The 41,469-nt window shown below is 28.0% G+C and carries 38 protein-coding genes; 11 read left to right on the top strand and 27 right to left on the bottom strand.

The features are described from left to right. The 3 genes from I0K12_RS20740 to I0K12_RS20730 all read right to left on the bottom strand — a co-directional run. Positions 1-5,062 (bottom strand): DUF6923 family protein (locus tag I0K12_RS20740; RefSeq protein WP_196890102.1); only part of this gene is annotated, 5,062 nt, incomplete at its 3' end. Positions 5,063-5,670: 608 nt separating this feature from the next. Then, positions 5,671-6,024, bottom strand: coding sequence for a hypothetical protein (locus I0K12_RS20735; RefSeq protein ID WP_196890101.1), 354 nt, complete (start codon positions 6,022-6,024; stop codon positions 5,671-5,673). Positions 6,025-6,041: 17 nt separating this feature from the next. Further along, positions 6,042-6,653: a hypothetical protein gene (locus I0K12_RS20730; RefSeq protein ID WP_196890100.1), complete on the bottom strand. Its 612-nt coding sequence runs from the start codon at positions 6,651-6,653 to the stop codon at positions 6,042-6,044. Between the two features lie 142 nt (positions 6,654-6,795). Here I0K12_RS20730 and I0K12_RS20725 point away from each other — a divergent pair, with 142 nt between their 5' ends. Further along, positions 6,796-7,497 carry a hypothetical protein gene (locus I0K12_RS20725; RefSeq protein WP_196890099.1) on the top strand — a complete coding sequence of 234 codons (702 nt, stop codon included), beginning with the start codon at positions 6,796-6,798 and terminating at the stop codon, positions 7,495-7,497. A 365-nt stretch (positions 7,498-7,862) separates the two neighbouring features. Here I0K12_RS20725 and I0K12_RS20720 read toward each other — a convergent pair whose 3' ends face one another. Beyond that, positions 7,863-9,383 (bottom strand): P-loop ATPase, Sll1717 family, encoded by a 1,521-nt coding sequence (locus I0K12_RS20720; protein ID WP_196890098.1) that lies wholly within the window; start codon positions 9,381-9,383, stop codon positions 7,863-7,865. A gap of 125 nt (positions 9,384-9,508) precedes the next feature. On the opposite strand from I0K12_RS20720, the gene I0K12_RS20715 reads away from it, so the two are divergent. The 5 genes from I0K12_RS20715 to I0K12_RS20695 all read left to right on the top strand — a co-directional run bounded on the left by I0K12_RS20715 (position 9,509) and on the right by I0K12_RS20695 (position 13,097). Continuing rightward, positions 9,509-10,540, top strand: coding sequence for a FecCD family ABC transporter permease (locus tag I0K12_RS20715; protein ID WP_196890097.1), 1,032 nt, complete (start codon positions 9,509-9,511; stop codon positions 10,538-10,540). Between the two features lie 2 nt (positions 10,541-10,542). Next, positions 10,543-11,337, top strand: coding sequence for an ABC transporter ATP-binding protein (locus tag I0K12_RS20710; RefSeq protein ID WP_196890096.1), 795 nt, complete (start codon positions 10,543-10,545; stop codon positions 11,335-11,337). Positions 11,338-11,401: 64 nt separating this feature from the next. Next, the gene (locus I0K12_RS20705) at positions 11,402-11,815 is read left to right on the top strand and encodes a DUF6326 family protein (RefSeq protein WP_196890095.1); all 414 of its coding nucleotides are present in this window, start codon (positions 11,402-11,404) and stop codon (positions 11,813-11,815) included. Between the two features lie 74 nt (positions 11,816-11,889). Then, positions 11,890-12,618, top strand: a complete 729-nt coding sequence (locus I0K12_RS20700) for a nucleoside deaminase (protein ID WP_196890094.1) — start codon at positions 11,890-11,892, stop codon at positions 12,616-12,618. Between the two features lie 104 nt (positions 12,619-12,722). Further along, positions 12,723-13,097, top strand: a complete 375-nt coding sequence (locus I0K12_RS20695; protein WP_196890093.1) for a DoxX family membrane protein — start codon at positions 12,723-12,725, stop codon at positions 13,095-13,097. Between the two features lie 50 nt (positions 13,098-13,147). On the opposite strand, the gene I0K12_RS20690 is transcribed toward I0K12_RS20695, so the two are convergent. From I0K12_RS20690 to I0K12_RS20645, 10 genes are all read right to left on the bottom strand, one after another. Continuing rightward, entirely contained in the window at positions 13,148-13,417 is a 270-nt protein-coding gene (locus I0K12_RS20690) for a hypothetical protein (RefSeq protein WP_196890092.1), read from the bottom strand. Positions 13,418-13,591: 174 nt separating this feature from the next. Continuing rightward, positions 13,592-14,581: a PLP-dependent cysteine synthase family protein gene (locus tag I0K12_RS20685; protein WP_196890091.1), complete on the bottom strand. Its 990-nt coding sequence runs from the start codon at positions 14,579-14,581 to the stop codon at positions 13,592-13,594. A 60-nt stretch (positions 14,582-14,641) separates the two neighbouring features. Further along, positions 14,642-14,923, bottom strand: coding sequence for a 2TM domain-containing protein (locus I0K12_RS20680; RefSeq protein ID WP_196890090.1), 282 nt, complete (start codon positions 14,921-14,923; stop codon positions 14,642-14,644). Further along, on the bottom strand, positions 14,920-16,281 hold the full coding sequence (locus I0K12_RS20675) for a histidine kinase (RefSeq protein WP_196890089.1): 1,362 nt from the start codon (positions 16,279-16,281) through the stop codon (positions 14,920-14,922). Before I0K12_RS20675 ends, I0K12_RS20680 begins: the two co-directional genes overlap by 4 nt. Before the next feature lie 149 nt (positions 16,282-16,430). Next, entirely contained in the window at positions 16,431-17,459 is a 1,029-nt protein-coding gene (locus tag I0K12_RS20670) for a DUF2141 domain-containing protein (RefSeq protein WP_196890088.1), read from the bottom strand. Positions 17,460-17,997: 538 nt separating this feature from the next. After that, on the bottom strand, positions 17,998-18,480 hold the full coding sequence (locus I0K12_RS20665; protein WP_196890087.1) for a hypothetical protein: 483 nt from the start codon (positions 18,478-18,480) through the stop codon (positions 17,998-18,000). A 255-nt stretch (positions 18,481-18,735) separates the two neighbouring features. Next, positions 18,736-19,155: a hypothetical protein gene (locus I0K12_RS20660; protein ID WP_196890086.1), complete on the bottom strand. Its 420-nt coding sequence runs from the start codon at positions 19,153-19,155 to the stop codon at positions 18,736-18,738. 272 nt (positions 19,156-19,427) lie between these two features. Beyond that, the gene (locus I0K12_RS20655; protein ID WP_196890085.1) at positions 19,428-20,273 is read right to left on the bottom strand and encodes a hypothetical protein; all 846 of its coding nucleotides are present in this window, start codon (positions 20,271-20,273) and stop codon (positions 19,428-19,430) included. A 208-nt stretch (positions 20,274-20,481) separates the two neighbouring features. After that, positions 20,482-20,850: a hypothetical protein gene (locus I0K12_RS20650; protein WP_196890084.1), complete on the bottom strand. Its 369-nt coding sequence runs from the start codon at positions 20,848-20,850 to the stop codon at positions 20,482-20,484. Between the two features lie 57 nt (positions 20,851-20,907). Continuing rightward, positions 20,908-21,408, bottom strand: coding sequence for a hypothetical protein (locus tag I0K12_RS20645; RefSeq protein WP_196890083.1), 501 nt, complete (start codon positions 21,406-21,408; stop codon positions 20,908-20,910). Between the two features lie 321 nt (positions 21,409-21,729). Here I0K12_RS20645 and I0K12_RS20640 point away from each other — a divergent pair, with 321 nt between their 5' ends. The 3 genes from I0K12_RS20640 to I0K12_RS20630 all read left to right on the top strand — a co-directional run bounded on the left by I0K12_RS20640 (position 21,730) and on the right by I0K12_RS20630 (position 24,312). After that, the gene (locus I0K12_RS20640) at positions 21,730-22,404 is read left to right on the top strand and encodes a class I SAM-dependent methyltransferase (RefSeq protein ID WP_196890082.1); all 675 of its coding nucleotides are present in this window, start codon (positions 21,730-21,732) and stop codon (positions 22,402-22,404) included. A gap of 56 nt (positions 22,405-22,460) precedes the next feature. Then, a complete protein-coding gene (locus tag I0K12_RS20635) occupies positions 22,461-22,628 on the top strand; it encodes a hypothetical protein (protein WP_196890081.1) in 168 nt (55 codons plus the stop codon). A 220-nt stretch (positions 22,629-22,848) separates the two neighbouring features. Beyond that, positions 22,849-24,312 (top strand): glycosyl hydrolase family 18 protein, encoded by a 1,464-nt coding sequence (locus I0K12_RS20630; RefSeq protein WP_196890080.1) that lies wholly within the window; start codon positions 22,849-22,851, stop codon positions 24,310-24,312. 142 nt (positions 24,313-24,454) lie between these two features. Here I0K12_RS20630 and I0K12_RS20625 read toward each other — a convergent pair whose 3' ends face one another. From I0K12_RS20625 to I0K12_RS20610, 4 genes are all read right to left on the bottom strand, one after another. Next, positions 24,455-25,189, bottom strand: a complete 735-nt coding sequence (locus I0K12_RS20625) for a T9SS type A sorting domain-containing protein (protein WP_196890079.1) — start codon at positions 25,187-25,189, stop codon at positions 24,455-24,457. A gap of 221 nt (positions 25,190-25,410) precedes the next feature. Beyond that, positions 25,411-27,960: a T9SS type A sorting domain-containing protein gene (locus I0K12_RS20620; protein WP_196890078.1), complete on the bottom strand. Its 2,550-nt coding sequence runs from the start codon at positions 27,958-27,960 to the stop codon at positions 25,411-25,413. Positions 27,961-28,174: 214 nt separating this feature from the next. Further along, positions 28,175-30,574 (bottom strand): T9SS type A sorting domain-containing protein, encoded by a 2,400-nt coding sequence (locus I0K12_RS20615; RefSeq protein ID WP_196890077.1) that lies wholly within the window; start codon positions 30,572-30,574, stop codon positions 28,175-28,177. A 164-nt stretch (positions 30,575-30,738) separates the two neighbouring features. Then, positions 30,739-33,216, bottom strand: a complete 2,478-nt coding sequence (locus I0K12_RS20610) for a T9SS type A sorting domain-containing protein (RefSeq protein WP_196890076.1) — start codon at positions 33,214-33,216, stop codon at positions 30,739-30,741. Positions 33,217-33,414: 198 nt separating this feature from the next. Here I0K12_RS20610 and I0K12_RS20605 point away from each other — a divergent pair, with 198 nt between their 5' ends. Both I0K12_RS20605 and pnuC read left to right on the top strand, forming a co-directional pair. Beyond that, positions 33,415-34,221 carry a 5'-nucleotidase gene (locus tag I0K12_RS20605; RefSeq protein WP_196890075.1) on the top strand — a complete coding sequence of 269 codons (807 nt, stop codon included), beginning with the start codon at positions 33,415-33,417 and terminating at the stop codon, positions 34,219-34,221. 4 nt (positions 34,222-34,225) lie between these two features. Further along, positions 34,226-34,876, top strand: a complete 651-nt coding sequence (gene pnuC, locus I0K12_RS20600) for a nicotinamide riboside transporter PnuC (RefSeq protein WP_196890074.1) — start codon at positions 34,226-34,228, stop codon at positions 34,874-34,876. Between the two features lie 309 nt (positions 34,877-35,185). Here the strand turns inward: pnuC and I0K12_RS20595 are convergent, their stop codons facing one another. The 9 genes from I0K12_RS20595 to I0K12_RS20555 form a co-directional block, all read right to left on the bottom strand. After that, positions 35,186-36,181, bottom strand: a complete 996-nt coding sequence (locus tag I0K12_RS20595) for a helix-turn-helix transcriptional regulator (RefSeq protein WP_196890073.1) — start codon at positions 36,179-36,181, stop codon at positions 35,186-35,188. After that, positions 36,182-36,883 carry a hypothetical protein gene (locus I0K12_RS20590; protein ID WP_196890072.1) on the bottom strand — a complete coding sequence of 234 codons (702 nt, stop codon included), beginning with the start codon at positions 36,881-36,883 and terminating at the stop codon, positions 36,182-36,184. Between the two features lie 107 nt (positions 36,884-36,990). Next, entirely contained in the window at positions 36,991-37,359 is a 369-nt protein-coding gene (locus I0K12_RS20585; protein ID WP_196890071.1) for a DUF1232 domain-containing protein, read from the bottom strand. 111 nt (positions 37,360-37,470) lie between these two features. Next, complete coding sequence (locus tag I0K12_RS20580; protein ID WP_196890070.1) at positions 37,471-38,403, bottom strand: hypothetical protein; 933 nt, start codon at positions 38,401-38,403, stop codon at positions 37,471-37,473. A 2-nt stretch (positions 38,404-38,405) separates the two neighbouring features. Further along, complete coding sequence (locus I0K12_RS20575; RefSeq protein ID WP_317194452.1) at positions 38,406-39,215, bottom strand: DUF6175 family protein; 810 nt, start codon at positions 39,213-39,215, stop codon at positions 38,406-38,408. A gap of 65 nt (positions 39,216-39,280) precedes the next feature. Next, positions 39,281-39,739 (bottom strand): hypothetical protein, encoded by a 459-nt coding sequence (locus I0K12_RS20570; RefSeq protein ID WP_196890068.1) that lies wholly within the window; start codon positions 39,737-39,739, stop codon positions 39,281-39,283. Between the two features lie 2 nt (positions 39,740-39,741). Beyond that, the gene (locus tag I0K12_RS20565) at positions 39,742-40,605 is read right to left on the bottom strand and encodes a CsgG/HfaB family protein (RefSeq protein ID WP_196890067.1); all 864 of its coding nucleotides are present in this window, start codon (positions 40,603-40,605) and stop codon (positions 39,742-39,744) included. Between the two features lie 108 nt (positions 40,606-40,713). Further along, on the bottom strand, positions 40,714-40,923 hold the full coding sequence (locus I0K12_RS20560) for a DUF6140 family protein (protein WP_196890066.1): 210 nt from the start codon (positions 40,921-40,923) through the stop codon (positions 40,714-40,716). A gap of 281 nt (positions 40,924-41,204) precedes the next feature. Then, the coding region (locus tag I0K12_RS20555; protein WP_196890065.1) for a T9SS type B sorting domain-containing protein at positions 41,205-41,469 on the bottom strand (265 nt) is incomplete at its 5' end.

The following is a 41,469-nucleotide window of genomic DNA, read 5'->3' as shown; positions in this document are numbered from 1 at the left end:
CTGTTGTTGCATCTTCTGGATCATCAGAAAGTGTATCTTCAATAACTGTGACACCATCAGGTAAAGTTGAAGTTACAGAAGATTGCACTGTATAATTTCCAGCATCAATATCTGCTTGCGTAAGTACATAAGTTCCTGTAAATGTTTCTGAAGTTCCTACTGCTAATGTTGAAGTAGTCGTTGGATTCGTTCCAAAGTCAATTCCAGTGTCTGTAACAGAAATATCACTTAAAGTCACATTTCCATTATTTGAAACAACAACCGTATAAGTGATTATATCTCCTGCATTTAAAACGCCATCCGCTCCTAAATCTAAAACATCATTTGTTGTAATCTCTATACTTCCATTTTGAGTTAAATTCGTAATCGTAGCATCATCCTCTGTGTTTCCATCACTATCATCTCCATCATCCGAAGTATCTGTTACATCTGAATTATTTGGATCTTTTCCAGTTACAGTCGCTTGATTCGTAACCTCTCCAGCATTAAGATGCGCTTGTGTAATTGTTTGAGAAATTGTAACAGTTACAGATTCTCCAGCATTTAATGAATCAATATCTAAATCTCCATCGGTATCAATTGTATTTGAAATAACTAGAGAATTTGCATCCGCATTTGCATCTGAAATCTCAATATCTGTTAGCGTTACATTTCCTGTATTTTCAATCGTTAAATCATAAACAATTACATCATTCAAATTAGATCCCGAAGTATTTATTGTTTTAGTAATTTCAATACTTCCGTTTTGGTTTAAAATAGTAATCGTAGCATCATCCTCTGTGTTTCCATCTGTATCATCTCCATCATCTGAAGTATCTGTTACATCTGAATTATTTGGATCTTTTCCAGTTACAGTCGCTTGATTCGAAACTTCTCCTGCATTAAGATGCGCTTGTGTAATTGTTTGAGAAATTGTAACAGTTACAGATTCTCCAGCATTTAATGAATCAATATCTAAATCTCCATCGGTATCAATTGTATTTGAAATAACTAGAGAATTTGCATCCGCATTTGCATCTGCAATCTCAATATCTGTTAGCGTTACATTTCCTGTATTTTCAATCGTTAAATCATAAACAATTACATCATTCAAATTAGATCCTGAAGTATTTATTGTCTTAGTGATTTCAATTGAAGAGTTTGCAATAAAAACTCTATAATCTTCAACTTCTCCATCTGGAGCAACTCCTGTAGAAGCAATATTTTGAGTTGAAGAAACTCTTACTCTCGCAAAAGTATTACCATCTAAAGCTGTATTTGGAATTGCAATATTTTGAGTTAAAGTTGTAAGGCCAGTCGTTGAAACTAAAACATCGGTTTCCACTTTTTCACCTGCATCCTCAAAACTTCCATTTTGATTAAAGTCAATCCAAACGGAAACATAAGCGTTATCAATTGTAGATCCTTTTTGAACTGGAATTGTGAAATCATAAGATTCATTTTTATATAAAACATAATCTTGAAGCGTAGTTCCTGAAATTTTCACTGCATCATCAAAATCTCCTGTTGCAGTAGCATTTTGTGAAGCGTCCGTTTCAAAATCAATAGAAGTCCCAAGATAAAGACCTCCTTTTAATTCAAGGTGTTCTGCACCATTATCATTTAAAGTAGTTTGATAATTTCCTACTGCAGTTCCAGCCAAAGCATCTGGTGCATCTCCAAAATCAGATCTAAATACAATTGCTGTAGGACAACTTGCTCCATCGTTTTGAGATGTTTGTTGCGTATCAATTAGCTTAATCGCACAAGGTGTTGCTGTATCATAATCGATTATAGAAAATAATTCTCCATTCTCTCCTGAAACTCCATTATATGAAAAATATAATTTATCTGAATTTTCAACGAAACTTGCTCCATAACCTTTCACAGAAGGAATTGGCGTTCCATCACATTGCGCAATTGGTACTTGAATAGTCGTTGCAACAGAAGCCCCATCAAGAGTTGAAATATTTTCTATTTTATACAATTTATTATTTCCTAAACCATAAATAGTATTATCAACAATAGATAAATCTGCAGTTCCAAAACCTGTAGCAATTAGAACAGCATTTGCTGAAGTTCCTGCTGTACTCAAATCAATTCTAAAAACTTGATTTGTATTCCCAGACCTTATGTAAAATTTATTATCTGTAATATCCGAGGCATTTAAATAATCAAACCCTGCAGTACTAATTGTATAAGTTAGTTTAGTTAAACCATTCTTACCAATTTTAATAATATCATTATTATTTACTGTAGTTCCGTATGAATCCGTATCACCTGAAGTAGCTTCTCTAACAACAGCATATAAATAACTATCTGCTTCATTATAAGCTAAAGCATTATATCTAAAATCTGCAGCTGGTCCAATTGGTAAATAATTTCCTGAAACTGGATCTAATTCATATAACTGATCTGTTAAAACTTGGAAAAATTTTGGCGGACAATTAAAAGGCTCTTGTGGATTTACAGCAACTTGACCTATTGAAACTTCTGTAGGATCGTCTTCTGTATTTCCATCATCATCATCTCCGTCATCACTAACATCTGTTACATCAAAAGTTGAGCTTGTAGGTGATTTTGCATTTACTGTTACAGAATTTCTTAAACCTAAATTCCCAGCATCTGTAGCTGTAATCGTATAATTAACAGAATACGTTGCTATTTCATCAACAATCAAAACACCTTCCATACTTCCAAAAGTAGAAGATTGAAAAACCGGAGTCAAAGGAATTACATTATTATTAAAATCTGTAAAAGTATCTACTAGAGTTACATCATTAAGTGTAACATTTCCTGTGTTTACAACTACAATTGAATATTCTAAAATATCTCCTGCTCCTAAAATCCCATCTCCATTATCTGTAAACTTAACCGTTTTTTCTGCTTCAACTGAAGGGTTTTGAGGGAAAGTAGTTTCTGTAAGATCATCTGTGTAATTTCCATCTGTATCATCTGCATCATCACTATCATCTGAAACATCATAACCACCAGAACTAACACCTTCTACAGAAACTTTATTTTGAATTCCTCCTGAATCAATATCACTTTGTGTAATTTCATAATACATTTTAAATGTAATAGAATCATCTACATTTAAACTAACAATATCTACATTATCATCTGTTACTTCAGCATTTGAATAATCCGAAGAATAAGTCTCTCCTGGATTATGATAAAACTCTAAAGTATTTCCGTTTCCATCTTGAAAAACATCTTTTAATTTGATGTCATTAATTACAACATCACTATTATTTGCTATGGTAATTGTATATTCAATTCTATCTCCAGCATCAACACCATTTCCATCTAAATCAATAATATTATAAGATTTCTTCGCTTCTAATTCTAATTTACAAACAAGCTCATCAAAATTGATAGTAACAATAGTAATCGTTCCTGTATTTCCACTTGTTGCACCATTAGCTTTAAATTTATCTTCCATTGGACTTGAAGTTGTAGTTCCATTTACACCTCCACCAACACTTTTTATGGAAGAATCTGAAGCTGCAGAAATGGAAATAACTCCACCTCCACCTCCACCTCCTGGTCCTTCGGCTTCTGGTCCATTTATAAACTGATCTCCTCCATCACCACCTTCAGCAATAATAGAAATAGTACCTGAAATATTTGAAGCTTGCACTAAAATAGTACCTCCAGCTCCTCCTCCTCCAGGAGCATCATTTCCTCCTGAAATTGTTCGGTATCCTTCTTGTCCGTTTGAAGTAATTTCTCCATTTCCTGAAATAGCATTTTGAACTGTTAATAAAACAATTCCTCCACCATCACCACCATCATTGTTGGCGTTATTATTTCCATCTCCGGCTCCTCCTCCTCCTCCAAGGAAGATTTGATTATCATAACTTGCAGTAACTACTGGTCTACCTCCAAGCCCTCCAAGAGCTTTTCTTTGGTTTCCAGCCCATCCAGTATTATGAACTTGATTAACCGGATTATTTGCTCCAATATATCCTGCTCCGTAAGAAGGACCTAAAACACAAGGATCTGCGGAATTTGAGCTAGAATAAGTATATCCTCCTCTTCCTCCTCCAGAAGAATTAGTCAAACCTCCAAAAGCAATATATTCTGGATCTAGAGCCCAAGCACCAGGGGTTCCACAAGCTCCTGATTCTCCAGAGAAATCATTCATAACTCCTGAACCTCTGAACCAGTTAGCAGGAACTCCTCCGTTGGCTCCTCCACCTCCTCCGGCGTTGTGAGAGTTTCCTCCACCTCCACCATTGGCAGCTGCTCCACGTCCATATCTTCCTCCTAAACCGTCATAATCATCTCTATATCCTGCAATTCCTTCTCCTTTTTCAGCAGATTCATATGAATTTGTTGTTCTAAATATTGTATTAAATGCAACTCCGCTTCCATTAGAGTTGTTTTCTCTTGTTCCTCCACGGAAACCAGAAAAATCTGCATGAACTTTTCCATTATTCACTAAACTCTCTGCAAGAAAAGCAACAATTCCTCCTTTTCTTCTTTCAATAGCTGAAGGATCTGCTCCTCCAAACTTTGGACTTCCCCATTGATTTGCTGCAACAGAAGCTCCAGCATCAATTGTCATATTATAATATTGAGGAATTCGAACTACTTGTGTATAATTTGCTGAGAAAAAAGAATTCTCAAGATTACAACTTAAAGTAATAGTATTTCCACTTACTTCATAAACATAAGCAAACTCATATGTTCCTGAATTATTATAATCAGTTACAGCTCCATAATCCCAAGTATTTGAAGTATTAATCTGAGCTCCTTGTGCTTGATATAACAATATCAAATCACCTGGTTCTAATGTGTTTGATTTAAAAGTATTTGTTTGAAATCTTCTTTTTTCATTTAATCCTGAAGTTAGTGGGTCATCATCTGATAAGAAATCATGAAAACTATCGTTTAACTGATTAATATCTTCAACTGTCACCGAATTTGTTCCAGCAGGCACATCAGCTGTCACTCTTGTATACCTGTTCAAACAGACATTTTCTTGAGTAATCGTAATGTCTCCATCTTTCTTCTGCTGAGAGTACCCAACAATCATGTGAAAAAAGAAAAAGAGTAAAAGTAGTATTCTCTTCATACGTAAGGACTTTTAATTTATAATCGTTTTTTTAAAAAAACTTTTCAATACTTAGATTAATTCTAAATCAAATTATAATTAACCCAGTTTAATTGACGCAAATATATTAAAAGACTCATAATCTGAATAATAATTATATTTTACATACCAAAAAATGACATCATTTCACATATAATTAATTAATACTTACACTTTAATATTACCAATAATTAACCTTTAAAGCTATATTTTTTAAGTAAACATAAATAACAAAACAAATTGTTAACAAATGTTAAAAAATTAACATTTTAGAATATTGATAATAATTTAACATTAATATAAACAAATAACTTACATTTAATTAAACATTCAGAATATCAACACAATAACTTTAAACCTTTTATTAAATCGAGAATAACGCAAAGCTTAGGCATTTTAAATCAAACACTAGAAAATAAATAAAACCCTAATAATCAAATAGATAAATTAATTGATTACAGTTTATAACTTTTAAAAACAGGAAATAGTTGATTTTTAGATTATTGAAATCTTTATTGAAGATTAGTCAAAAAGAGCAATTCTTAACTGTGATTTTATTCTATTCAATTTTCTTTAAAATAATAGAGCATTTAGAGATTTATTGTTATTGTTCCTGCTTTAGAAAAATCAGCATTTTGATAAGGAATTGCAGCATACCAATCATAATTCAATTTGAGCTGCTCATTTTCTAAAAAGAAGCCTGCTTCGCCATAAATTACATGATCTTCAGACGTTTCAGGGATTTTAATCAAATCAATCATTTGTTTTGAAATTTTTTCAATGAATGGAGTTTCTTCAATTTCTTTTTGACCAATAAAAAACTCAAAAGAACGATAACTCCCAATCCAATCTGGACCAATATCAGAAGTTACAATCCATTCCACATAAAAATCTTCTGTTTTCATTATTTTTAATAAAGTTTCTTTATTTTCTATTTTCATCATAATCTTTTCTTAAATTCTCAAAAATCACTTAGTAATTGCGGAGGTGGCGGTGGAATAGGTACTTTATCAAATATATCAAATTCAATTTGAATATTCTTATCATTCATTATCTCCTCATAAATTTCTGTCAATACATCTAATGTTTTAGATAAATCTTGCAAATTCTCCTCATCAACATGAACCCAAATCAAATATTTTTTGGGACTCTGACAATATCTTTCATCTTCCTCATTATTCAATAAATCTTTTCGCATAATGATTTTCAAACTATCTAACGGAAATAAATAGTCATAATATTTAAAAATAGAATCATTTGAAATTTGTATAGTATTTTTCAATTTTAATAAGAATGGTTTTCTTATTTGACTGCAAGCTCCATAAGGAATTATCGATTTTAACTCTCCTTTATTTTCAAAAACAATTTTAGGTACACTATCCGTACAAAAAACAGAATCTATTTTATTTAACAATTCATTAAAAGAAGAAAAATCCTCTAAATTTAGAGCTACACTTAAACTATCTTTTTTCAAATTTCCATATCCATTTATTTTTAAAGGTTTTGATTTCTCACAGCTCAAAAAGCTTAATAAGACAGCTAAAAAAGAAAACAGAAAGTAATATTTTTTCATACTCAATTTTTAAAATTTTGATTTTTAATATCAAAATTTGTGCCTGTAATCATTAGATTAATGAATTTGTTATAATAGAAGAAATTACATTTTTGATAATCTAAATAAAAAAAGTAAATTCGTTTAATTTAAAAATACAATTATGAAATTGAAGAAACTAATTTTGCTATGCTTACTGATTACTATTAGTATCACTTCTTATGCACAAGGAAAAAACACAAATATCAGAACTATTGAAATTGGAGGTTTGATACTTGACACTGAAAATTCATCCCCTTTAAAAGATGCTGAAATTTTTGATAACAAATCAAATCTACTGGGTATTACAGACAGTAAAGGATATTTCAACGTAGAACTAAAACAAAAAAATGAAGGGAATCTTTCAATCTTTTTCTCTGTAAAAAAGAAGAACTATGAAACAATTATTATCAAAGAAAATTGGGGAAATTTTGGAAAAGGAATTAAAGTGGCTTTTATTTCTGATCTGAAAAAAAAGAATTCGAAAACAACTAAAGTTTTCAATAATTTAGAAATGACCAATGATAATTCCTATAAAAATGTTTCTAACAAATTAAAATTCTTAAAAAAAATTAATTCTATAGATGAACAAATAAGAAAAGAAGCTGAAGGTAATGAAAAAGTATTTTTTGAAATTGACGGAGCTTACTATATTGTTTATGATGAAAATTGGTTAAAAATTGACACTAAAAATGAAATTGTTTCTATTGATAGAGAATTAATTATTCGAGCAGGTGATTTAAATTCAAAAATCAAAAGAAGTGAAATCGTTTTTATGTCAACTTTTAATAACAAACCTTTTAAAGTTTTAATTAACACGAAATAAAATTCACAACATATTTTATACAATGCATTTAAGAACTTTTACTTAAATGCATTATTTTTTTATTTTATTTTTAATAAAGATTATGAGAAACATTATAAAATGAATAATTATTGTACTACCTGGCCCCAAAATCCAAAAGGCAAAATATATCCCTAACATCGGCGTATTACAATATTCTTCACCGGCAACATTTTTTGGGTAGAAAAATGATGGAAGTATAAAAAAATAATTTATTAGAATAGCTAGCAAAACTACTAATGTTAGCAATTTAAAATGTTTTATTCCAGCATATATATTTATTAATATCTGAAATATAGAAATAATAATTACAATATTTAATGGAGATAAATTTATAGAGTTGACTTTTAATTTATTCTTTTATAAAAATAATATATAAACTTAGGAAGAGTATATCTATATTCTGAGCTATTAAGTGTATGAATATCTGTATCCTCTCTATAATGAAAGTATAAATTATTTTGATCATCTATAATTACTATTAATGAATATTGAATCAAAATATCTAATACTAAAGATGGAGAATCAAACACTTTAAGATTTTCAATTTTTTCAAGAATGTCATTCTTAGATAATCCGTCAGATTTATTTAACATAAACTGAAATAATTCTTTAAATATTACTTCTCTCTGTTCAAAATTAAAAAACAAACTAAGTTCACTTTTTATTTCTAATATATTTTTTTTTATATATTTTTTTAAAATTTTCTTTAGATAAATAGGCTGAATAGGTACTTCGTAATTTTCTTCAGCAACTATATTTAAGAATGTTATGATATCTCTTGGTCTATAAAATGTAAAATCTAAAACATATTTAAAAGAAGTTTTATTATTATAAATTGCAGGAAAAAACAAATCATTCCATGGGTCTTCTTCATTTTTAATTACTATATTATTTCTTTCAAAATTAATCTTAATTCTTTTATTAATCATTTTCTTTAAAGGAAGTTCATTTTCATCATAATTATGAACATACCAATTTATAATTATTTCATACGAATTAAAAATCTTAGCAGAATCAGCATAGTTTGAAAGCAGACTATTTCTTATATCTTCTCTAATGAAAATTAAAATTTTAGCACTATTATTTTTTAAAACACTATTATTATATTCTTTAGAAATTCTTATAAGATCCATTAATTTATTATTTGATTTTTCATCATTTGATTTAAAATTAATATCTAAATCATCAAATAATAACCAAAATTCTTTTTCTTTATTTATAGGATAATCTAAAATAATTTTAATAATGTCTCTTAATGCTGGAATAACCTTGTAAAAAGGTGCTTTATTTACATTAGATTTAAAATAATTCTTTACAACTCCATTAAAAACATGTTTTAATGGAGAAATATTAACTTCTCCTCCTATATTCTTTTCACCATTAATAAACTGAAATTCATCAATATCAATTATTCCAGAATTAACTTTTAAGAAGCGTTGAAGCTTATTAAATTCATTAGTATAAATACCACATTCATTTTTAACTATTAATTTTACTAGATTTATTAAAATTAACCATTCAAAAACTAATCTTTCTTTTGTACATTCAGTATCAACTTCTTGAATATACTTTTCTAACTCAAAATCTCCAATTTTTAATATTTTTGCAAATGAATTATTTGATTTTTCAGAAGAATCTTTTATAAATTTTGCGATAGCACTTTTTCCAACTCCTTTTCTACCAGTGAAAATAAATTTACCTATTTGTAACTTATTTAATATTAATAAATAATCATCAAAATATTTTAATAAATTCGCATCTGTTACATTTTCAGCTTCAGCTTCAGTTGCTCCAAAATAAAAATCTTTAGTAGTAAGCTTATCTTTTACTTTTGAATTTAAAGAAATATTATCAAATATACTCATATCCTGAATGTTAATTTTTTAAAGCTAATAACAAATATATGTTAAATAGTTGAAAATATCTAAAAAAAACAGAGTGGTATTTCTTCAAAAGAAACACTAAATTTGCAAAAATTAAACTCTAAAACTTGTACGCAGTAAAATCATATAAAATCACTTTTATTTGGATTAGTTTACTACTAATTTTTGCACTTTTATTGAACATCAGCGTAGGTTCTGTAAACATTCCACTAAAAGAAGTTTTACAAATCTTGATTGGAGAAGAAAGTAGCAAAAGCTCGTGGAATTATATTGTAACAAATTATCGTGTTCCAAAAGCAATAACCGCAGTTTTGGTCGGTTCTGGTTTAGGAATCAGTGGACTTTTGATGCAAACTCTTTTTAGAAATCCATTAGCTGGACCTTTTGTGCTTGGAATCAGTTCTGGAGCAAGTTTAGGAGTTGCACTTTTAATTTTAGGAAGCAGCTTTTTCGGGGGATTATTCGGAACACTTTTACTTTCCAATTGGAGTTTAGCTATTGCTTCAAGTGTTGGAGCAATGATGGTTTTAGCAGCAATCATGTTTGCCGCAGCGAAAATCAAAAACACCATGTCAATTTTAATTATCGGATTGATGTTTGGAAGCTTGACAAGTGCAATTATTAATATTTTATCCTTTTTTAGCTCTGCCGAACAATTACAACAATTTTTATTTTGGAGCTTCGGTAGTTTAGGAAATTTGACTTGGCAAGAACTAGGTATTTTTACTTTTATTTATATCATTGGTATTTCACTTTGTTTTTTTATCATAAAACCTTTAAACAGTTTACTGTTAGGAGAAAACTATGCAAAAAGTTTAGGAACAAACATCCGAAAAACACGAAATATCACAATCATTATTACTTGTATTTTGACAGGTGTCATCACAGCTTTTTCAGGACCGATTGCTTTTATTGGTTTGGCGGTTCCACATCTGACAAAACTTTTATATTATACCTCAAATCATAAAACATTGATTCCTGCTGTTGCTCTTTCTGGAGCAATTTTAATGCTTTTTTGTGATACCATTGCACAATTACCATCAAGTGAACATGTATTACCAATCAATGCAATTACCTCTATTTTTGGAGCACCAATTGTGATTTGGCTTTTGACTAGAAAACGAAAAATCAGTTATTAATTTTGAAAAAAAAAGAATTACATAACGTTTTACAATGCAAGAATCTTACGATTGGTTATTCTGAAAAAAAGAAAAAAACAATCATAAGAGAAGGTTTGAATTTGAATTTACCAAAAGGAAAAATGGTTTCTTTATTGGGAAAAAATGGAATTGGAAAATCTACTTTATTGAGGACTATTTCTAAAATCCAACCTGTAATTTCTGGAGAAGTTTTCTTGAAAAATCAGTCTTTGTCTAAAATTTCTGCACAAGATTTAGCAAAAATAATTGGTTTAGTACTTACAGATCATTTACCTCCAAGTAATCTTTCGGTTTTTGAATTGGTCGCTTTAGGAAGACAACCATATACAAATTGGGTAGGAAAACTTCATGAAAAAGATATTGAAATTGTAAAAAATGCTTTAAAAATTACATCGATTTCCCATTTAGCTGAAAAAAAATATTTTCAACTTAGTGATGGACAATTACAAAAAGTAATGATTGCAAGAGCGATTGCACAGGATACGGATATTATCATTTTAGATGAACCAACTGCTCATTTAGATATTCATCATAAAATTGAAACTTTTCAATTATTGAAAACTATCGTGGAAACTACAAACAAAACCGTTTTAATTTCCACACACGAAGTACATTTAGCAATGGAACTTTCGGATATTTTTTGGCTTTTTACACCAGATGATTTTATTGCAGACACTACAGAAAATTGTATCGAAAGAAATGATTTAGAAAAATTATTTCAATCTGATTTAGTCTATTTTAACACAGAAATGAAACAATTTAAGCTAAGAAAATAAACAATTGTTACAATTTTCAATTTAAATCGTCTAGATATTTAATAATTATAAACAAAAATTTGATATGCTAGAAGATTTAAAATTAAATGTAAAAACAAAACTTGTTGCTCTTTGGTCCTCTTTGATGTTTCTATACATCTATGCAGATTATTTCCGTCTAATGGTTCCAGGAAAAATTGAAAAATTAATTGCTCAGAAAAGTCCAATTGGTGAAATTACTCCAAATGTCTTGCTTATTTTTTCAGTTTTACTAATCATTCCTAGTGTGATGATCTTTCTTTCTTCTTTATTAAAACCAAAATTGAATAAATGGTTAAATATTATTATTGCTGGAATTTACACTTGTATTTCTCTTTTAATCATCTTTACAAGTATCAAAAATGAATGGCAATATTTTTTCGTTTTGTTTAATATTGTAGAAGTTATTGTTTTTTCAATTATCATTTATCAAGCTTTAAAATGGCCGAGAGCGAAGTAAATTTAAACCTTTCTTTAAGAATTTATTTTTTTAGAATTAAGTAATTTTAAAAGAGTAATTCTAAATCTTTTCAGATGTTTGGTTCAAAATTAAAATGGATATTTCTAAGTTTTTTGATTTTAGTAAGTTCTACTAGTTTTTCACAAGAAGAAGCAAAAATTAGCCCTGAACAAGAAGAATTAGATCAATTTTTCATATTGATGTCCATGGCGATGACTTACAAATTTTGGCAAAATGAAGCAATCAATAAGCGAGGAACAAATATGGGAGCAATTCTAGTTGATGAAAATGGAAATATTGTTTCTCATGGTTTGGATAGCGAATTTGTGATTGGAGATAGAACTAAACATGCTGAAATGGTTACGATAGAGAAACATTTTATCCTTTCTCAGAAACCAAATCTAGAAAATTTGACTTTGTATTCTACCATAGAATCTTGTGCGATGTGTGCTGGAGCAATGACTTTCAAAAAATTAGAAAGAGATGTTTATGGTCAAAAAGATTCTATTTTCGGAAATGCTTTTCAACGTCTTCAATTCGATTCTTCAGAAAATGAAAATGGCTATAAACCTTATCCAGATACTGTAGAACTTACACATTCAAAAATTACTGAAATTCAAGAATTGGAAAAGTTATATTTAGAATTTGATTGGAAAAACAAAAGTTTACGGGATTTTTTAGTTTCAAAACCTGTACATGATGTTTTTGAAAAAGCTTATGAAAAATTCTCTTTGTTCAACCCTATTTATCCAAAAAACAAAGAAATTATAGAAAAAGCTAGAGCATATTTCGCTCAACTTTAGAATATTTATCAAAACATTAATAGTTCATTTTTTATTAAGGAATAACTTTTGGGATTTTCTCAGAAACTTTTGTGTTACCAACACAATTCTAAAGAAAATGAAAAATGAAAGCTTCGGATTTTCTAAGAATAATTCTAGGATTCAATTTCTTATTTCATCTAATTAGTAGGTTGTTTTCTGGAATTCCTGATTTCGCACAGTGGATGAGTTTAAAATTTGAGGAAACTTTTATTCCAGCAAGTTTTACAACTCCTTTTGCGTTTATACTTCCGTTTATTGAAGGAATTATTGGACTTTTATTAATCCTAAATCTTTTTACCAAAACAGCTGTTTATGCAGGATTCATCGTTTTACTAATTCTAATTTCTGGAACAAGTCTTTTAGCAGATTGGAATTTAGTTGCTTTTCAAATGCTATATGTATTGATTTTCTATTTTGTTTTAAAAGATATTGAGAAAAAAGAAAAACTTTCAACATAAAAAAATCCTAGTAAGACTACTAGGATTTTTTATACTATAAAATTTATTTCTTATAAATTGTTTACTTTATCAAGTAAAGCATTCGCTTTTTCCTCAAGCTCTTGATTGATTGCTTTGAAATAAGCCTTTTGATTTTCAATATCTTTTCTTGTATTGATTTTCTCAATTAACTCATCAAAAGTAGCAATTGCTTCATCAATAATTGCTTCAGATTTTACAGTTTCTGCAGTAGGATTTAATAATTCCCAAGCGTAAACTTCGTCAATAATATCACCTAAAACGTAGTTTAAGTCCTTTTTTAATTGCTTAATACTTGCCATAGTACCTCTTATTTAAAATAATCTTGACAAAAATACATTAAATTCTATTTATCAACAACTTATTACGGTTTTCTTATATTTTTTATAAGAAATTTTCAGTTTTAAATAAAATAAAAAAGCAAGTTCAACTTTTTTGTTAAACTTGCTTTGATTTTATATTTATTTTTGAAAATACTATTCTTTATCTTCTACGAAATCATGCTCTTTCATCCACTCTGGGTTGAACATTTTTCCTACATATCTACTTCCGTGATCGTGGAATAATACAACTACAACATCATCTTTCTTAAATTCTTCTTTCATTTGTAAAAGACCTTTTGTAGCAGCTCCTGCAGAGTTTCCTACGAAAATTCCTTCTTCTAAAGCTAACTTTTGCGTATAGATTGCAGCATCTTTATCTGTTACTTTCACAAAACCATCGATAATGCTAAAATCTACGTTCTTTGGAAGAATATCTTCTCCGATTCCTTCAGTGATATATGGGTAAATTTCGTTTTCGTCAAAAATTCCTGTTTCGTGGTATTTTTTGAAAACGGATCCATAAGTATCAATTCCCCAAACTTTAATATCTGGATTTTGTTCTTTTAAATATTTCCCAACTCCAGAAATAGTTCCTCCTGTTCCTACTCCTACAACGAAATGTGTAATTTTTCCTTCAGTTTGTTTCCAAATTTCTGGTCCAGTACTCTCATAATGCGCTTTTGCATTTGATGGATTATCATACTGGTTTACATACCAAGCATTTGGAGTTTCTTCTGCTAATCTTTTAGAAACTGAATAATAAGATCTTGGATCTTCTGGCTCTACAGCTGTTGGACAAACAACAACCTCAGCTCCTACAGCACGTAAGATATCTACTTTTTCTTTTGATTGCTTATCCGCCATCACACAGATTAATTTGTAACCTTTGATGATTGCAGCAATTGCAAGTCCCATCCCTGTGTTTCCTGAAGTTCCTTCAATGATCGTTCCTCCTGGTTTCAATCTTCCATCAGCCTCAGCATCTTCGATCATTTTTAAAGCCATTCTATCCTTTACAGAGTTTCCTGGATTAAAAGTTTCTACTTTTGCTAAAACTAAAGCATCAATATCTTCAACGATTTTATTTAATTTCACTAAAGGAGTATTTCCAATAGTTTCTAAAATATTTTTTGCGTAATTCATTTTCGTCTTCTCTTAAAACTGGTGCAAAAATACTCATTTCATAGGACTTAAAGAAATATGCTAATGTTTATCTTTATCCATGTATTTTTTGATCTGCTTTTCTTCCCATTCTTTAGAGAATATCCATCGGTTACCGAATACAGTAAATCCGTGAATCAAAATTCCAATTCCCCAACCAATCATTGGAAAAATAAACCAATAATATTCTGGTGAATATGTCAAGTTTATAAATACTAAAAAGGCATTTACCAAAACATAAGACACTAAATTGGAATAAAATCCTTTTATTTCTTTTACCTTTTCGGCTGCTCTTTTATACTTTTCTTCATCTAAATTTCTCATGGCCTAAATCGGTTTTTAAAATATTCTTCTTTTTCTGATTCTTCTTTAATTAACTCATTTATTTTTCGCTCTTCCCAGTTATCCCAGATAAACCTAAATTTACCAAAAACTTTGATAGCTTGAAAAATCATTCCTATTCCCCACCCTATCATTGGAAAAAAGAACCAAAGAAAATTTGGATAGGTTAGTAAATTCATCGCAATCATTCCTGGTATTACCAAACAGTAAGCCATTAATCCCATGTAAAATTCTTTCAATTGCTTTACATGTTGTTTTGCTTTCATCAATTTTTCGTCTTCAGAATTGACAAACTGAATATCATTTGCTTCAATTAACATTGGTATCTTAACTTCAAAAATATTTTTATCTTGATGTATCTCTACTTTAGTCTTTGACAATAATGCATATCTATCTTTGATATTTTGCAATCCTACTTTTGTTCCTTTCTCGACAATCTTTTTCGGATTATAATTATTATCAACTATTAAATATCCGTTCTCTTCTCTGATTGTTATTTTTAAAGGAGTTTCTGCTGTAACAACATTGTGTTTTGTAGCATTTTCCAATAAAAGTTGTAAAGACAACGGCACGATTTTCAATTCTGGATTTGATATTTCTAATGGAATTTCAGAAATAATTGCATCTTCAAAACGCATTTTCAATAAATCCAGATACGTTTTAGCAAATTTCAACTCTTCAGCAACTGGTACTAATTCTTTATTTCTTTGTTCTAAAACATATCGATATACTTTAGAAAGCTTGGTTGTAAACTTCTCTGCTTTTCGAGGATTTTCTCCAATCAGAGAGGTTAAAACATTTAAACTATTGAATAAAAAATGCGGATCCAGCTGACTTTTTAAAGATTCGAATTGTGCTGTCGATGTTTTTTCTACAATCTTAGATTCTTTGATTTTTTTCTCCGAATTCTTTTTGTAGAAATAAACGATATGAAATATTAGGTTTACATTTATCGTAACAATAATTCCATAGATTAACTCTTGTCTGATATCACTTCTAAAAAAATCTATGAACTTCTGATCATAAACATAAACACTAACAATCATTGTAAGAATATAAAGAGCAAGAGAAGAAAGAATCAAAGCTCCGAAAAAACCAAATAATATTCTTTTTCTTGGTGTTTTCTTAAATGGAGTTTTGAGATCCAAATAATCAAAGAAAGACATGTTTACAATTGTCAATACAAAACAAAACATAAAATTTACAAGGAAGTTTCTTCCACTACTTACAGTAAATTGAATTCCTTTTGAAGAAAACACATAACTGTTGAAGATAAATAATACGATTGCTAATATTATACCGACTACAAAACCTCTCTTTAAATATTTGATTAATTTCATTCTAATTTCTTTATATCTTATTAAAACCTTATCACGTTTAAAACCATATTAAAGAATTTTGTTTAAAAACACACCCCTAACCCCTCTCAAGAGGGGAACTTGATGATTAATAATTCTTAACATAAAATAAATCGTAATAATCTTTATTATTAAAGTTTAATCTCTAAACTTACTTTTTCTTTTCCAACAGTAAACTTTGATTTATTGAAAGTTGGAGGTCCAAAATAAGATTTGTTATTACTAGATCCATAATCCTCTGCTGGCATCATTCCCATTTTGAAATCCATTTTTTCATTTTCATTCTCATCGTGTAAAACTAAAACTGAATATTCTCCTGGTTCTAAATCTTCAAATACAACTTCTACTTCTCCTTTTTTCGCCTTGATTATTCTGTCTTGTGTAGATTCTTTTCTAAAATTCTCTTTAGTATAAAGTGCTACCAAAATGTTTCCTTTATCATTTGAAATTCCAGAAATCTTCACCTGAATAGAAGGTTTTTCTTGTTTTGTCATTATTAGAGTTTCAGAAGTTTCTGTTTCTGGTTGTTCTTCAATTTTCCCTTTACAATCGGTTGCTAATAACTGAAGAGTATAATCTTTTCCCCAAGTTGGATAAAATTTTCCTGCTGGCTTATAGGTATCATATAATTCTGTAGCTTTTTGAAGCTGATTACACATACCTGTAATGTCTGTTCCAAAATATTTTGCTGCTCCCATTCTATATTGAATCAATCCGCAAACAGCTCTCGGATTTGTTTTATCATATTCTACAGCTTTTGCATACAAATCTTCTGTTTGCTGCGAAAGTGTTGGTCCATAAACTTGTGGATTTGCTACAATTTTAGCCAAATTCAATAAACCTTTTAAAACATACACCTCACTATTTTCTGGAGAAATTGCATCTGCAGTTGCAATAAATTCTTCTGCTTGGTTTAAGTTTTCTAATGCTTTTTCTTTGTCTTCCATCGCGAAAGTTCCCATAATGATAATGTTCGCTGCATGATAACTTGGTTGCCACTCATCCATTGTTACATTTGAGATTCTTTCGTATAAATTCTTCGCTTCTACATATTTCTTTTCTTTCATTAATTTTGAAGCTTTCTCCATTCCTTGTTCATACGATTGTGCATTGGCAATTCCACTAACTAATAAAACGAATGCGATAATTATTTTTCTCATGATTTTGTGATTTTTGATTTCTTTGATTAATTATTACACTTCAAAATTCAGGATTCTAAGTTACACTAAAAATTAAACAATACTGAATTGTAGTTTTTAGATACCGAATTGTAGTTTCTTTTATTATGAGAAAGATTGTTGGAGAGAGTTTTTATTTTTTCACAAGATTTATAGCTGAAGATTTCAATTATCTGGAGCTTCCCTTTTTCTTCGTTTCAAAAAACTCAGAAAAAGGTCGGGCTTTTCACTATATCTTTTTTGCTAAATCAACTGAATGAAGAAAAGCAAAAAAGGATGCCGCTGCAATCCCTAAGCCGAAAAAATTATTTTTTTACTTTCAACTTCACTATAAAAATTTTGTCAGACATAAATTTATTCTATTCTTTAGAGTACCATACAGCAATAGCAGAAAAAACTTAAACATAAAAAAAACAGTATTCTTAATTAAAAATACTGGTTTTACTTTCTTAAATAGCTGGTATGATACTCGATACAATCAAGCACTAGCGATTACTTATTCTCGTGCCAGTAAGGGGGATTAAAAATAACAATCAACAATTAAATCTATATCTAAACATTTATCAGCTAATATATATGCCTTGACAGAATTACCATTAAACTTTATTAGTAAAATAGAAGTTTCATTTTTAAAATATTTAACATCATCTTTTTCTTTTAAAAAAACAAAATTATTTTTGGTTACATCTAATAATTCATTACCAATATTTATATTTAAAAAATCATTAATTAAAAATTTATCATAAACTATTAAAAAAAATAATCTTTGATGAATACTACTAGATCTCCAATTTGAATCTTTATATCCTACTATTGCTTTAGCAACAATTGGAGGTTTTAATCTAGAATAATTATCATGAAAAGAATAAAAACCATAATTATCTAAATCATCTAAATTCTCTAAAATATATTCTGGCCTATTTGATTTTCCAGATGTAAAGCAATCTTTTATTAGTAATTCTTTTTGAATTTTATCAAATATTGTATCTAAAAAACTATTCATTTTCCTCTTATCTTGTGAAAAAGATTTAAAATGAAATAACATAGAAAATATTAAAATATAATTTAAAATGCTTTTATTGAATTTCATATTCTATTGGTTTTAGTTATTGAACACCCTTACTAGCGCTCGAATCCTTTCGAGTAACACAAATATTTTAAACATAAAAAAACAATATTCTTAATTAAAAATGCTGGGTTTGTTTTTCTTAAATAACTAAAACGGCACACAATACAATCGGTCGCTAGCAATCAGTCGTTATTCATTTGAGGACGAGCGGGGGGGAATTAAATCAAAAGTAAATATATCTATATGACATGAACTATCATTATTTTCTTCGAAAACATATGATATTTTATCACTACTAATCCCAATTTCTTCTAATGCATCTTTAATTGTAATTATTCTTTTGAAAATTAAAAATCGAGAATTTTCATTATAACAAACATAAAAAATTAAAGATATTTTTGGTTTTATTTTAAGAAATTGTTTCAAATCTTCTTCAATAATTTTTCGACTTTTAACATCCAGTTTAGTACTTTCTTTTATGAAAACTAAACTATTTCTTAACGTATCTGTACTAATATCAATTCTTTTATCATATCTATTTTTACTGAAAAAACTTGTATTTATAACTAAAAAAAATAGTCCTAAAAATATTTTTATTTTGTTTTGCATAACTCCTGATTTTTATTTTATTTGAATTACAGAATAATTTACCTTATCGTAATTTTCATATTCATTTTCAAATGAATATATTACTTGTCTACCCTACACTAGCGCTCGAATCCTTTCGAGTAACACACAACCTTAAAACAAATCTTTTAAACATAAAACATATTCTTAATTAAAAATACTGGATTTGTTTTTCTTTAATAACTGACACATAACAAGTTAAAAACTTTCGGTAGCGCTTTGTCATCTAAAACTGGGAGAAGCTGGGGAGAATGTTATTTTTCAAAAACTTCAAATTGATTATTCATTTGAAGAGTACTAGTTTTAGTAAGACTTTCTATTTTACCATTACCAATGAAAGTATCTTTAACTCTAACGATACTAATAATACTTTTTAAATTTCTTTCACCTACTTCATTAAATTTAAAAGTTTTATTATATTTTTTATTGGGTAATATTTTAAATGACGTAACTGAATCTCTTCCATAAGACCAATCTGTAGCCATTAATATCTCAAATTCATCAAACTCTGGAATTTCTTCGACTGGGTAATATAAAATATACTGAATTGTACCAAAATCATTTTTCTTAAATTTTGGAATTTCAATATCTAGAAATAAACTATTATCATAATCTATCTCACCATTAGGTTTAAACATCATAAATTGATGAATACCTACTTTATCATCGAGCAATTGATAATTTTCTTTTTTAAATAAAATTCCATTTTCATCATAAAATGACCACCAACCAACTTTATTTTGCTGAAAATCCAACTTCCCTTCCATTATTGGATTTTCATCAGAATTAAATGCTTTATAATATTGCTGTTCATTATTAATTAAATAAACTTTGGATTGTATATTTCCTTTTCCATTATAATTATAAATACTATCTATCTCTGTTTTATTAGTTGGTATCTCCGTTTTAGTAAAAAAATACTTCCCAATTAAAAGTCCGTTTTTATTAAAATTCAAACCATAATTTTTTCTAGGATTAGAGTGAAAATAATATTCCCATTCTTTTACCCCTTCTTTATCTATTTTAACTATTTTAGGTTTATCATTTTTACAAGAAATTAAAAAAAATAAACAAATAAGTAATTTTGTATATTTTATCATTGTTGATTATATGGTTTTAATAATTCTTCTTATTTTTTCTTTTTTCACACTTAGCACAACTCTTTTTCAACAAAAAAAAATCAATCAACAATACTAGCGTAAAATTTTAACATAAAAAAAGTATCTATAATATAAAATTGGGACAACTTTAGTTATAAATTATCCATACCTAACTGAAGCTTGTTTAAAAAACGGAATAACTAATTAATTATTTAGCAAACTGAATAAAACCATTTTTATTAATTTCAAAACCATCTATTTTAAAGTTTAAAAGTTCAGATAAAGCATCAATTACTCCATAGGTTAGAACAATATGAGAACTATCAACTGGCATAAAATGAATATTTTTTATTTTAATTTTTAATCCTCTTTGGTATTTATCATAAAAATAGAAAATTCCGAAACGAAGAAATTCTTTAGAATTCTTTAAAAAACTTGATACAAATTTATCATCAATTTCTATTTCTAATTTTTCTTCATTTAGTACTTCTACTTCAATATCAAATGTGATATTGAATCCTATATTATTGACACATTTATGAAGACTATACTTTGTACTAAAAATTTGTTTTTTCATCATTTAATTATCTCATTAAAAACAACTACACCAGTTAGTTTATTTCAAAATTAAATCTCAATCCATAAATGTTAAGTTTTCATCTAAAATTTTAACATAAGATCTTTTATCAATCTTATGAGGATGATAAAAATTCTTATAAAATACTATACTATCTCCTTTTACTTCTCCTTTTTTAGTTGAATTATAACCTGATTGATAACAAACAAAATATTCTATTTTTATTTTATCATCTTCAACTCTCCAGTATCCTCTATAAGGAGCTGTATTCCAATTTACTCCAAAAACATCATCAGAATTTAATCTTTGTCCACTTTTAGATTGTATTATTATGAATCTACCATCTGGATAAAATCCATAGCCTACACTTGGTAAATTTTCGTCTCTATAAATCTTATAAAAAGTTATTTTATCTGTTTTTATAAAATCTTTTTTTAACAACTTAAAACGATTTTCATTATTTCTTCTACATCTTCCTGATCTCCATTCTCCTCTTTTAATAAGAAAACAAGAATTAAACAAAAAACTGATTAATACAAATACTAATATCTTTTTCATATTTTAAAATTATTAATTTATATATTCATTCATTGTTAGCCCATAACAAAACTGTCAACAATTCATTTTTTTAAACAATAGTATAAAAATTTAACTTAAAAAAAAACATATTTACATTTTAATAATCAATTTTATATTCAAATAAAAAAATCTATAATTATTCTATATCTATCAAATATGTATTTCAGAAGTAGAATTTATTAAAAACATCAACGAACTTTAAATATTAATTTTTGCACAAAACAGTAAATATTACATCTTCTTTAACGCAAAAAAACATTATTTGATAATAATTTTGATAGGTTATTAATCAGTTAAGTTATGTTTAAAAACAAAGAAGTTGATGAAGATGTACGAAAAGGTCAAGCTGCTTACACCAAGGCTTTGCTGTTTATTTACGACTTATTAGTTTTGAAAATTTCGAATACTTATATATGGAAATGTCCAACAAAAAACCTGATAAAGCTTTATGATGATAACCTTACAAATAATCATTTAGATGTTGGCGTCGGAACTGGATATTATTTAAAACATTGTGATTTTCCGAAAGACACTCGATTGGTTTTAATGGATTTAAACAAAAACAGTTTGAACGTAGCTTCTGAAAATGCAAAAGAACTGAAACCTGCTACTTTTATTCATAATATTTTGGAGCCAATTCCTTTTCAGATCAATCCTTTTGATTCAATTTCTATCAATTATCTTTTACATTGTTTACCGGGTACTATTTCCGATAAATCAATTGTTTTTGATCATCTCCTTCCTCTTTTAAATAATAATGGAGTAATTTTTGGTTCTACTATTCTTCAAGGAGACATTCCAAGAACTAGAAAAGCACAAAAATTAATGGATTTTTATAACAGTAAAGGTATTTTTTCAAACACAAAAGATACTTATGAAGATTTGGAAAAAAATCTAAAAAAACGGTTCGCTTCTTATGAGATGAAAGTCATTGGATGTGTTTGTCTTTTTAAAGGAATTAAAAATAATTTGTAAAGAATTCATTTTTCTTACAACTAATATTGTATTAGTAACCTTTAAATTCAATAATTATGAAAAAGATTGATTTATTTCCGACAGATCTTCCAACTAGGAAAAAGGTTCCATTATTTATTAAGATCGTTTTTCTGATTTTAGTAGGTATTTTAGTTTTTGTTCCATTGTATCAATTCGTACAAGGATTTGAACCAGAACAAAAAATTATAGAAATTGGACATTAAAATAATTGATAATAAAGTATTGAAATGTTAAAAAATAATTTTAACATTTCAATACCACTAAAAATATAAACTTCTAAAAATCAAACAAAAACATCAATTTACTTCATTTTTTTATTTAAAACCTCAATATTATTCTGATACTATCTTAACATAAAATTACATTTTTTGGTACGGTATTTTCCTTTCTGAAAATAACTGAATTAAAAACATATTGAAGATTATGAAATACGTATCAAAACTTTTTGTGATTTTATTTATCACATTAGCAGTCTCATGTGGAGATGATGACACTATCACCAATCCACCAGATGATAACATTGAAAATCCGGACAATCCAGATGATCCAAATAATCAAGATCCTGATCCAGATGATCCAGATGATGGAGGTGGTGACGATCCGGACGATGGAGAAGTTCCTGATTTAGATCCAATGACGAGTCCAGTAGTATTGGCATATTTCCCTTCTTGGTCTGAAAATTATGTTACTTCAGAACAAAACTCAAAACTTAGAGAAATTCCTTCTTATGTGAATTATGTATTTCTTTCTTTTGCAAAACCAAATCTTACTTATGTAAAAGGTTCTTATGACATTTCACAAACTGGAATCGAGGTTCCTTATGATGGGTGTACTTTGGTAGAAAGTGTAGATGCTTTAAAAAACAAAGGAATTCGAGTAATTTTATCTATTGGAGGAGAAACTTATTGGAATGCTCCAGACACTTACAATATCAATTACCAACAAATTAAAGATTTAGTAGATGATATGGGATTTGCAGGAATCGACTGGGATTATGAGCCTGATGGTTCTTTCGCAGGAATTGGAAACCCAGAAAATGTGCAACATTTTATTGATTTCTTCAACAATTCTAGAGCAATCATGCCAAAAGAAAAATACATTCTTGCATGTGCACCAGCTGGAGTTGGAGCTATTGGAGGACAATTAAATAATGATCCAAGTTCTCCGTATTCTTATGAAAATAGAAATACAATCACAGGAGAAAATGATACAAATCTTTACAATGGTTCTGCGTCTACAAATGGAATTAATCTTTACGGATTTACTTCTACAGGACACATGATTCCAGTAATTGAAGCTGTTGGAAATAAAATTGATTTAATCGCCTACCAAGGTTATAACACTGGAGGAAGTCAGAACAGAACAATTATGTATGATGCATATGCCCATTATGCAAAAACGTATGGATTCAAAATAGCAGCAGGAACACATTTCCCTAATGAACCTTGGGGACCGTATTATACTTATACGCATGAAAATGTTGCAGATTTAGCAGATCATATCACAAATCATCCTGATAGACAAGGAGAATTAGATGGTGTAATGATTTGGCAATTATTATTAAGTAGTGGTTCTAGCTCTTCTTATTCTTACTTAAATGTAGCTTCAAGAGTTTTAAATGGAAGTTCAAAAAGTAGCGCCATCTCTAATGCAAACAATTACGATTTAGCAACTTATTCTGGTGGAGGAAAAGATTGTAGCGGAGAAGAAGGTGGAGGAAAACACTGTGGAATTCCTGACTATAAAGAGAATCAAACCTATGCAAACCCAAATACAAAAGTATATCACGAAGGAAAAATCTGGCAAAATAAATGGTATGCAAATCCTGGAGAGATTCCTGGACAGAATGAAGTATGGGAGTTTGTAGAGAATTGTGACGAAGAATAAAATTCTAAAAATAAATTTTTTGTTTAGTTAAATTTAGTATTAACGCAAAAGCATATTTCATTTCTGAAATATGCTTTTTTTGCTTTAAAAGATAGTGTTCCCCCTGTATAATATAACTATCTTTTAGGTAAATCAATAATACTTACTTTATTATTAATTTGCTTTGCTTCTCTCCTACTGAAGAATATACTTTTATCATGTATATTCCTGTATCAAGAGAATTTATGTTCAGTTGCTCAGATTGATTATTCGATTCAAAATTAAATTCTGCTATTTGTTTTCCTAAAACAGAATAAATCTCCACTTTTTCAATCGCATTTTTACTTGTAATATTTAAAATTTCCGTAGCTGGATTTGGGTAAATAGCAATTGAGCTATCCGTCCCGAAAGAATCTACATCCAAATTTTTCACTGTTGTAATAGCGGTGTTTGTAACAATCGCATCATTAAAATCAAAATAGATTTCTGCAGTATTTTCAATCGTATCTTCTAACTCTAGAGTGTCCAAAGTTTTGATTTTGAAAATTACATATCCGTCATTTGAATCATCTTCATGTGAAAGCATAATATCGTCAAAGAAAAATTTTGCTGTATTTCCTTCTGTTCTCATTTCACAATCATGACTTGCGTCTATTAATTGAATTGTAGAAATATCAAACATTGCTGGATTTATCTCATCTTCCACAACAATGTTTACAGCACTTGCTGTACCTTCATTTTCAAAACGAATTCTGTATGTCAAATAACTTCCAATCATTTCTTCTCTTAAAACATCTCCTTCCAAACAAGTTTTATCATTTGGATCATAAGAATTAACTACTTCTTGTTTTAAAGACGAAACTTTAAACTCTATAGCCAACAAGTAGTTTTTTTTCATATTTTTTTGGGGATTAATTTTTCAACAAACCTAAGTTATTATATTTAAAAATCAAAACAATTACTATCTAAATATTGAATTTAATTCATGTAATTAACATTTTTAAAACACAATCAGCATTAAAAACATAAACAAACAAGATAATCACTAATTTTAATTACAAATAAAAACTCCTATTTAAAATAGGAGTTTTATAAAATTATTAGAATTTCAGTTGTAACTTATTCAATAACCAATTTCAATTGTTTTTCTCCAACCGAAGTATTTACTTTCAAGAGATAAACTCCTGTTTCCAAAGTTTTTATATTCATTTTTTCAGATTGTTTTGTAGAATCAAATTTATATTCAGCAACTTGTTTTCCTAGAACAGAATAAATTTCTACTTTTTCAATTTCATTTATACTTGAAATATTTAAAATTTCCGTTGCAGGATTTGGGTAAATAGCAATTGAGCTATCCGTTCCGTAAGAATCTACATCCAAATTTTTCACTGTTGTAATAGCGGTGTTTGTAACAATCGCATCATTAAAATCAAAATAGATTTCTGCAGTATTTTCAATCGTATCTTCTAACTCTAGAGTGTCCAAAGTTTTGATTTTGAAAATTACATATCCATCATTTATCTCATCTTCGTGTGAAAGCATTATATCGTCAAAGAAAAATTTTGCTGTATTTCCTTCTGTTCTCATTTCACAATTATGACTTGCGTCTATTAATTGAATTGTAGAAATATCAAACATTGCTGGATTTATTTCATCTTCTACTACAATATTTACAGCACTTGCAGTTCCTGTATTTTCAAATCGAATTCTATACGTTAAATACTCTCCTACTAATTCAGGTCTCATTGTATCGCCTTCTAAACATGTTTTATCATTTGGATCGTAAGAATTAACTACTTCTTGTTTTAAAGCGAAGCTATCTCCTCCTACTTGATCATCACTTTCCATAAAATCTAAATCTACTAAAAGATTCAAGAATTCTCCTCCTATTAAAGCTGGGTCTTCTTGTGGTGAATTTAAGTTTAAAGTAAAATAAATTGATCTTGACTCAAATGGTACTAAATCATCAAAAGTCCATGAAATAGATCCTGTATTAATTTCTTCTTCTGTTGGGTTTGAATTTACAAAATCAATAATTGTATCATCAAAAGTAAAATCAATATCTCCTGAAATTATTTGATTTCCTATATTTTTATATACAATTTTATACCCCGAATCAAAACCAGGACGAGCTAAACTTGTTGGAATTAAAGTAATTTCAACATCTGAAATTTCTCCATTCGGTGTAACACAAAAATCTTGAATAATTTCATCTAAATTATCCTCATTTGGAAAAGTAATTTCAATACTTTCTGGAGTAACGTTAAAATACTCTTCATTTTCTAATAATGGTTTAAGCGTATATGTTCCTGCTCCTAAAGGTATTTCATATGCTTCATCAGAATTTAATGAAAATACAGCTGAAACATCACCACTTGCAATTTCTAAAGACATATTATATATTCCTGAAGCATTATCACAATTTCCATCTCCAGCATAAGTCACATTTCCTTTTATAGTATAATCTGTTTCCCAAGGTGAAAAAGTACAAAAAGAATTAACTATCACATCCGGAGAGTATAAAACTAATGTAGGCTCATAAGTAGAAATTAAAGATTCTGGCATACATACATATTCAATCATTGAAAGATTAGAAAAATTACCATCATATGTTTGGATATTTTCAGAATTTAAAGTTAATATCTTCAACGCAGGCTCATTAGCTACATATAAAAAATTCAAATTAGTATATTTATTTAATAAAATATTTTCAAATTTGTTATTACTTAAAGTTAAACTTGTCAAATCTAAAGATTCTGAAAAATCCAAATAAGAAACCTCTGTATTTTGGACTCCTATTTCTTTCAAATTTATATTATTAGAAATATTTAAATTTTCAATATTCGTCCCTTTCGATATTCGTAATACTTCGAGATTGATATTATTTTCAATATTTAATTCGCTTAAATTATCTCCAGAAATATATAAATGTTTTAATTCTAAATTAGATGAAAAATCAAATTCAGTTAACAATGTTTCATTAAAATATAAAGTTTCTAAATCAGGATATAATGTCAAATCAATATTTGAAAATGCATAATTAGAAACATCTAAATATTGTAAGTTCACATTATTTGATAAGTCCACTTCCGTATTTATATTATAACATTGTCCAATATTTAACCCTTCTAATAAAAGATTATTTGTTACATCTACAGAAGTAATTGGAGTCCATGCTAAATCTAACTGTTTTAAATTAGGATAATTTGACACATCTATACTCGTCAACTCACTTCCATAAATACTTAAATTTTCTAAACCATCTGTATCTGGTAAAATTAAAGTTTCATGATAATTCGCCATTAGAAGTATCGTTGTCAAACTTAAATTATTTGACAAATCCATAGATTCTATATCATGATTTTTTAAGTCTATTGAGACAATATTTTCAAAATAAGAAATTTCATCAAATGAAGTAATTTTCTCTGAAATATCAGCTAACGGATCTATTTCGACCATAATACCTTTCACTAATAGAGCTTCAGCTGTTGATATTTCACCATCATTATTAGCATCTATTAATTCATCTGCTATACCATCACCATTCATATCAGCAACAGCTTCAGAAACTAAATAATTTTTTAACACAGCATCTTCAAAAACAATATTTTGAGAAAATGCAAATACGGAAATAAATAGGCATAAAGCCAATAGGTAATTTTTTTTCATAATTTTTCGAGGTTTTATTTTTAACTAAAATATTTTTTTCTAAAAATAAAAAAATATCATCTTACATTTTAACAATATCTTATTTTATTAACATTTTTACGTATTAATACGCACTAAACAACACAACTAACCAACTATATTCATATATCAAATTTCACCTAATTAAAAAACCTCTATTAAAATAGAGGCTTTTTAAATATTGGATATGTTATTTTTATTCAATAACCAATTTCAATTGTTTTTCTCCAACCGAAGTAGAAACTTTCAACATATAAACTCCTGTTTCCAATGTTTTTATATTCAGTTGTTCTGTTTTATTATTTGAATCAAAATTAAATTCTACTATTAGTTTTCCTAAAATAGAATATACCTCTACTTTTTCAATCGAATTCTTGCTTGAGATGTTTAGAATTTCAGTAGTTGGATTTGGAAAAACAGCAATAGAACTGTCCATTCCTATTGCATCTACATCCAATTTTTGAACTGTTGTAACAGCTGTATTTGTAATAATCGCATCATTGAAATCGAAATAAATCTCAGCTGTATTTTCAATAGTATCCTCTATTTCTAAGGTATCCAATGTTTTGATTTTGAAAATTACATATCCATCATTTGTTTCATCTTCATGTGGAAGCATAATATCATCAAAGAAAAACTTTACAAGATTCCCTTCTGTTCTCATCACACAATCATGACTAGAATCAATCATTTTTATGGAAGAAATATCAAAACTTAAAGGATCTATTTGATCTTCTACTACAATATTTACAGCACTTGCTGTTCCTGTATTTTCAAAACGAATTCTATACGTTAAATACCCTCCTACTAAATCTGGTGTTAATACATTTCCTTCTAAACATGTTTTATCATTTGGATCATATGAATTTACCACCTCTTGTTTTAAAGAAGAAACTCTAAACTCTTCTCCAAAAGTAATTACCGCATCTAAATTTAATATTTCCCCTCCTACTAATGCAGGGTCTTCTTGCGGTGAATTTAAGTTTAGTCTAAAGAAAATTTCTCTTTCTTCAAATGGCGCCAAATCTTCATATGGCCATGAAATATTCCCTGTACTGATTGTATAACCTAAAGGAGTTGCTTCTACAAAATCAATTATTGTATCATCAAAATTAAAATCAACATCTCCTGATATTGTTTGATTTCCTATGTTTTTATAAACAATTTTATAATCTACATCAAAACCAGGGCGAGCTAAATCAATTGGAATTAAAGTAATTTCAACATCCGAAACTTCTCCATTTGGCGTCACACAAAAATCTTGAATAATTTCATCTAAATTATCCTCATTTGGAAAAGTTACTTGTACACTTTCAGGTGTAATTGTAAAAAAATCAGAATTATCAACATTTGGTTTTAAAGTATAAGTCCCAGCAATTAGTGGAATATGATAACCATCTTCGCTATTAGCAAAAATGACTCCTTCCGCTCCTTCTGTTGAAATATCAAATGAAAAATTAGAAATATTTGTTGAATTCTCACAATCATTTGTTTCACTAAAACTTACATTTCCTTTTACAGCATAATCTGCATCAAAAGGAGTATACGAACAAAAAGAATTTACAACAACACTACTAGAATTTTGTAAAATATCCGCTTCATATAATGAAATTAAGTTATCTGGAATACATACATATTCAATATTAAAATTATCAACAAACTCAAGTGTAAACTCTTCATCTCTTTCAATTATTAAAGTTTCCAAATTTGAATTTGAATTAATCATTAACGATGTTAATGGAACTTCTTCAGGGATATAAATATTTTCAAGTGCAGTTGCATCAATCTCTAAAATCTTTAAATTATTTTTATTAGATAAATCAATTGATGTCATACCTGTCCAATGAAACCTTAACCTTTCTAAGTTAATATTATTCGTTAAATCAAGTTCATTAAATGTATTCGGACTTTGCTGTAAATTAAGATCTAGATCTTCAAGATTCACATTATTTGAAATATTCAGATTACCAATATTATGAATCCCTAAGCTTAATCTTTTCAGATTAGGGTTCTGAGAAAAATCCAAAGAAGTTGCAGAATAACCATTTATAACTTCAAAATCTTCAAGTAAAGGAAGATTTGAAAAATCATACGCTGTATACTGACCATTACTAATAACAATTGTTTTTAATTGCGAATTATTCGTTAAGTCTAGATTTACAAGATAATCATTGTGTCTTAAGTTTAAATATTCAAGATTATTTTGATTACTTATATCTATAGAAGTTAAATTATTGCTTCTCAAATCCAAAGAAGTTAATTGTGTGCAACCTGTCAAATCAATTTCATCTAATTCTGTTTGAATTAAGAATAAACTTTCCAAGTTTTCAAAATAAGTAGCTTCATTAAATTTAATAATGTTACCTGATAGACCTAAATCAAATTCAATTTTTTTAACCTGAAGAGCTTCATCCAAAGAAATCTCTCCATCATCATCTGTATCAATTTTTTCATCTATAACACCATCTCCATTAATATCAGCGATATAATCCGTTACTAATAAAAGTTTTAATGTTTCATCCTCAAAAGTTATATTTTGAGAAAAAGAAAAAGCTGTGATAAAAAAGCTTACTAAGAGTAATGTAATTTTTTTCATATGTTATTTTTATAAAATTAAGATGTTGCAATCTATTCAATAAACCTAACTACTTAAAAACATTCATGTTGTAATTTATAAAAACAGTACAGTATTTTATAAATAAAAAGCACATTTAATTAAAAAATGTGCTTTTCATATAAAATGTCTAAAATTAAAATATCTTATTCAACAACCAATTTCAATTGTTTTTCTCCAACCGTGGTATAAACTTTTAACATGTAAACCCCTGTCTCCAAAGTTTTTACATTCAGTTTTTCAGATTGTTTTGTAGAATCAAATTTATATTCAGCAACTTGTTTTCCTAGAACAGAATAAATTTCTACTTTTTCAATCGAATTCTTGCTTGAAATATTTAAAATTTCCGTTGCAGGATTTGGGTAAATAGCAATTAAACTATCCGTTCCGAAAGAATCTATAACTAAATTCTTTACTGTTGTAATAGCTGTATTTGTAATAATTGCATCATTGAAATCAAAATAGATTTCGGCAGTATTTTCAATCGTATCTTCTAATTCTAGAGTATCTAAAGTTTTTATTTTAAAAATTACATATCCATCATTTGTTTCATCTTCATGTGGAAGCATAATATCATCAAAGAAAAACTTTACAAGATTTCCTTCTGTTCGCATCACACAATCATGACTTGCATCAATCATTTTTATGGTTGAAATATCAAACATAGCTGGATTTATTTCATCTTCTACAACAATATTTACTGCACTTGCAGTTCCTGTATTTTCAAAACGAATTCTATAGGTTAAAAATTCCCCTACTAATTCAGGTCTCATTGTATCCCCTTCCAAACATGTTTTATCATTCGGGTCGTATGAATTCACAACTTCTTGTTCTAAAGTAAAACTCTCTATTAACTCCATTTCATTTTCATAACCAAAAGAAATCTCAGAAGTAAAATGAATGATCTCTCCTCCTAACAGTTCAGGATCTTCTTGTGGCGAATTAAGATTTAAAGTAACAAAAACAGAACGTGACTCAAATGGCGCTAAATTTTCATAATTCCAAGAAATAAGACCTCCATTTAAAGAATCTTCAGTTGGATTTGCACTTACAAAATCAATAATTGTATCCTCAAATGAAAAATCTAATTCTCCGGAAACTATTTTATTTCCTATATTTTTGTATACAATTTTATACTCTGCATCAAAACCAGGACGAGCTAAACCTATTGGAATTACTGTAATTTCCACATCCGAAACTTCTCCATTTGGTGAAATACAAAAATCTTGAATTATTTCCTCTAAATTATCTGTATTTGGAAAAGTAACCTCAACACTTTCTGGTGAAATTGTAAAATATTCAGGGTAATCTAGTTTTGGTTTTAATGTATAAGTACCTTCTACCAATGGAATATTATAATTTTCCTGATTATTTGAAGAATATATACCAGTTTCAAGTTCATTCGATATTTCTAAAGAATAATTCTGAAAATTTGTTGCTTCTTCACAGTTTTCATTTTCACTTAATTTTACAACTCCTTTAATATTATAACCTGCATCAAAAGGTGAATAAGTACAAAATGTATTGATTAATAAATTCGGATACATTTCTAACATCCACTCCTCTTCGATTGCTTTAATTTCATCTGACATACAAACATATTCCAAATTATCTAATCCATTATAATGAAAGTTATCTAACGAATTAATTAAATTATCAGGAAGAAGCAAAGAAATTAATTCTGGTAAGTTTTGTACTGTTAATCTATTAATTTCATTATTTTCTGTCAAATTAAGATGTATAAAATTATTATCTATAAGTCTTAATTCTTTTAACTGTGTCATATTAGACACCTCTAAATTAGAAAAATTTGCATTAAATATTACCAGCTTTTCAATATTAGAATTATTAGAAAGATCTAGTTCTTCTAATTCAGCAGCATTGATTAAAGCTAAATCCTTTAAATTAAAATTATTTGATAAATTTAAAGTTGTTAAAGAATTCCCTCCAAATGTGACTTTACTTAAATTCGGGTTATTAGAAAAATCAAAACTAGCATAATTTGTGTTGGTACAATACAATTCCTCTAAATTCGGATATATTGACACATCTAAATTTGGAATAAAATCTCCATCAAAATCTAAAACTTTCAATAATAAATTATTTGATATATCAATATTTGAAAAATCTCCACCTTGTAATATTAATTCTTCTAATTGCTCTTTATCAGTTACATCGATATGTGTAAGATTTGATTCATTTAATGATATTGAAGTTAAATCATCATTAGTTGTTAAATCTAATTCGGTGAAAGAGTTTCCATTAAATCTTATTCTTTTTAAAGACGTGTTATTAGATAAGTCAATTTCTGGAATTTTAGTATTCGTTAAGGACAAGGATATCAAATTATCAAAATAGTGTAGCTCATTAAATGTAAATGATACCTCATCAAACATGGACACAAAAACACTTAATTGCTTGACAGCCGACGCTTCTTCTAATGATATTTCACCATCATCATTAGTATCCACACTACTTGTAATAAATATACCATCTTCCTCAAAAGATGCTACTGTTTCATTTACAAGAATTTCCTTCAAATTCTCATCTTCAAATTCAATATTTTGAGAAAAAGATAAAAATGTAAAAAATAGGCACAGGATCAAAAGGTATTTTTTTTTCATTTATTTATTTTTTTAATTATTTGTTAAAAGCTATTTTTTTAGCAATGTAAAAAACTTATATCTCTTTTTTTACAAAAACAAGTTGTTTTTTATAAAAACAGTGTATTAAATTTAATAATACCCTACAATTCATCATTAAAAAAACTTCAGCTATCACTGTTTTTTTACGATATTGCAAGTCGTATTAATTGCTAAAGGATGTTCGAAAAAAAATTGCTTATTGGTATTACTGATTTTTGTCTTTTTAAAGCTAAAGAACAGAAAAAAGGAATTGCTTTTGACTTTATCAAAGGACTTTTAAATTTAAATAAACCGAATCAAAATTTTATTGAAGTTATCTTATTTTCTAATCAGAAAATTTCAGAAACTTCTGATTTATTTTATTTTTTAGAAAAACAGCAGATTCCTATTTCTCGTTTCGCATTGTTGGGTGAAAAAAAATTAGAAGCATATATTTCTACCTTTCCTTTAGATTTGTTTTTATCTTCAAATCTTCTAGAATGTAAAAAAGTAAGAAAAACTGGAATCGCTACTTCTCTAATTCCAGAAAAATCTTCAGAATTTCATTTTGAAAAGGGAAAAATAAAAATCGCATTTGATGCGGATGGCGTTTTATTTTCTAATGAATCTCATTCTATTTTTCAAGAATTTGGACTAGAAGCCTTTCATTCTCATGAAAAAGAAAATACAGCTCTTCCATTACAAGAAGGAAGTTTAAAGAAATTTCTACAAAAGATTTCAGTAATTCATCGAGAAATAGAAAAACAAAACGGAAAATCTGTTTTCGATATCTCTATTTTAACAAACAGAAATGCTCCAGCACATTTACGAGCAATAAAAACGCTCAATTCTTGGAATATTCAAATAGATTCGATTTTCTTTTTGGGCGGAATTCCAAAAGATGAAATATTAAAAAAAATCAATCCTCATTTTTATTTTGATGATGAGGAACAACAAATAGAAAAACTTAAAAATCAAATTCCTTGCGGAAAAGTCTTAATTTAATTTTATGGAAGAATTTGTCGCCCTCCTTACAAAACCATATCAACACACGGATATTTCAGCAATTGTTCTAGAAATTCTTGCTGTTATTTTCGGAATTACCAATGTATTTTTAACCAAAAAAGAAAACATAAAATCGTTTTTCTTCGGAATTGGTTCTACACTTATTTTTATTTATTTATGTTTTCAAAACCATCTTTATGGGGACATCATTATCAATGTTTATTTCACTTTGATGAGTCTTTATGGTTTTTATCAATGGAGCAGAAAAGATGAAAATAATACGCAAATTTCCGTCAGCAGAACTACTTGGAAAGACTGGCAAAAAGCTTTTTATATTTTTGTTGCTTCCTTTTTATTTGTTCTGACAATTTACAAATTCAACGATCGTATTTCGGATATTACTGGTTGGATGGATACTTTTACCACTAGTATTTTCTTTGCTGCGATGTGGCTTTCTGCACATAAAAAATTAGAATGTTGGTTTTTGTGGATGACTGGAAATTTAATTTCGATTCCGCTTTATTTTTCTAAAGGTTTGTTATTTGCTTCGTTTTTATTTTGCGTCTATTTTACTTTGGCAGTTGTTGTTTATTTCGATTGGAAGAAAAAAAGCACAAAACTTTCTGATAAACTAGTTTTGCAAGAGGGATTGTAGTGGAAAGCTTTTTATTTTTCAAAATTTAGTTTTTCTTAGAAAATGGAGGCGACCATAGAAGCCCACGTATTTCTTAGTAAAACTTTTTTGAAAAATAAAAACTTGAAAAGGAAAGCCCGACCTGAAGTGTAACGGAAGGGCTTGCCCTATTATTAACAAATTAAACTATATATGAATATTAGACAATAGCACGTTAAAATCTCATGAGGGAATTTTATTTTATTTAAAACACACCCCTAGCCCCTCTCAAGAGGGGAACTTGATAGTTCTCTTATCTTTATACAAAATCAAACGTGATAATATTTATTCTTATTTTTTTGGATTATCAAAATTATAGGGACCAGAAGGAATATTGAAAATGGGTTTATCATGGTAGTTTCGTAAGGAATCTTCTAGCATTTTCACCACATCATTTCTAAAGCATTCTGGCTCTAAAATCACGGCTTTGTGGGCATAAGATAGAAATCGCATACGAAGATCATAGGTGTTCGCAACTTGCAATTTAAAAATGGTTCCATCTTCGCCGTTTTCCTTATTATTTACATGAAGATATTCTTGAGAATGATGTAGAGGCGTAGAAATTATATAGCTCGCCTGACGAGGTTCTGCAAAGAAAACAATCGGAATACTTCCTTGATTTCTTTGGTGTGGCTCATCGGATTCGAAAACAATTCCGTAGAGGTTTTCAAAGATTTTTTCTATTTCAAAAGCTTCTGGACGATTGCTTTCATAGATTGTTTCTTCAATACTGTTTACTCGATCAAGCGCAAAACGATAAATTTCATTTATCCCGTTTTCATCTTGTTTCAGATGATTTTCTCCGATAGCATACCATCGATTATCATTTTCTTTCAATCCGTAAACAGAAAGCTCCACATTTCTAGAATTATCAAGATAATCTGTGTATTCAAATTTCAATCTTTTCTTATTATTAATCGCATTATAGAAATATTCTAGTTTATCTAAATGTCGAAAATTTCGAATATCTAAACTGATATATTTATTAAATTCTCTTCGAAGTTCTGAATTCAGAGAAAGAAAATTTAAGTTTTTATAACTGATTTTAAACATTTCTTCTTCTCTAAATCGAATTGCATATCGTTTTTTCGGCTTCTTTATTATTTCAGCTTTTACATATTCTGGAATATATTCTTTCAAATCTCGCTGAATCGCACGTTTTGCATTTGCTTCAATTTTACTATAATATCCTTTTCCTTGAAAATGTTCATAGATTTCGTGTACAGTAACTTCTTGATTTTTTCTAATAAAATTTGCGACATCAATACATCGTATGAATACTTGCATTTATTTGTAATTTTTTAGGGTTAATTTTTCTTTTTCAATTTTCAGATGCATTTTGTTTTGGGTTAAAAATGCTTTTATTTCTTCTTTTTCTATCTTTTCTAAAAGCAAATCTGTAGGAATTTTCAGGATTCCATTTTCATAAATTGCTTCTTTTCTAAATTTTAAAATCAGTTGAATTATCGTTTTTCCTTTCAAAACCTCCAAATTAATATAGGCATTTGATAAATCAATTTCTTCTTCTAAACGAAACGTAAAAATCTTTTTCGGAAGCAGCTTACTCACAAAAACAGAAATGGAAAACTCATTATTCTCGTCAAAGCTTACCAACTCAATAGTATTGTTATTTTTTGCTATTAAATAAGCTATAAAATAGGTTGGTAATTCTATGGATACTTGCTCTAATTGCCTTATATCAAAATCATTGAATTTCTCTTTTAAATCTACATTTTTTAATTCTTGAACCAAAGAAACTCCCGCTTCCAAACTTGTTTGCTTTTCTATTTTTAATTCTAAATCTGTTTCCATTTGCTCTTGAAGACGTATCTTAAAATCAATTGGAATATTAAATTCTTTAGTCAATTCCAGATGCATTCCCCCACGAATCTGGATTCCTAAATATTTCCTTGAATTTTGCGAAATATCTTCTGCAAACGGAAGTTGCTTTTCTTTTAGAAACACTAATAATTCATTAAACGAAATCATTTCTTTATAATTCGCTTCTAAATATAGCTTACTGTTTTTTAGGTTTAGGCTTGCTTGGAGGTTTGGGAGTTTTTGGGTTAGGTTCATGAAGTAGATTAATATGATTTTTAATTTATACCTTTAAATTGTTTATAATCAGAAATAACATAACTTAATTTTCCCATTGCCAACCCTATAATACCAATATCATCTAACCATCCTAAAATTGGAATTATATCGGGAATAGCATCTATTGGAGAAAGTACATAAAGAATTGCCCCAATAATAATCCCAATAGTAACAGAGTCTAATTTATAAACTCCATTCCAATGATCTCTAATCATCGAAATTAACAATAAAAAATTACCTTTTTGCTCACCAAGTTTCCCTGCTTTTTTTTCTGCTTTTTCAACCTTTTTTCGGTCAATATTTTCTTCTTTAGAATATTTATTAAATCGTTCTTCTGAATCTCTTCTTTCTTTTTCTGAAATTTTCATGAATAATTATTTTTAAAATTTCCACAAACATAAATTCAAAACACGACACATTCTGTCGTATTTTATTAAATCACAAAAAATGAGTTGCATAAAACAACTCATTTTTTATCATTAAAATAAACTCTTATAGATTATAGTAGAAGGTTTTGACCTATAATATTCTCTGGCAATATCTCTCATAATATTAAGTCTATATTTTTCCATATCTAACTTATCGTTATATTTTTTTAGCAAAAGTTTTTCTTCTTTTATTTCTTTCTCATCAACATGCTTAGAAATTTTCGATATTAATTCTTTTGCTTTTTTACTACATGGAGAGCTAACATCAATTTCTTTTAATTTTTGTAAGGCTTTTCGATATTCATTTTTGGACAACTCTACTTCTGCTTCATGAATATTTTTATTACATAAAAATATCTGATATTTTGAAAATGCTATAACTGATTTTTCTTGGACTTTTGTATAACATTTTGAAGCTTCTCTAGGTACCGTAAAAACTTGAGAAATTGCTTTCCTAAAATTTTGAGTTGAAATTAAAAAATCTAAATCTTTAATTATTAACTCACAATTATTATTGTAGTAATCTACAATTTTATTCTTACTATTTTTCAGAAAATCTTTTAAGTTCTTTTTATTTGTTGAAATATTTACAAAAGCATTTGTAATTGCTTTTTCTTTATTTTTCCCTGAACCTCTTAAAGATTGAGTATAACTTGAAAAAATTCTTTTAGATTTCCTTTCTTGAACAAATAAAGTCAAATCTAAATCAATAACAGTAATATTACGCATACCCTCAATTACTGATTCATCATTGATATCAATTTTGGGAAAAATCAAAAAAGTATCAAAGAAATTTTCTCCTGAAATTCCATAACGTGAAATAATTTTATGAATTTTCGTTTCCAATTTTGAAATATTTTTTTGAGATAAATCTTCAGAGCTAGAAGGCATTACTACTGAAAAAGAAAAACTTTCTATATCTTTTTCTTGTGATAATGATATTATAGAAAACATTCCAAATAATATAAATATGATTTTTTTCATTCCTACTGTATTATAACATTAATTTTTCCTGATCCTTCAACATCTGTTTTCACATCCAATTGTAATTCATTTTTGATGTATTTTCTTATTTTCCTTGCCATTTTTGATGATCGATAATTTCTTCCTCTATCATCTTTTAAAGGAATTCTGAAATCATCTATAATCATTTCATATTGACTTACACCTTGTAAATGGTAATTATTTTTGAATGCATTTTCATCAAGCCAATCCTCTAATACTTCAGAAAGCAAATCTCCATCACCTGTAATTTCAGAATCCATATTATAATCAGAATCTTCATTAAATCCAATATTTATCCTTATCGAACGACCGTTTTCAACAATATCTCCAAATTTCAAATTCAAAGTATTCAAAAATTCTTCGACACAACTCACTGTTGCTTTTTCTGTTAATTTTGCAATATCATCTGTGTAAAATTTTCCTGATTTACCAACTTTATTAGAAAGTGACTGCCCTGTAAAAGAATCATAAGCTTGAAGAATCAATTTTACAGAATTTCCAGAATTTGATTTTTGAAAAAACACCTCAACCTCTACATAAAAATCAGCTCCTGAAAGACGAATAACCTCCGTTTTTAAATCTGTTTTTTTATTATTTCCTAAAGTACTTTCTTTTAATGCTATTTTTAAAGTTCCTGTAAAGTCTTTTGTGGTAAACCCTCTATTATCAAAGGCTTCTTTTACTTTGCTTATTGCTATTCTTTTGTTAAAATCATCTTCTAAAATTGTTCTAATATCCTGGTTTTCTTTCACAAATGGAATCACCATTATTGTCGGTTGAACTGTTTTCACTTCCTGTTGTGAAAAACTCTTTATACTAGATAAAAAGCACATTACAAACACAATATATTTCATAATTAAAATCCGAATTTCCTAATAATATTATGATCTTCTAAATCTTTTTTTAAAGATTTTATATTGATATTTAAATCATTTACAACAGAATAGACACCATTCTTTTTTTCTGATGGTGCTGATTCATAAGTCGACATAATGAATGATTTATATCTACTTCTAAAAAAAGAATCAAAATATTTTTTATGTTTTTCCATCATCTCGTCTTCATTTGATCCAACTAGTGGAACATCAATACTCGAATTTGGGATACCTCTAAAAAACAAAATCTTAAAAGCTTTAATTTCTGAATTCGTAAATGCTAAATCCTGATTTTTACCAAATCCTACACTTCTTAGCTCAATAGATTTATATTTATTTTCACTTATTAAATTTACTTCTCCTGTTAAAGCAATAACTTTTTTGGAGCATGAAGAAATTAGTATAAAAAATAACATTAAGTATAATAATTGTCTTTTCATAATTAATTTAATGAATAACATTCTATTTTCACACCTGATTTAAATTTCGACAAAATCTCCTCACCTCCTTTAATTACCTTAGCTTCCGAAATTTCATCTCCTTCAACTTTTGTTATTTTAATTTTTCCGATCATTTTTTTTCTTAATATATTTTTCCCATTTACCTCCATAGATTTTAGTTCATTTACACTAAAAATTTGATTCTTTTTTGCACCATTATTTGCTCCTGAATTAATCAAAAGTAATTTAGCTTTGGAGGAAGTTGCTTTTGAAATTTCAATAATAGAAGTTGTCACTGGAAAATGTTTCCCTACAAACTTATTTATTGATTTCTGTGTACCATTTAAAGATTTCAAAAAAGCTTTTTGTGGTGTATTTGAACTCCCTATTGATGCCAAATCTCCTAATCCTCCCATTAAACTTTTTTTGGGTTGAATCAATTCACTTGCTAAAACTTGACCTGATTCTGTATCAATAACTTGAAGAGAAAATGATATTTTACAATCATAATAATATGAATTATCTTTTGAAACAATTTTTGAAATGTCAACTTGACTAATACTTCCTGTAATAAGTTGTGTTGCTCCATCAAAGTTTGATTGCATCACTGTTTTACCATCTATAAAATCCTCTGTTTTTTGTAATTCTTTTTCTCTTTTAATTTTATCCATACTAGTTCTATCTACAATATGAAATCTGTTAGTATTATGAAATGCTTCTTTTACTTTGTCTTCTATAGCTTTTACATAATTTGACGAAATATTATTCGACTTAGTTTCAAATGCTGTTATAGCAACAGTTTTTTTCTGTCCAAAAGCAATACTTACAAATAAAAGAGTAATTAATAATGTTAGTTTTGTTTTCATTTTTATATTTTTTTAAAATTTTCCACAAACATAAATTCAATACACGACTCAGATTATCGTTTTTCATTTTATCCTAAAAAAATGAGTTGAATCTCAACTCATCTGCTTTTATAAAACTTCAAAAGATAAATACCCTTGGATTAAATAGCCGCTAGACTTTAAATCTAAACCGTGAATTCGCATAAAAGCTTTATGTATTTTTTCTGGTTCCGAAAAAGGACTCGGAAACAAACTAGAAACTTGAACAGACAAACCCTTATCTATAAATTCACCGTTTATAGTAAAAGATTGAGCTGTTTTCACAATAAATGTTGCCATAATTTTTAATTTTATTATGGTACAAATCAAATAAAGAAACACGACACAGAATATCTAACCACAAAAAAAATCCCAACCATTACGGTTGGGATTTTTAAAATCTCTAAGAGTCTGTTTAAAATTGTATCAGAATTTATTTTATAATTTATTAAAATGCTATTTTGAAGACTTTTTTAGAGTGCATAGCATCGCTATGGACGAGAAAAAAGACAAAAAAGAGCTTTTAAGAAGTATATAAATATTTTTGATATAAATTTAAACAGACTCTATAGAAAGAATTCTTACCTTCTAATCAAACTAAAGTGTCCTTTCTTTGTATAACGTCTTGTTGTTACAGTTCCATCTTCTGATACTCCTACAGACTTCACGATGTCTAATGAGAACCAGTAATCTGATGACGGTAATGGTTGACCATATCTTGTCAATCCATTCCATCCTTGTTTCGGATCTAATTTAACAATCACTTTTCCATATCTATCAAAGATGTAAATCTCTACACTTGCATAATTTCCACTCTCCAATCCTTGAATCTTCCATGTATCATGG

It is taken from the genome of Aureivirga sp. CE67 (genome assembly GCF_015767245.1).
Taxonomy (GTDB): Bacteria; Bacteroidota; Bacteroidia; order Flavobacteriales; family Flavobacteriaceae; genus Aureivirga.
This window is presented reverse-complemented; position numbering and strand designations above follow the sequence as displayed.

What these genes read in the sequence shown, in the direction of transcription:
- I0K12_RS20735 (WP_196890101.1), bottom strand. Translation starts at nt 6,024, where the DNA reads ATGATGAAAATAGAAAATAAAGAAACTTTATTAAAAATAATGAAAACA.
- I0K12_RS20730 (WP_196890100.1), bottom strand. Translation starts at nt 6,653, where the DNA reads ATGAAAAAATATTACTTTCTGTTTTCTTTTTTAGCTGTCTTATTAAGC.
- I0K12_RS20725 (WP_196890099.1), top strand. Translation starts at nt 6,796, where the DNA reads ATGAAATTGAAGAAACTAATTTTGCTATGCTTACTGATTACTATTAGT.
- I0K12_RS20720 (WP_196890098.1), bottom strand. Translation starts at nt 9,383, where the DNA reads ATGAGTATATTTGATAATATTTCTTTAAATTCAAAAGTAAAAGATAAG.
- I0K12_RS20705 (WP_196890095.1), top strand. Translation starts at nt 11,402, where the DNA reads ATGCTAGAAGATTTAAAATTAAATGTAAAAACAAAACTTGTTGCTCTT.
- I0K12_RS20700 (WP_196890094.1), top strand. Translation starts at nt 11,890, where the DNA reads ATGTTTGGTTCAAAATTAAAATGGATATTTCTAAGTTTTTTGATTTTA.
- I0K12_RS20695 (WP_196890093.1), top strand. Translation starts at nt 12,723, where the DNA reads ATGAAAGCTTCGGATTTTCTAAGAATAATTCTAGGATTCAATTTCTTA.
- I0K12_RS20690 (WP_196890092.1), bottom strand. Translation starts at nt 13,417, where the DNA reads ATGGCAAGTATTAAGCAATTAAAAAAGGACTTAAACTACGTTTTAGGT.
- I0K12_RS20685 (WP_196890091.1), bottom strand. Translation starts at nt 14,581, where the DNA reads ATGAATTACGCAAAAAATATTTTAGAAACTATTGGAAATACTCCTTTA.
- I0K12_RS20680 (WP_196890090.1), bottom strand. Translation starts at nt 14,923, where the DNA reads ATGAGAAATTTAGATGAAGAAAAGTATAAAAGAGCAGCCGAAAAGGTA.
- I0K12_RS20675 (WP_196890089.1), bottom strand. Translation starts at nt 16,281, where the DNA reads ATGAAATTAATCAAATATTTAAAGAGAGGTTTTGTAGTCGGTATAATA.
- I0K12_RS20670 (WP_196890088.1), bottom strand. Translation starts at nt 17,459, where the DNA reads ATGAGAAAAATAATTATCGCATTCGTTTTATTAGTTAGTGGAATTGCC.
- I0K12_RS20665 (WP_196890087.1), bottom strand. Translation starts at nt 18,480, where the DNA reads ATGAATAGTTTTTTAGATACAATATTTGATAAAATTCAAAAAGAATTA.
- I0K12_RS20660 (WP_196890086.1), bottom strand. Translation starts at nt 19,155, where the DNA reads ATGCAAAACAAAATAAAAATATTTTTAGGACTATTTTTTTTAGTTATA.
- I0K12_RS20655 (WP_196890085.1), bottom strand. Translation starts at nt 20,273, where the DNA reads ATGATAAAATATACAAAATTACTTATTTGTTTATTTTTTTTAATTTCT.
- I0K12_RS20650 (WP_196890084.1), bottom strand. Translation starts at nt 20,850, where the DNA reads ATGAAAAAACAAATTTTTAGTACAAAGTATAGTCTTCATAAATGTGTC.
- I0K12_RS20645 (WP_196890083.1), bottom strand. Translation starts at nt 21,408, where the DNA reads ATGAAAAAGATATTAGTATTTGTATTAATCAGTTTTTTGTTTAATTCT.
- I0K12_RS20640 (WP_196890082.1), top strand. Translation starts at nt 21,730, where the DNA reads ATGTTTAAAAACAAAGAAGTTGATGAAGATGTACGAAAAGGTCAAGCT.
- I0K12_RS20635 (WP_196890081.1), top strand. Translation starts at nt 22,461, where the DNA reads ATGAAAAAGATTGATTTATTTCCGACAGATCTTCCAACTAGGAAAAAG.
- I0K12_RS20630 (WP_196890080.1), top strand. Translation starts at nt 22,849, where the DNA reads ATGAAATACGTATCAAAACTTTTTGTGATTTTATTTATCACATTAGCA.
- I0K12_RS20625 (WP_196890079.1), bottom strand. Translation starts at nt 25,189, where the DNA reads ATGAAAAAAAACTACTTGTTGGCTATAGAGTTTAAAGTTTCGTCTTTA.
- I0K12_RS20620 (WP_196890078.1), bottom strand. Translation starts at nt 27,960, where the DNA reads ATGAAAAAAAATTACCTATTGGCTTTATGCCTATTTATTTCCGTATTT.
- I0K12_RS20615 (WP_196890077.1), bottom strand. Translation starts at nt 30,574, where the DNA reads ATGAAAAAAATTACATTACTCTTAGTAAGCTTTTTTATCACAGCTTTT.
- I0K12_RS20610 (WP_196890076.1), bottom strand. Translation starts at nt 33,216, where the DNA reads ATGAAAAAAAAATACCTTTTGATCCTGTGCCTATTTTTTACATTTTTA.
- I0K12_RS20605 (WP_196890075.1), top strand. Translation starts at nt 33,415, where the DNA reads ATGTTCGAAAAAAAATTGCTTATTGGTATTACTGATTTTTGTCTTTTT.
- pnuC (WP_196890074.1), top strand. Translation starts at nt 34,226, where the DNA reads ATGGAAGAATTTGTCGCCCTCCTTACAAAACCATATCAACACACGGAT.
- I0K12_RS20595 (WP_196890073.1), bottom strand. Translation starts at nt 36,181, where the DNA reads ATGCAAGTATTCATACGATGTATTGATGTCGCAAATTTTATTAGAAAA.
- I0K12_RS20590 (WP_196890072.1), bottom strand. Translation starts at nt 36,883, where the DNA reads ATGATTTCGTTTAATGAATTATTAGTGTTTCTAAAAGAAAAGCAACTT.
- I0K12_RS20585 (WP_196890071.1), bottom strand. Translation starts at nt 37,359, where the DNA reads ATGAAAATTTCAGAAAAAGAAAGAAGAGATTCAGAAGAACGATTTAAT.
- I0K12_RS20580 (WP_196890070.1), bottom strand. Translation starts at nt 38,403, where the DNA reads ATGAAAAAAATCATATTTATATTATTTGGAATGTTTTCTATAATATCA.
- I0K12_RS20570 (WP_196890068.1), bottom strand. Translation starts at nt 39,739, where the DNA reads ATGAAAAGACAATTATTATACTTAATGTTATTTTTTATACTAATTTCT.
- I0K12_RS20565 (WP_196890067.1), bottom strand. Translation starts at nt 40,605, where the DNA reads ATGAAAACAAAACTAACATTATTAATTACTCTTTTATTTGTAAGTATT.
- I0K12_RS20560 (WP_196890066.1), bottom strand. Translation starts at nt 40,923, where the DNA reads ATGGCAACATTTATTGTGAAAACAGCTCAATCTTTTACTATAAACGGT.